This window comes from Flavobacterium sp. HJSW_4 (assembly GCF_042436695.1).
Classification (GTDB): domain Bacteria; phylum Bacteroidota; class Bacteroidia; order Flavobacteriales; family Flavobacteriaceae; genus Flavobacterium.
Genome location: NZ_JBHNPP010000007.1, coordinates 172297 through 229967, shown reverse-complemented (window position 1 = coordinate 229967; position 57671 = coordinate 172297). Strand labels below are relative to the sequence as shown.

59 protein-coding genes (1 of these 59 running past the window's edge) are annotated in these 57671 nt (G+C 33.5%); 27 read left to right on the top strand and 32 right to left on the bottom strand.

Translation table 11 applies throughout. The features are described from left to right. Positions 1-517, top strand: the 3' end of a protein-coding gene (locus tag ACE01P_RS09445) for a toxin-antitoxin system YwqK family antitoxin (protein WP_379696680.1). It extends 1913 nt beyond the left edge of the window; the window shows 517 of its 2430 coding nt (coding positions 1914-2430); its start codon lies beyond the left edge, outside the window; the stop codon is at positions 515-517. A 273-nt stretch (positions 518-790) separates the two neighbouring features. Here ACE01P_RS09445 and ACE01P_RS09440 read toward each other — a convergent pair whose 3' ends face one another. Next, complete coding sequence (locus ACE01P_RS09440) at positions 791-1948, bottom strand: iron-containing alcohol dehydrogenase (protein WP_379696677.1); 1158 nt, start codon at positions 1946-1948, stop codon at positions 791-793. 170 nt (positions 1949-2118) lie between these two features. Beyond that, on the bottom strand, positions 2119-2880 hold the full coding sequence (locus tag ACE01P_RS09435; protein WP_379696674.1) for a type 1 glutamine amidotransferase domain-containing protein: 762 nt from the start codon (positions 2878-2880) through the stop codon (positions 2119-2121). Positions 2881-2965: 85 nt separating this feature from the next. Here ACE01P_RS09435 and ACE01P_RS09430 point away from each other — a divergent pair, with 85 nt between their 5' ends. The 17 genes from ACE01P_RS09430 (at position 2966) to ACE01P_RS09350 (ending at position 15679) form a co-directional block, all read left to right on the top strand. Continuing rightward, positions 2966-3871, top strand: a complete 906-nt coding sequence (locus ACE01P_RS09430) for a LysR family transcriptional regulator (RefSeq protein WP_379696671.1) — start codon at positions 2966-2968, stop codon at positions 3869-3871. A 103-nt stretch (positions 3872-3974) separates the two neighbouring features. After that, positions 3975-4331, top strand: a complete 357-nt coding sequence (locus tag ACE01P_RS09425) for a PKD domain-containing protein (protein WP_379696668.1) — start codon at positions 3975-3977, stop codon at positions 4329-4331. 154 nt (positions 4332-4485) lie between these two features. Continuing rightward, positions 4486-4842, top strand: coding sequence for a PKD domain-containing protein (locus ACE01P_RS09420; RefSeq protein ID WP_379696665.1), 357 nt, complete (start codon positions 4486-4488; stop codon positions 4840-4842). Positions 4843-4951: 109 nt separating this feature from the next. After that, positions 4952-5644: an NUDIX domain-containing protein gene (locus tag ACE01P_RS09415; RefSeq protein ID WP_379696662.1), complete on the top strand. Its 693-nt coding sequence runs from the start codon at positions 4952-4954 to the stop codon at positions 5642-5644. 74 nt (positions 5645-5718) lie between these two features. After that, on the top strand, positions 5719-6552 hold the full coding sequence (gene prs, locus ACE01P_RS09410) for a ribose-phosphate diphosphokinase (protein ID WP_379696660.1): 834 nt from the start codon (positions 5719-5721) through the stop codon (positions 6550-6552). Next, positions 6549-7019 (top strand): nucleoside 2-deoxyribosyltransferase domain-containing protein, encoded by a 471-nt coding sequence (locus tag ACE01P_RS09405; protein ID WP_379696658.1) that lies wholly within the window; start codon positions 6549-6551, stop codon positions 7017-7019. The genes prs and ACE01P_RS09405 overlap by 4 nt, the downstream gene beginning before the upstream one ends. Positions 7020-7028: 9 nt before the next feature. Continuing rightward, positions 7029-7868 carry an ADP-ribosylglycohydrolase family protein gene (locus ACE01P_RS09400; protein WP_379696656.1) on the top strand — a complete coding sequence of 280 codons (840 nt, stop codon included), beginning with the start codon at positions 7029-7031 and terminating at the stop codon, positions 7866-7868. Positions 7869-8015: 147 nt separating this feature from the next. Beyond that, complete coding sequence (locus ACE01P_RS09395) at positions 8016-8351, top strand: hypothetical protein (protein ID WP_095928446.1); 336 nt, start codon at positions 8016-8018, stop codon at positions 8349-8351. Between the two features lie 2 nt (positions 8352-8353). Beyond that, the gene (locus tag ACE01P_RS09390) at positions 8354-9223 is read left to right on the top strand and encodes a hypothetical protein (RefSeq protein WP_379696653.1); all 870 of its coding nucleotides are present in this window, start codon (positions 8354-8356) and stop codon (positions 9221-9223) included. Positions 9224-9389: 166 nt separating this feature from the next. Then, a complete protein-coding gene (locus ACE01P_RS09385; protein ID WP_379696650.1) occupies positions 9390-10472 on the top strand; it encodes an adenylosuccinate synthetase in 1083 nt (360 codons plus the stop codon). A 10-nt stretch (positions 10473-10482) separates the two neighbouring features. Further along, positions 10483-11010 (top strand): NADAR family protein, encoded by a 528-nt coding sequence (locus tag ACE01P_RS09380; protein WP_379696647.1) that lies wholly within the window; start codon positions 10483-10485, stop codon positions 11008-11010. A gap of 7 nt (positions 11011-11017) precedes the next feature. Next, a complete protein-coding gene (locus ACE01P_RS09375; protein ID WP_379696644.1) occupies positions 11018-11431 on the top strand; it encodes an ADP-ribosylation/crystallin J1 in 414 nt (137 codons plus the stop codon). Further along, a complete protein-coding gene (locus ACE01P_RS09370) occupies positions 11428-11934 on the top strand; it encodes an O-acetyl-ADP-ribose deacetylase (RefSeq protein ID WP_379696641.1) in 507 nt (168 codons plus the stop codon). Before ACE01P_RS09375 ends, ACE01P_RS09370 begins: the two co-directional genes overlap by 4 nt. Before the next feature lie 52 nt (positions 11935-11986). Beyond that, entirely contained in the window at positions 11987-12529 is a 543-nt protein-coding gene (locus ACE01P_RS09365; RefSeq protein ID WP_379696638.1) for an RNA 2'-phosphotransferase, read from the top strand. Between the two features lie 2 nt (positions 12530-12531). Further along, the gene (locus ACE01P_RS09360; RefSeq protein WP_379696635.1) at positions 12532-13263 is read left to right on the top strand and encodes a metallophosphoesterase family protein; all 732 of its coding nucleotides are present in this window, start codon (positions 12532-12534) and stop codon (positions 13261-13263) included. Position 13264: 1 nt separating this feature from the next. Beyond that, positions 13265-14203: an ADP-ribosylglycohydrolase family protein gene (locus ACE01P_RS09355; RefSeq protein ID WP_379696632.1), complete on the top strand. Its 939-nt coding sequence runs from the start codon at positions 13265-13267 to the stop codon at positions 14201-14203. Between the two features lie 6 nt (positions 14204-14209). After that, positions 14210-15679 carry a nicotinate phosphoribosyltransferase gene (locus tag ACE01P_RS09350; RefSeq protein ID WP_379696629.1) on the top strand — a complete coding sequence of 490 codons (1470 nt, stop codon included), beginning with the start codon at positions 14210-14212 and terminating at the stop codon, positions 15677-15679. A 187-nt stretch (positions 15680-15866) separates the two neighbouring features. On the opposite strand, the gene nadD is transcribed toward ACE01P_RS09350, so the two are convergent. The 4 genes from nadD to ACE01P_RS09330 all read right to left on the bottom strand — a co-directional run bounded on the left by nadD (position 15867) and on the right by ACE01P_RS09330 (position 18490). Further along, the gene (nadD, locus tag ACE01P_RS09345) at positions 15867-16448 is read right to left on the bottom strand and encodes a nicotinate (nicotinamide) nucleotide adenylyltransferase (protein WP_379696626.1); all 582 of its coding nucleotides are present in this window, start codon (positions 16446-16448) and stop codon (positions 15867-15869) included. 110 nt (positions 16449-16558) lie between these two features. Further along, positions 16559-17131, bottom strand: coding sequence for a guanylate kinase (gene gmk, locus ACE01P_RS09340; RefSeq protein WP_125718070.1), 573 nt, complete (start codon positions 17129-17131; stop codon positions 16559-16561). Between the two features lie 55 nt (positions 17132-17186). Further along, positions 17187-18047 carry a YicC/YloC family endoribonuclease gene (locus ACE01P_RS09335; RefSeq protein ID WP_379696623.1) on the bottom strand — a complete coding sequence of 287 codons (861 nt, stop codon included), beginning with the start codon at positions 18045-18047 and terminating at the stop codon, positions 17187-17189. Positions 18048-18142: 95 nt separating this feature from the next. Further along, on the bottom strand, positions 18143-18490 hold the full coding sequence (locus tag ACE01P_RS09330; RefSeq protein WP_379696620.1) for an arsenate reductase family protein: 348 nt from the start codon (positions 18488-18490) through the stop codon (positions 18143-18145). A gap of 79 nt (positions 18491-18569) precedes the next feature. On the opposite strand from ACE01P_RS09330, the gene ACE01P_RS09325 reads away from it, so the two are divergent. Together ACE01P_RS09325 and ACE01P_RS09320 are read left to right on the top strand one after the other, a co-directional pair. Beyond that, positions 18570-19025, top strand: a complete 456-nt coding sequence (locus ACE01P_RS09325; protein WP_379696618.1) for a DinB family protein — start codon at positions 18570-18572, stop codon at positions 19023-19025. Between the two features lie 47 nt (positions 19026-19072). Continuing rightward, complete coding sequence (locus tag ACE01P_RS09320; protein ID WP_379696615.1) at positions 19073-19534, top strand: DinB family protein; 462 nt, start codon at positions 19073-19075, stop codon at positions 19532-19534. 30 nt (positions 19535-19564) lie between these two features. Here ACE01P_RS09320 and ACE01P_RS09315 read toward each other — a convergent pair whose 3' ends face one another. The 15 genes from ACE01P_RS09315 to ACE01P_RS09245 all read right to left on the bottom strand — a co-directional run bounded on the left by ACE01P_RS09315 (position 19565) and on the right by ACE01P_RS09245 (position 37729). Continuing rightward, a complete protein-coding gene (locus ACE01P_RS09315; protein ID WP_379696612.1) occupies positions 19565-20053 on the bottom strand; it encodes a septal ring lytic transglycosylase RlpA family protein in 489 nt (162 codons plus the stop codon). A gap of 90 nt (positions 20054-20143) precedes the next feature. Further along, positions 20144-20566: a hypothetical protein gene (locus ACE01P_RS09310; RefSeq protein ID WP_379696609.1), complete on the bottom strand. Its 423-nt coding sequence runs from the start codon at positions 20564-20566 to the stop codon at positions 20144-20146. A 107-nt stretch (positions 20567-20673) separates the two neighbouring features. Continuing rightward, positions 20674-23490 carry a TonB-dependent receptor gene (locus tag ACE01P_RS09305; RefSeq protein ID WP_379696606.1) on the bottom strand — a complete coding sequence of 939 codons (2817 nt, stop codon included), beginning with the start codon at positions 23488-23490 and terminating at the stop codon, positions 20674-20676. 322 nt (positions 23491-23812) lie between these two features. Then, positions 23813-25456: a glucose-6-phosphate isomerase gene (gene pgi / locus ACE01P_RS09300; protein WP_379696603.1), complete on the bottom strand. Its 1644-nt coding sequence runs from the start codon at positions 25454-25456 to the stop codon at positions 23813-23815. A gap of 102 nt (positions 25457-25558) precedes the next feature. After that, positions 25559-25900 (bottom strand): hypothetical protein, encoded by a 342-nt coding sequence (locus ACE01P_RS09295; protein ID WP_379696600.1) that lies wholly within the window; start codon positions 25898-25900, stop codon positions 25559-25561. 10 nt (positions 25901-25910) lie between these two features. Then, positions 25911-26531 carry a hypothetical protein gene (locus ACE01P_RS09290; protein WP_379696597.1) on the bottom strand — a complete coding sequence of 207 codons (621 nt, stop codon included), beginning with the start codon at positions 26529-26531 and terminating at the stop codon, positions 25911-25913. Positions 26532-26567: 36 nt separating this feature from the next. Further along, positions 26568-27788, bottom strand: a complete 1221-nt coding sequence (locus ACE01P_RS09285; RefSeq protein WP_379696595.1) for a peptidoglycan DD-metalloendopeptidase family protein — start codon at positions 27786-27788, stop codon at positions 26568-26570. Positions 27789-27811: 23 nt separating this feature from the next. Further along, entirely contained in the window at positions 27812-28753 is a 942-nt protein-coding gene (locus ACE01P_RS09280) for a tryptophan 2,3-dioxygenase family protein (protein ID WP_379696592.1), read from the bottom strand. Beyond that, the gene (locus tag ACE01P_RS09275) at positions 28753-29523 is read right to left on the bottom strand and encodes a DUF3108 domain-containing protein (protein ID WP_379696590.1); all 771 of its coding nucleotides are present in this window, start codon (positions 29521-29523) and stop codon (positions 28753-28755) included. The genes ACE01P_RS09280 and ACE01P_RS09275 overlap by 1 nt, the downstream gene beginning before the upstream one ends. A gap of 298 nt (positions 29524-29821) precedes the next feature. Beyond that, a complete protein-coding gene (gene hppD, locus ACE01P_RS09270) occupies positions 29822-30982 on the bottom strand; it encodes a 4-hydroxyphenylpyruvate dioxygenase (RefSeq protein WP_379696587.1) in 1161 nt (386 codons plus the stop codon). Between the two features lie 83 nt (positions 30983-31065). Next, on the bottom strand, positions 31066-31425 hold the full coding sequence (locus ACE01P_RS09265) for a four helix bundle protein (protein ID WP_379696585.1): 360 nt from the start codon (positions 31423-31425) through the stop codon (positions 31066-31068). 126 nt (positions 31426-31551) lie between these two features. Continuing rightward, complete coding sequence (locus ACE01P_RS09260; RefSeq protein ID WP_379696582.1) at positions 31552-32709, bottom strand: homogentisate 1,2-dioxygenase; 1158 nt, start codon at positions 32707-32709, stop codon at positions 31552-31554. A 291-nt stretch (positions 32710-33000) separates the two neighbouring features. Next, the gene (locus ACE01P_RS09255; RefSeq protein WP_379696579.1) at positions 33001-35295 is read right to left on the bottom strand and encodes a patatin-like phospholipase family protein; all 2295 of its coding nucleotides are present in this window, start codon (positions 35293-35295) and stop codon (positions 33001-33003) included. Positions 35296-35303: 8 nt separating this feature from the next. Next, positions 35304-37094, bottom strand: coding sequence for an excinuclease ABC subunit UvrC (uvrC, locus tag ACE01P_RS09250; RefSeq protein ID WP_379696576.1), 1791 nt, complete (start codon positions 37092-37094; stop codon positions 35304-35306). Positions 37095-37201: 107 nt separating this feature from the next. Beyond that, entirely contained in the window at positions 37202-37729 is a 528-nt protein-coding gene (locus ACE01P_RS09245; protein WP_379696573.1) for a hypothetical protein, read from the bottom strand. A gap of 104 nt (positions 37730-37833) precedes the next feature. Between ACE01P_RS09245 and ACE01P_RS09240 the strand changes: the two genes are divergently transcribed. The 3 genes from ACE01P_RS09240 to ACE01P_RS09230 all read left to right on the top strand — a co-directional run bounded on the left by ACE01P_RS09240 (position 37834) and on the right by ACE01P_RS09230 (position 41194). Then, a complete protein-coding gene (locus ACE01P_RS09240) occupies positions 37834-38811 on the top strand; it encodes a succinylglutamate desuccinylase/aspartoacylase family protein (RefSeq protein WP_379696571.1) in 978 nt (325 codons plus the stop codon). Next, the gene (locus ACE01P_RS09235) at positions 38798-39370 is read left to right on the top strand and encodes a 5-formyltetrahydrofolate cyclo-ligase (protein ID WP_379696568.1); all 573 of its coding nucleotides are present in this window, start codon (positions 38798-38800) and stop codon (positions 39368-39370) included. The genes ACE01P_RS09240 and ACE01P_RS09235 overlap by 14 nt, the downstream gene beginning before the upstream one ends. 276 nt (positions 39371-39646) lie before the next feature. Beyond that, a complete protein-coding gene (locus tag ACE01P_RS09230) occupies positions 39647-41194 on the top strand; it encodes a von Willebrand factor type A domain-containing protein (protein ID WP_379696565.1) in 1548 nt (515 codons plus the stop codon). An 84-nt stretch (positions 41195-41278) separates the two neighbouring features. Here the strand turns inward: ACE01P_RS09230 and ACE01P_RS09225 are convergent, their stop codons facing one another. The 9 genes from ACE01P_RS09225 to ACE01P_RS09185 all read right to left on the bottom strand — a co-directional run bounded on the left by ACE01P_RS09225 (position 41279) and on the right by ACE01P_RS09185 (position 51106). Beyond that, positions 41279-42025, bottom strand: a complete 747-nt coding sequence (locus ACE01P_RS09225; protein ID WP_379696562.1) for a tetratricopeptide repeat protein — start codon at positions 42023-42025, stop codon at positions 41279-41281. An 87-nt stretch (positions 42026-42112) separates the two neighbouring features. Next, positions 42113-43861 carry a BatD family protein gene (locus tag ACE01P_RS09220; protein WP_379696559.1) on the bottom strand — a complete coding sequence of 583 codons (1749 nt, stop codon included), beginning with the start codon at positions 43859-43861 and terminating at the stop codon, positions 42113-42115. A gap of 108 nt (positions 43862-43969) precedes the next feature. After that, complete coding sequence (locus ACE01P_RS09215; protein ID WP_379696557.1) at positions 43970-44731, bottom strand: tetratricopeptide repeat protein; 762 nt, start codon at positions 44729-44731, stop codon at positions 43970-43972. Between the two features lie 158 nt (positions 44732-44889). Further along, entirely contained in the window at positions 44890-45924 is a 1035-nt protein-coding gene (locus tag ACE01P_RS09210) for a VWA domain-containing protein (protein ID WP_379696554.1), read from the bottom strand. Positions 45925-46003: 79 nt separating this feature from the next. Further along, positions 46004-47005: a VWA domain-containing protein gene (locus tag ACE01P_RS09205; RefSeq protein ID WP_379696551.1), complete on the bottom strand. Its 1002-nt coding sequence runs from the start codon at positions 47003-47005 to the stop codon at positions 46004-46006. Continuing rightward, positions 47005-48642 carry a hypothetical protein gene (locus ACE01P_RS09200; RefSeq protein ID WP_379696548.1) on the bottom strand — a complete coding sequence of 546 codons (1638 nt, stop codon included), beginning with the start codon at positions 48640-48642 and terminating at the stop codon, positions 47005-47007. Before ACE01P_RS09200 ends, ACE01P_RS09205 begins: the two co-directional genes overlap by 1 nt. Positions 48643-48729: 87 nt before the next feature. Then, positions 48730-49086, bottom strand: coding sequence for a four helix bundle protein (locus ACE01P_RS09195; protein WP_290963010.1), 357 nt, complete (start codon positions 49084-49086; stop codon positions 48730-48732). Positions 49087-49159: 73 nt separating this feature from the next. Beyond that, entirely contained in the window at positions 49160-50023 is an 864-nt protein-coding gene (locus tag ACE01P_RS09190) for a DUF58 domain-containing protein (RefSeq protein ID WP_379696545.1), read from the bottom strand. Between the two features lie 78 nt (positions 50024-50101). After that, positions 50102-51106, bottom strand: a complete 1005-nt coding sequence (locus ACE01P_RS09185) for a MoxR family ATPase (protein WP_026728274.1) — start codon at positions 51104-51106, stop codon at positions 50102-50104. 212 nt (positions 51107-51318) lie between these two features. On the opposite strand from ACE01P_RS09185, the gene ACE01P_RS09180 reads away from it, so the two are divergent. The 3 genes from ACE01P_RS09180 to ACE01P_RS09170 all read left to right on the top strand — a co-directional run bounded on the left by ACE01P_RS09180 (position 51319) and on the right by ACE01P_RS09170 (position 54402). Further along, a complete protein-coding gene (locus ACE01P_RS09180) occupies positions 51319-52194 on the top strand; it encodes an aldo/keto reductase family oxidoreductase (RefSeq protein WP_379696542.1) in 876 nt (291 codons plus the stop codon). A 202-nt stretch (positions 52195-52396) separates the two neighbouring features. Then, positions 52397-53152 carry an SDR family NAD(P)-dependent oxidoreductase gene (locus tag ACE01P_RS09175; protein ID WP_379696539.1) on the top strand — a complete coding sequence of 252 codons (756 nt, stop codon included), beginning with the start codon at positions 52397-52399 and terminating at the stop codon, positions 53150-53152. 104 nt (positions 53153-53256) lie between these two features. Continuing rightward, positions 53257-54402 carry an ATP-binding protein gene (locus tag ACE01P_RS09170; RefSeq protein ID WP_379696537.1) on the top strand — a complete coding sequence of 382 codons (1146 nt, stop codon included), beginning with the start codon at positions 53257-53259 and terminating at the stop codon, positions 54400-54402. Positions 54403-54482: 80 nt separating this feature from the next. Here the strand turns inward: ACE01P_RS09170 and ACE01P_RS09165 are convergent, their stop codons facing one another. Beyond that, complete coding sequence (locus ACE01P_RS09165) at positions 54483-55226, bottom strand: PdaC/SigV domain-containing protein (RefSeq protein ID WP_379696534.1); 744 nt, start codon at positions 55224-55226, stop codon at positions 54483-54485. A 104-nt stretch (positions 55227-55330) separates the two neighbouring features. Here ACE01P_RS09165 and ACE01P_RS09160 point away from each other — a divergent pair, with 104 nt between their 5' ends. Next, positions 55331-56473, top strand: a complete 1143-nt coding sequence (locus tag ACE01P_RS09160; RefSeq protein ID WP_379696531.1) for a cystathionine gamma-synthase — start codon at positions 55331-55333, stop codon at positions 56471-56473. An 84-nt stretch (positions 56474-56557) separates the two neighbouring features. Here ACE01P_RS09160 and ACE01P_RS09155 read toward each other — a convergent pair whose 3' ends face one another. Continuing rightward, positions 56558-57349: a glutamate dehydrogenase gene (locus ACE01P_RS09155; RefSeq protein ID WP_379696528.1), complete on the bottom strand. Its 792-nt coding sequence runs from the start codon at positions 57347-57349 to the stop codon at positions 56558-56560. Positions 57350-57671: the final 322 nt, after the last annotated feature.

Below are 57671 nucleotides of genomic sequence, written 5' to 3'. Positions count from 1 at the left end.
CATAGGCAAATTTAGTGTTGAAGGAAAACTACTTATCACGAGTTCATCTGTTGAAGTTAATGAAACAATTCCGTCAGAATCTGGAAGTGTTTTGTATTACCAAACAGCAACTGCAATCGAAGCCAAGTTGTTTAAGTCAACAGAAGGAAATGATAGAGAAAGAAGGGATGTTGAAATTTTTAGCACTGTCTTTAGTTCGTATTTAGATCACAATAAACCCATTGAAGAAAATTTTAATCTGATTGCAACAAAAATCTCTTCAGAAAAAGATGTTGAACTGTTGTTCGGAAATGAACTCAAAGGAAATCTGATTGCAGGTTTAAGAATTAATGAAAACAAAAAACCAGAAATTGGAACGGCGATTCTGAAAAATAAAACTAATTCTTATGACTTAAAACTGTTCTACAAGGGAAAGCTTATGGAAGAAAAAAAGAATGTGGATTTGAAAAATTTGAAAACAGAAATAGAAAATTTAAATGAAATGTTGAATGTAAAAATGAATGAAAGCTATAAATAAAAAGCAGTTTTACGATTTCAATTTAAATCCTAAAAAAATATTTTTATTTACCACACAATAAAAAACAAAACTGTACGTTGTAAATCTTTATAAATTAGAATTTTAATGAATTTAGAAAAAATTGAGTTAGTTAGTTTTGTTTTAGTATTTTGAAAAGGCGTTCCTAAACTTGTTAAGAACGCCTTTTTTATTTTTAGTTTTCAGTCGCGGTCGCAGTTTTCAATAATTGCAAAACTGTAAACTGGCACTGAATACTGCCACTGAGCACTGAGACTAGTAAGAAAGTTCAACAATAGATTTTACTTTATCTAAAGTTACCAATTGTTTTTCCCCTAAACCATTCCATCCTCTTTCTTCAAAACGTTTTACGATAAAATCGGCTGTTTTAGAATAATCTTCTGTGTATTGAGAAAGTTTAGTATCCATTCCCATTGTATGGAAAAACTCTACAGTTTTGTTGATTGCTTCTTTTGCCACTTCTTCATCAGAACCTGTTAAGTTGAAGATTCTTCTTCCGTATTGTGCTAGTTTTCCTTTTTTAGTTTCAAACATTACATGGTACAAACTTGGTCCGATAATCGCCAAAGTTCTAGCGTGGTCAATTTCGTAAAGTGCTGTCAATTCGTGACCAATCATGTGCGTTGCCCAGTCGCTTGGAACACCTTTTTGAATTAATCCGTTTAAAGCCATTGTACAGCTCCACATAAAATTAGAAGCCAAAGTGTAATCGGTTGGATTTGCTACGATTCCAGGACCAACTTCAATTAAAGTTTGAAGAACACCTTCTGCAATTCTATCCTGAAGAAATGCATCAGTTGGATACGTTAAATATTGTTCCATAACGTGTGTGTACGCATCTACAACACCATTTTCGATTTGTCTTTTTGGTAAAGACGAAATTACTGTAGGATCGCAGATTGAAAATTGAGGAAATAAAGCGCTCCCACCAGAAGATAATTTCTCTTGAGTCGCTTCAATTGTTACCACATATCCAGAATTCATTTCACTTCCCGTTGCTGGAAGCGTTAAAACAGTTCCGAATGGCATTGCATTTTCTTTAATTAAAATTCTTTTTTGAAGAATATCTAATGGATTTCCATCAAAATTAACGGCTGCTGAAATAAATTTCACACCATCAATTACAGATCCACCACCAACAGCCAAAATAAAATCGATTTTTTCTGCTTTAATCACATCAACCGCTTTCATTAAAGTTTCAAATCTTGGATTTGGTTCAATTCCACCAAATTCTACAATTTCAAAACCTTTTAAGTTATTGATTACTTGATCGTAAATTCCGTTTTTAAAAATACTTCCACCACCGTAAGCCAAAAGCACTTTTGCGCTTTTTGGAACTAAAGTTGAAAGTTTCTCAATTTGTCCTTTTCCGAAAACTAAGTTTGTCGGATTGTATAATTCAAAGTTTAGCATTTTTTTTAAGGTTATAAGATGCTAAGTTGCTGAGGTTCTAAGTTTTTTTGAATTGAACTATTTCTTCAGCAAATTATCATCAATGTTTATTTAATTTTTTTAGTTTCTAAGATTCTGAGTTTCTAAATAAAAAACTTAGAATCTTAGAAACTCAGGATCTTAGTATCTTTTTACTTCAACTCTTGCAATAATTTTCCAGCTACCAATTTAGACGAAGCTGGGTTTTGACCTGTAATTAAAAGTCCATCTGCTACTGCGTAAGGTTGCCAATTTGGTCCTTTAGAAAAAATTCCTCCGTTTGAAGATAAAGCATCTTCCAATAAAAACGGAACCACTTTTGTTAATCCAACAGCTTCTTCTTCCTCATTTGTAAAACCAGTTATTTTTTTGCCTTTTACTAAATATTCTCCATTTACTTTTACGTTTTTCAAAACTGCAGGAGCGTGACAAACAAAAGCAACTGGTTTGTTATGTGTGTAGAAAGATTCAATTAAAGCGATCGAACTTCTGTTTTCAACCAAATCCCAAAGCGGACCGTGACCTCCTGGATAAAATACAGCGTCGTAATCTTTTTGATTAACGGTTGAAAGTTTTAAAGTGTTTTTTAATTTTTCTTGTAAAACTTTATCAGCGTCAAAACGTTTTGTGTCTTCAGTTGCCGAAGCTGGATCGGCACTTTTTGGATCAATTGGCGGTTGTCCTCCAAGCGGAGATGCAATCGTAATTTCAACACCTTGATCTAATAATTCGTAGTAAGGTGCAGCAAATTCTTCTGACCAAAATCCTGTTTTTTCTCCTGTATTACCCAGTTTGTCATTGCTGGTTACAACAAATAATACCTTTTTCATATTCTTTTTGTTTGATTTTTGAGCTTCAGCAGAAATGCTTACAGCTGTAAATGCAGTTATTGCGAATAGTGCTATTTTCTTCATAATATTAAATTTTGAACAAATTTACGACTAATGTGATATCAGTAAAAATAAAATAAACTATGTTTGTTATAAATATATTTATATCATGGTAAATCTAGAATGGTACAGAACTTTTAAAGCAGTTTACAAAAACGGTAATTTTTCAGTGGCTGCGAAGGAATTATTTATGAGTCAGCCTGCGGTTAGTCAGCAGATTTCAATGCTTGAAGCACACGTGGGGAATAAATTATTCAATCGGAAATCTAAAGGGGTTGAACCGACCGAATACGCTAAGTTACTGAATAATTTGATAATAGATGCACTTGATAGGCTCGAAAGTGTCGAAACCAGTTTTAGAGCAAAGGCCGAAGATGCGAATCGCTTAATTTCTGTCGGAATCTCGAAACATCTTTTTGAGTGCGTTGGAAATCTCTTAATTTCAAAATTTGATTTAATCGATTTTACTTTCGCAGAAAACGATGAACTATTTGCTTTGGTCGATGCCAAAAAGTTAGATTTTGCCATTACCACAAAAAGGTATGATACTTTTGATACCACTTACGAAATTGTTGGGAAAATTAAATTGATACTAGTAGCTCCAACTTCTTTGGATATAAGCGAATTTCGCCAAAAGTTAAAAGCAGATAATTTTACTGAAATCGAACAATGGCTAAATGCACAAAAATGGTATAGTCATGATGCAAGAATTCCGCATATAAAATTGTTTTGGTTGCATGCTTTCAATAAAAAAAGACCATCCATGGTTCCTAATTATATTATTCCTTCGGAATCTGAAATGCTTCGTCTTTTGGGCAAAAATGAAGGAGTTGCTGCGACATGGAATTGCAATGCGAGAGATTTTATTAAAAAAAATAAATTGCAGTTATTATGGAATAGCTTCCATGTGCCTGAAGAATTTGTGTATTTGTTGGCTCCTAAAAACAATAATTTGAAATCATTTTTTGATATTATTGAAAAAGAATTAAAGTTGTTTTTTGGAAATAGATTATAATCCTACATTAAACGCGTGTTAAATAATAAGAATATTCGTCGTGTTTTTTTGTCTTTGTTTTTTTAAGAGTTACTTTTGAGATGTATCACTAAATTTTCCAATTATGAAAAAGATTACCACAATTCTAATGTTTGCCATGATGTTTTTTGTAAGTGTCTCTTGCTCTAAAAATGATGCAGAAGATGTTTTAGATTGTATCGCAGAATCAGCTTATATTAGTATACATAACTCTACTGACACGACCAATCCAAAACTAATGAATTACTCCATTACCTATGATGGTACGGGAACTTTAAGTTCTGTAAAATGGACATTCGGTGACGGAACTACAGGGACAGGAGCTACGGTTACACATACTTATACAGCTGCAGGAACTTATGAAGCCGTAGCTGAAATAACAGTAAAAAAAGGTGGTTCTGAGTGTGGTTCTACTCGTAAGAGAACTGTTACGGTAAATTAGAATAATGTAGAACAAATTAAGAGCCAATTTTGCAATGCGAAATTGGCTCTTTTTTTATATCTAGAATATATGTAACGGATTATGATTGAGGTCATATTTGTTTGGTTTTTAACGGGGTAACTTTGATATATAAAATTTATAAAGATTTTGAGTTATGAAAAAGATTGCCACAATTTTGATATTAATTGTCATTGCTTTCACAAGCAATTCATGTAGTAAGGAATTAGAATCTATTGTTGATTGCACAGGAGAATCGGTTTTGGTTAAAATTGAACATAATGTAGATCCTGCCAATTCTAAGAAAATTAATTATTCATTTTCCTATGCCGGAAGAGGTACTATAGAAGCGCTCATTTGGACATTTGGCGACGGTGCACCTTCAGTGGCTGGTAACGAAGTATCTCATACTTATACAGTTTCGGGAAGTTATACGGTTAAAGTCCAAGCAAAAATTAAAAAAGATGGAACTCATTGCGAATTAACACCACAAAGAACAATTTCGGTAAACTAAAACAGAAAAAACACTTTTAACAAAGAGCCAATTTTATAATTTATTGCTTTAGTAATAGATTATAAAATTGGCTCTCATTCGTTATATTTGTTTGATATGATTTAGGAATATGGAAAAATTGCAAAATATTAGAATAGCGGTTGATGCAATTGTTTTTGGTTACAAAAGCAATGGTTTATATGTTTTATTAATTGAACAGAAGTTTGGTTCTGCAGAAAAATATTGGGCATTGCCTGGAGGTTTGGTGCAGAATGACGAATCTTTGAGCGATGCCGTTATTCGTGAATTACATGAAGAAACCAATGTGCAATTAACCTTTATGGAACAATTGTACACTTTTGGAGATGATATTTACAGAGATTCCAGAAATCGTGTTATTTCGGTTGCGTATTATGCTTTGGTCGATGCTTCAAACTTAGAAATCAAAGCTGATACAGATGCCGAAAGAGTGCAATGGTTTAAAATTGATGAAATTCCGCCTTTAGCATTCGATCATAATTTAATTTTAAAGAAAGGAATAGAAAGGCTAAAGGCCAAATTGACTTATGAACCAATTGGTTTCGATTTACTTCCCGAGGAATTTTTATTCTCAGACCTAGAAAACCTTTATTGTACTATTTTAGAAAAAGAAATCGATCGCAGAAACTTCAGAAAAAAAATATTGAGTTATGGTTTTTTAGAAGAAACCGATAATTTTTCTCCCATAAGAAGTGGAAGGCCAGCAAAATTATTTAAGTTCAATAAATTGAAATACAATGAATTAATAGATAAAGGCTTTCACTTCGAAATAAAGTTTGCGTAATTTTTACACAAAATAAATTGTTTATTCAAAATTAAATTCTACATTTGCGTATAATTAACGCAAACTAAAAAACTATGATACTAAATCTCGACCCAAAATTCGCTCCATTTCAAAATCAGGAAGAAATCAAATTTCAAAGTTTTACTTTCTCTGGAGGAGAACCACACATCAAAATCGCTCCAGATTTTGATCCAAATAGAAAAGTTACTATTACGCACCGATTAAATTCTTTCAACGATTTAGGTTTGTTGTGTGTTACAGTTGATGCATTAAGAAGAATGGATGTTAAAATCATCGATCTTTTCATTCCGTATTTTCCTGCTGCAAGACAAGATCGTGTTATGATTCCTGGCGAACCATTATCTGTAAAAGTGTATGCTGATATAATCAACGCAATGCAATTGAACAAAGTTTTTGTTTTTGATGCACATTCTGAAGTAACTCCAGCTTTGCTGAATAATAGTACTGTAATTCCGAACTATACTTTTATCAAAGAAGTTTTAAATCGAATCGGTGAAAACGTAAAACTGATTTCTCCAGACGGAGGTGCTTTGAAAAAAATCTACAAAGTATCTGAGTTTTTAGGTGGTGTTGAGGTTGTAGAATGCAGTAAAAGCCGTGATGTAAAAACGGGTAAATTATCTGGTTTTAAAGTTTACAATGATGATTTGCAAGGAATGGATTGTTTAATTGTAGATGATATCTGCGACGGCGGAGGAACTTTCGTTGGATTGGCTGAAGAACTAAAAAAGAAAAACGCTGGAAAATTATACTTAGCAGTAAGCCACGGAATTTTCAATAAAGGTTTTGAAGTTTTAGATTGTTTTGATGGTATTTTCACAACCAACTCTTTTAAAGATTTTGAAGGAGAAAGTGTTCAAGTGATTGGATTAGATCAATTGATATGAAAGTCATTTATCCCGTAAACGAAATTGAGAAAAAAGGAATTAAAATCTTTCTTGCTGGAACAATCGAAATGGGAAATTCTGCAGATTGGCAGCAAAAAGTAGTCACCGATTTTCAGGATTTTTACAAAGAAAAAGAAGTCGTAATTTTTAATCCAAGACGATTTGACTGGGATTCGAGCTGGGAACAGTCAATAGAAAATAAACAATTTAGCGATCAAGTAAACTGGGAGTTAAACGCTTTAGAAGCATCAGATTTCATTATTATGTTTTTTGATAAAAATTCTAAATCTCCGATTTCAATGCTCGAATTGGGATTGTTTGCAGATTCAAAAAAAATGCTAGTATGTTGTGAAGAAGGTTTTTGGAGAAAAGGAAATATTGACATTGTTTGTAAACGAAAAGAAATTCCAACTTTCGAAAATTTAGAAGACTTGACTAAAGCATTAAAGAATTTAATCAATTTATAAATCCAAAAAATGATACTAGAAGCAGCAATAGGCGATGCCTACGGAGCAGGATTTGAATTTCAAGAGTTAGATTATATTATTAAAAACAATCATTTAACTCAATATCATAAGCATGGAATGTATACAGAAATATATAAAAGATATACTGACGATACACAAATGGCAATTGCGATAACAGAACTTTTGTTAGAAGATGACAATTGGAATGAAGTAAAAGTAGCCGATAAGTTTGTTGAGGTTTTTCATAGAGATAAAAGAAGAGGCTATTCAGATAGAGTTTATAATGCATTAGATGCGAGTAAAAACGGAAGTGATTTTCTAAAAAACATCGATAACAGAAGCAGCGGAAATGGTTCCGCAATGCGAGCTTACTCAATCGGATTGCTAAAAGATATTCCTCAAATACTTGATTTTTGTGAGATTCAGGCCAAAACATCTCACAACACAGAAGAAGGAATTAGCTGTGCTAAAAGAATAGCTTTAGCGGTTCATTATTACAAATATAAATTAGGAGATAAAAGTTCTTTGATCGATTTTGTAAACGATACTTTAAAAGAAAAGGAAATATACAAAGTAACATCTCCAATTGATATGCACGGTTATTTTACAACCCAAGCCGTTATTAAAATGGTTTCTGAAGCAGATTCTATGCAAGATTGCCTAAAAACTGGAATCGATTATGGAGGAGATACCGATACTGTTGCAGCTTTGAGTATGGCGATTTTGAGTCAAAAAGAGAATTGCGATAAAACACTTCCGAAGTTTTTGTATGATGAATTAGAAAACGGTACATACGGAAAAGATTTTCTAATCAATTTAGATCTAAAATTAAAAGAAAAGTTTCATTAAAAAATGTTTCAAGTTTCAAGTTGTTTTGTAAGCCTTAAAAAAGAAAATCTATTAACCGTTTCAAGTTTAAAATTCCAAGTTTCAAGTTCAGCACAACTTGAAACTTGAAACAAGAAAAACCTGAAACAAAAACAACCAATAAAAATTATGAGCGACGATTTAAAACCAAGATTTATTGAGTCTTTAAAAAGAAACAATGATCAAATTAGAGAAGACAGAGCCAAAGTAATTGGTGAAGATTCTGAATTAATTTACAGAAGAAGAGTCGAAGACATCGAATTAAAAATCAAAAGGCTCGAAAGAGAACAAGAAGGATTAATTGATATTAGTCCGCTGGATAAAAACAGTTTGACATTTGCCGATTTTCAGCCAGAAGCCTTTGTTCAGAAAGACATGGAACTTTCGTTGACAATCAGAAATTTAAACATCCAGTTTGAAGTTACAAAAAAGAGATTTGAATATTTATTTGGTAAAAAATATTAATCATGGGAGGTACAAGATATGATTTCGGAGCTCGCGAAAGCAGAGCAAAAAAAGTAGGTTACGCTAGTAAATCTGCTGCAGAGATATTTACACAGAATGCATTACATATGGCTCATGAATCTATGAATCCGAATGGAGTGATTTTTAGAGAAGCGAGAGATTCAGATGTTCATCCAAACACCGTTCCTATCATTTTAGGATTGGACGTTACAGGAAGTATGGGACATATTCCACACGAATTGATAAAAGACGGACTTCCAAAATTAATGGGTGGAATTATTCAAGGCGGCGTTCCAGATCCAGCACTTTTATTCTTAGGAATTGGAGATCATGAATGCGATAGATTTCCGCTTCAAGTTGGACAGTTTGAATCTGGTGACGAAGAATTGGATATGTGGTTAACAAGAACCTACATTGAAGGCGGAGGCGGAGGAAACGCCGGAGAAAGTTATCTTTTAGCTTGGTATTTTGCAGCATTTCACACAAAAACCGATGCATTCGAAAAAAGAGGACAAAAAGGATTGCTGTTTACAGTTGGTGATGAACCAGGTTTGAAAACACTTCCAGCTTCAGCAATTAAAGAAATTATGGGACAGGGGCAACAGACTTATACGCATCTTGAATTATTAGCGGAAGCGCAAAAAAAGTACGATGTATATCACATTAGTGTGTTGCATTCAGGACAAGCGATCAATGCTGATGTAGAATGGAAAGAATTGCTTGGACAAAATTGTTTGTCTATCGAAGATCACAGAGAAATTCCAAACGTAATTAAAAAGATCATCTGCGATAAACATAAAAGTTCTGGTTTAGGAACAATACCAGTTTCTGGTGCAAGTGATAACAGTTTAGACAATATCGAAATGCTTTAAAATTTTAAACACATAGAAACATAGATTTCTCTTTTTAATATGAAAGAATAAAGAAAGAAACTAGTTTCTAACACATAGTAACTATGTGAATTGAAATAAGTGAAACGCCTTTTTCAAGATTCCAATAAGCTATGATTCTATGTGTTAAAAATAATATCAAACAAAAATGAAAACAGCGAAAATAGTTATAGGTTTAGGATTTGGTGATGAAGGGAAAGGCATAACAACAGATTTTCTGGCAAAACAAAACCCTGAATCTATAGTTATTCGCTTTTCGGGAGGACAACAGGCCGCCCATACTGTCATGATTGGTGATAGAAAACACGTGCATTCTAGTTTTGCAAGTGGAGCACTTCGCGGTCTTCCGTCTTATTACAGCGAGCACTGTACGATTCATCCGCTTTTTCTGTATAACGAAAGAGAAGAATTAAAAGAAAAAAATGCTAATCTGGATTTGTACATTCATCCTTTAGCAAAAGTCACAACTCCTTTTGATGTCTGGCACAACAGAGGAAATGTGCGAAATATTGCAAACGGAACCTGCGGAAAAGGCATCGGTTCAACCATGAAAAGAAATGAAGGTCCGTATAAATTGTTTGCCATCGATTTGATTGCGCCTCGCGAAATGCTTTTAGAAAAACTAAACCAAATCGCGTATTACTATGGTTTTTTAAACGAAAGCGGAATCGACGAAGAAGTAGAAAAATATCTAGAAGCAATCGATAAAATAAAATGGAATATTGTCGATTATACATTCCTTTCAAAATATGAAAATCTGATTTTTGAAGGCAGTCAGGGAATTCTACTCGACATGGATCACGGCGTTTTTCCGAATGTAACGTATGCCAATACGACTTCAAAAAATGCAATTGAAATTTGTAATAAACTAAAGATTGAAGATGTAGCCGTTTATTACGTAACCCGAAGTTATTCAACCCGCCACGGACACGGCTGGATGGCTAACGAAGGAGAAATTAAATTAAAAAATAACGAAGAAGAAACTTGTGTTTTTAACGAATATCAAAAACATTTACGTTTTGGAACTCTGAATTACGAACTTCTTAATTACGCTCTAAAACTTGATGCAGCTTACAGCCCAATGGCAAAACGAAATTTGGTTGTAACTTGTATGGATCAGCTGGAGCAGGATTATGAGTTGGAAAGTCTCACAACAGAATTCAATGAAATCTACGGATCATTTTCACCCGATTCAAAAGATTTCAAAAACATAACTTCTTTGTTTCAATAAAATAGCAAAAATGAAATATAATATAAATACCATAGCTCCAGAAAGTAAGTTTATATTTTTCTGGGGACACCAACCGAGTAAAGACGGAAAAATTCTAAAAACCTGTTTCAGCCAATGGTGGTTAAGTTCTTTTAAAGTAGATAAAGTAACTTACAAAACCGCAGAACACTGGATGATGGCGAAGAAAGCAGAATTATTCAACGATCAGGAAATTTTAGAAAAAATCCTTGAAGCTGATTCTCCTGCAGAAGCCAAAAAACTTGGGAGAGAAGTCAAAAATTATGTAGATACGGTTTGGTTAGAAAACCGATATGAAATCGTAAAGCAAGGAAACTTTCACAAATTCAGCCAAAATGCTGATTTGAAAACGTTCTTATTAAACACAAAAGAACGAGTTATTGTTGAAGCAAGTCCAGTCGATCCAATTTGGGGAATCGGAATGGCAGAAGATCATAAAGATATTCTAAAGCCAGAAGCTTGGAAAGGATTGAATCTTTTAGGTTTTGCTTTGATGGAAGTTAGGGATGAATTGAGGTAAAATGATTATGAAAACAACAAGATTATATCGCCCAGTTGGATTAAAAGAAATGGAATTAATCGCAACGTCTGGATACAATGCTTTTCCACCAAGATTAGAATGGCAACCTATTTTTTATCCAGTAACGAATCAGCAATATGCAGATCAAATTGCTTTTGAATGGAATACTGTTGATGAATTTTCAGGATTTATTGGAATTGTAACTGCTTTTGAAGTGAAAACAGATTTTTTGGAAAAATACGAAATTCAAAATGTTGGAGATAAAAACCATAATGAACTTTGGATTCCTTCAGAAGATTTGTCTGATTTTAATTCTAATATAGTCAACGAGATTGAGATTATAAATGTTCATTTTACAGACCATTCTTTGAAAAGTGAAAACAAAGAACTTAATGACAAATTAGATAGTTTTAGAAAATGATTTTAGAATTATTAAAAGCAGATATAACAGAAGTTCAAGTTGATGCAATAGTCAATGCTGCGAATACTTCTTTGCTTGGAGGCGGTGGAGTTGATGGAGCAATTCATCGTAAAGGAGGAAAAGCAATTTTAGATGAATGCATTCAAATTCGAAATAAGCAAGGAGGATGCAAAACAGGTGAAGCTGTAATTACAACAGCAGGAAATCTTCCTTCAAAATATGTTATTCACACTGTTGGACCGGTTTGGAATGGCGACAAAGAAGAAAAATCAAAATTGCTGGCAGATTGTTACAAGAACAGTTTGAATCTTGCTGTGGAAAACGGAATTAAGTCGATTGCTTTTCCAAATATTAGTACTGGGATTTATCATTTTCCGAAAGATAAAGCGGCTGAAATCGCGGTAAAAGCGGTAAAAGATTTTGGAAGAATTTCGGAAATAGAAAAAGTACTATTTGTCTGTTTTGATGATGAAAATTATCAGATTTATAAAAGTACTTTGTAATTATTACTTATGAAAATTTCATCGCTAGATGAACAAAAAAATATAGAAAAAGATGAATGAAAAAATAGCAAAAAGCGTCAGCAAATTTTTAAGTCTGGTGCTTAGACATTCGCCTGAAACTATCGGATTAAAATTAGACGAAAATGGATGGGCCGATGTAGAGGAATTAATTATAAAATGTAATAAAAAAGGACAACGTCTAGACGCAGAACTTTTAGATTACGTTGTAGAAAATAACGATAAAAAGCGTTTTGCTTACAATGACGATAAAACCAAAATCCGTGCAAGTCAGGGGCATTCGATTTCGGTTGAATTAAATCTGGCAGAAACAGAACCTTTGGAATATTTATACCATGGAACGGTTGGGAAATTCATGGAGAACATTCGTAAAGAAGGTTTGAAAAAAATGAGTCGCCAGCATGTGCATTTAAGTAAAGACAAAGAAACGGCGACAAAAGTAGGAAGTAGAAGAGGAGTGCCACAGATTTTAACCGTCAGAAGCGGAGCCATGCACAGAGACGGATTTAAATTTTATTTATCCGAAAACAATGTGTGGTTGACAGATGAGGTTCCTGCGAAATACATTGAATTTTAAAAATGGAAAGAACACTAGTTTTTGGAGATATTCATGGAGGATTAAAAGCCTTGATTCAATTATTGGATCGAATTACGATATCTGAAAAAGACCGACTAATTTTCTTAGGCGATTATGTGGACGGTTGGAGCGAATCGAAACAGGTAATTGATTTTCTTATTGATTTATCTCAAAAACACGAATGCATATTTATAAAAGGAAATCACGATGGCTGGTGTCAAGAATGGTTAGAAAAAGATATCATAAATGACATTTGGTTTCTTCACGGAGGAAAATCGACTATAGAAAGTTATCAGAATATTGATCTTTCGGAAAGGCAGAAACATCTGGAATTCTTTAGTCAAATGAAAGATTATTTCGTCGACGAAAATAACAATCTTTTCATTCACGCTGGGTTCTCATCGATGCATGGACCAGAAAAAGAACATTACCAAACCAATTTTTCTTGGGACAGAACGTTATGGGAAATGGCATTAACAATGGACAAGCGAATTAAAAAAGATTCGCTTTTATATCCGAAAAGATTACTGCTTTATAATGAAATTTATATCGGACATACGCCAACGCTTCATTACGATGTAGAAATTCCAATGCAAGGTTGCAATGTTTGGAATGTTGATACGGGAGCAGGTTTTTATGGAAAATTAACTTGTATTGATGTTGAAACGAAAGAATTTTGGCAAAGCGATGTAGTACAAACGTTTTATCCAAACGAAAAAGGAAGAAATAAATAAAATGAAAAATATAATAGAATCTGGTTTATTTGGTTTGGCTGTCGGTGATGTTTTGGGAGTTCCGGTTGAATTTCAATCTAGAGCTTATTTAAAACAAAATCCAGTTACTGAAATGTTTGGTTTTGGAACACATCATCAACCAATTGGAACTTGGAGTGACGATAGTTCACTTGCTTTTTGTCTAGCTGAAAGTTTATGTTCGGGTTATGATTTAAATGATATCGCAAAGAATTTCGTAAAATGGTATAATGCACAATTGTGGACGCCGCACGGAAAAGTTTTTGATATCGGAATCGCAACTAGAAATGCAATTCTAAATATTGCAAAAGGGCATCAGCCAGATTTATGTGGAGGATTTTCTGAAGGCGATAACGGAAATGGTTCATTAATGCGTATTTTGCCGTTGGTTTTTTATCTTCAAAAAGAAAATAATATTGAAGTTATCTATCAAAAGGTAAAAGAAGTTTCATCAATAACACACGCACATTTCAGATCTGTTTTTGCTTGCTTTATTTACGTGATTTATTGTTTGGAAATTTTAAAAGATAAAGATAAATTCGAAGCTTATAAAAATATGCAATTTGTTCTTTCTGAATTTCTGAAAGATAAAAGTTTTAATTCCGCAGAAATAGGATTGTTTGATAGAATTTTGAAAAATGATATTTCAAAATACAATGAAAACGAAATTCATTCTTCGGGTTATGTGCTTCATAGTTTAGAAGCGAGCATTTGGTGTTTTCTGAATTCGGATTCTTACAAAGAAACTGTTTTAAAAGCAGTCAACTTAGGACAAGACACAGATACAACCGGTGCAATTGCAGGAGGATTGGCAGGAATCTATTATGGAATCGAGAATATTCCGCAAAAATGGATTGACAATTTAGCAAGAGTAAATGATATAAAAGATTTGACAGATCGATTGTCTATTAAATATAAATAAAAAATTATGAACCCACTACTATTAACTGACGGTTACAAAGTTGACCACAGAAGACAATACCCAGACGGAACGACAATTGTTTATTCTAACTGGACACCAAGAAAATCAAGAATTGAAACCGTTGATGAAGTGATCTTTTTCGGATTGCAGTATTTCATTAAAAAATATATCATTCACGACTTCGAAGAGGAATTTTTTAAAAAGCCAAAAGAAGAAGTGGTTAAAAAATATTCTCGAAGAATCAACAATTATTTAGGTGAAAACCTTGTTGGAATTAAACATATCGAAGATTTACACGATTTAGGATATATTCCGATGGTTTTTAAAGCTTTGCCAGAAGGCGCAAGCGTTCCGTTGAGAGTTCCAATGTTTACGATGTATAATACAATTCCAGAATTTTTCTGGTTGACGAATTATTTCGAAACGTTACTTTCTGCAGTAGTTTGGTTGCCTTGTAACTCGGCTACAATTGCAAAAGAGTATAGAAAAGTATTAGACAAATATGCAGCAGAAACTTCTTCTGTTCCAGAATTTGTAGATTGGCAGGCGCACGATTTCTCAATGAGAGGAATGGGCGGAATTGAAGCTGCTTTAACTTCTGCGGCGGGTCACTTGTTGAGTTTTACAGGTTCTGATACAATTCCAGCAATTGATTTCTTAGAAGAATATTACAATGCTAATTCAGATCAAGAATTGGTTGCAGGTTCAGTGGCAGCGACAGAACATTCTGTTATGTGTATGGGAACGACAGAAGGCGAGTACGAAACTTTCAAGAGATTAATTACAGAAGTTTATCCAAAAGGAATCGTTTCTATCGTTTCTGATACTTGGGATTTATGGAAAGTTTTAACGGATTATCTTCCAAGATTAAAAGAAGAAATCGTTTCTAGAGAAGGTAAAGTTGTAATTCGTCCTGATAGCGGTGATCCTGTAGATATTATCTGCGGAAATCCAAACGGAAAAACGGAACAAGAGAAAAAAGGAGTTATCGAATTGCTTTGGGATGTTTTTGGTGGAACTACAAATGCGAAAGGTTTCAAAGAATTGGTTCCGCAAATCGGAGCGATTTATGGAGACAGTATTACAGTAGCAAGAGCAACTCAAATCTGCGAAAGATTAAAAGAAAAAGGATTTGCTTCTACAAACGTTGTTTTAGGAATCGGATCTTTCACTTATCAATACAACACAAGAGACACTTTTGGTTTTGCAATGAAAGCAACTTACGGAGAAGTAAACGGAGAGGGAAGAGCAATCTTCAAAGATCCAATTACAGATGACGGAACTAAAAAATCGGCTAAAGGATTAATGAAAATCGATTTAATCGACGGGAAGTATCATTTAACTGATAATGTTTCTTGGGAAGAAGAAAAACAAGGCGAATTGAAGGAAGTTTTTAGAGATGGAAAACTTTTGGTTGATCAATCGCTAAGTGAAATCAGAACAAGAGTAAAAAGCGATGTAAGCATCGAAGCTTAATTATAGCAAAAAGCCTGAATTTAAAATTCAGGCTTTTTTTATGATTTGTTTTTGCGTTCTGTTTGTCATTCCGACGAAGGAGGAATCTTCGTAAGTAACTCCGCAACAAATGTCCAATCTTTGTAGAGCTTCTCGCGAAGATTCCTCGTTCCTCGGAATGACAAGATTGTGTAAACTGTGTGGAAAATTACTTCTTATAAAAATTATTATGATCAATATATTCCCAAACCTTCGGAGGAAGCAATGGCTGAATATTTTTCCCTTCTTTAATATTATTTCGAATAAAAGTCGAAGAGATTTCTACAATCGGCGCATCAATAACATGAATTTTTGAATGCGATTTTAATTCCACATTTTCAGGTTCGTCAGAAATTCTAGGATAAACATAAATATCATGATTTTCGAGAATCACTTCGTAGTTTTTCCATTTATGAAGCGTTTTCAGATTGTCTTCGCCCATAATTAATGAAAACTCATGATTTGGATATTTCTCTTGTAAATGTGCGAGCGTGATAACGGTATAACTCGGCTGAGGTAATTTAAACTCGATATCAGACGGTTTTATTTTTGGATAATCTTCTGTTGCGAGAAAAACCATTTGCAAGCGCTGCTGATCGTCTAATAAAGTTGATTTTTTCTTTAACGGATTGTGAGGCGTAACCACCATCCAAATCTGATCTAAATCGGCATATTCTGCCATATGATTGGCAATGATTAAATGACCAACGTGAATTGGATTATAAGTTCCGAAATAAAGACCTATTTTCATTTTGTATAGTTTCGCAGAGAGTCGCTAAGATAGCACAAAGATTCGCAAAGTTTTATTCCAACTTCGCGAATCTTTGCGTTTTTTCTTTCTATATCTCTGTGGAATAAAAATTATTTACTAATGAAATCTTTCACTAATTGATGTGCTTCTTCTAGAGCAACTTCTAAATCATAGTTTTTGATAATCACATCGAACTGAGGTGCTGTCGCTAATTCTACAGAAGCTTTTGCGATACGCATATTGATTTTGTCTTCACTTTCTGTAGAACGTTGCTTTAATCGACGTTTTAATTCGTCAACACTTGGTGGTTTCACGAAAACCGCTAAAGTTTCTTCTGGAAATTTATGTTTGATACGAAGACCGCCAACTACGTCAATGTCAAAAATGACATTTTTTCCTAAAGCCCAGATTCTTTCAATCTCCGATTTTAAAGTTCCGTAGAAGTTATCGCGGTAAACTTCTTCCCATTCCAAGAAATCCTCTGCTTTAATGTGCTTTTTGAATTCTTCCAACGAAATGAAATAATAATCCTTTCCGTGAACTTCTTCACCACGTGGCGCACGCGATGCTGCCGAAATCGAAAATTCAAGATTTAAATCTTCCTGGCCTAATAAATGTTTTACGATAGTTGTTTTTCCCGATCCAGACGGTGCCGAAAAAACAATTAATTTTCCTTTGTTCATTGTGTATGCTTTAGGCTTTAAGCAATATGCTCTAAGCTTTAATTTTGTGTAGTATTTACAGAACGTTTAATACTTGTTCTTTAATCTTCTCCAATTCATCCTTCATCATTACAACCAATTTCTGCATTTGCGCATGATTTGATTTAGAACCCATTGTATTGATTTCACGTCCCATTTCTTGAGTGATAAAACCAAGTTTTCGTCCGTTAGCTTCATTTCCATTTAAAGTTTCTAAAAAGTAATCTAAATGGTTTCCTAAACGCACTTTTTCTTCTGTGATATCTAATTTTTCTAAATAATAGATTAATTCTTGTTCAAAACGATTTTCATCGACATTAACCTGTAATTCTGAAATTGCGGTTTGCAAACGATCTTTGATAGCTTGAATACGTTCTGGATCCAGTGCTAAAGTATCGTTCATGTACTGACGAATATTACCAATTCGTAAATTGAATTCTTTTTCAAGAGAAACACCTTCGTCTTTACGGAAATTCAAAATATTTTGAAGCGCTTCGTCAATGATAACCTGAATTTGATCCCAATCATCTTCATCAATTTCTTCACGTTCTGTTTTTAATGTGTCTGGCATACGAACTGCCATTTTCATTAATTCAGTTTCATCAGCATCAGGATTTACCTCTTTTAACTGTGCGATATAATATTTTACAACAGGTACGTTTACTTTAGTCGAAGTTTGTTCTGCAGTATTTTCGATGTAAATCGCAAAATCAATTTTTCCTCTTTCTAATTTAGTCGAAATCTGAGTTCGTAATCCAAGTTCCATTTCGCGATAAAGCGATGGCATTCTTACGTTCAAATCTAAACCTTTACTGTTTAGGGATTTTACTTCAACGGTAATTTTCTTTGTAGGCAATTGCAAAGAAGCTTTGCCAAACCCTGTCATAGATTGTATCATATAATTGAGTATAAAGGCGCAAAGATAATTAAAAGTTTGATGCCTTGTGTTGTAAATTGTGAATCAGTTTTGTAGATCAAAATTTGCGGTTATTCTTACGTTAAAGCATTTATAACTTCGGCTACATTTTTTTGGCTATTGCCGATGTAAATTTTTCCGTCAATGATAAAAACCGGACGACTTAAGAACGTATAATGCTCTAAAATGTATTTTTTGAAATCGGCCTCAGTCAAAGATTTGTCTTTTAACCCCATTGATTTGTACAATTGTGCTTTTTTGCTAAATAAAGCTTCATAACTTCCAGAAAGTTTATGCATTTCTTCCAATTGTTCTTCTGTAATTGGTTCTTGTCTAATGTCTTGAAAAACAAGATCGTTTTCAGGTAAACTTTTAATGATTTTACGACAAGTATCGCATGATGCTAAATAATATATTTTGTTCATTATTTTTTGAATTTGTTAGAATGCAAAGAAAATCCATTTGAAGCTTAAAAATGACTAATTTTAGAAAAAAAATAAAATTATGAGTTCAGTTTTTGATGTACAAAAAACAATCAGAGAAATTCTTTTGAAAATCTTAGATGGTCATTCGTTAGAACAATTAAACAAAATTCCAGATGGCTTCAATAATAATATTATTTGGAATATTGGGCATTGTATTTCTTCGCAACAAGTTTTGGTTTATAAATTATCGAGCCTTCCGACAATGGTTTCTGAAGATTTTATTGCTAAATATAGAAAAGGGACTAAACCTGAAGGTGATGTTTCTCAAGCTGAGGTCGATGAGATTAGAACGTTACTTTCTACAACACTAGAAAAAACAAAGAATGATTTTGAAAGCGGACTTTTTGTAGATTACAATGAATATACAACAAGTATGGGATTTACGCTTCGTCATGTTCAAGACGCATTAGATTTTAATAATTACCACGAAGGTCTCCATAGTGGAATTGCAATGTCGCTACGAAAATTGGTTTAGTTTTGTAAATTAATTCTTATTTTAGCAGTTGATTTTAATTATGAAATATGAATTCAATTTTTGAAATACAGTACACCATTAGACAAATTTTTGTTGATGTATTGGATAGTCATTCTTTGGAACAATTAAATAAAGTTCCAGATGGTTTTAATAATAATATTATTTGGAATGTCGCTCACTGTATTGCTGTTCAGCAAAGTGTAGTGTATAAATTGTCTGGACTTCCTTCCATTGTTTCTGATGATTTTATTTTGAAGTATAGACAAGGAACCAAGCCTGAAAATCCTGTTTCACAAAAGGAAGTCGATGAAATTAAAGAATTATTGTTGACTACTTTAGATCAAACGGTTAAAAATTATAATGAAAATAAGTTTGTGAATTACAGAGAATATAAAACAACTTTAGGCAGAGGTTATGTTTTAAAAGATATTGAAAACGCATTAGATTTTAATAATTATCATGAAGGCGTTCATTCAGGAATGGTAATGATTCTTAAAAAGTTTGTTTAAAAAAAATCCCGCTTCAAAAGCGGGATTTTTTTATTCGATTATGGTTTCGATGGTAACTTTCATTGCTCCGGCACCTTTATGTTTTGTGATGTCCATAAAAGCTCTTTTAGACAAATCGATTTCGCGGGTTTTTACAAAAGGACCGCGGTCAGTAATTTTTACTATAACGAATTTGCCATTGGCTTCGTTAGTTACTTTTACTCTAGTTCCAAAAGGAAGTTTTTTATGAGCAGCAGTGTATTTGCTATTATTGAATCTGCTTCCGTTAGCCGTCTTTCTTCCGTTAAATTTATCTGAATAATAAGAGGCGTGAGCATTTTTCTTGTATGGTCTAAGTTTTAAACCTTTGTCTGTAAAAACCGAATCCGGTAATGGGATAATAACTGGTTTTACATTTTTAACAGTATCTTGAATGATTTTAGGTTCTGTTGTAGGTTTGGTTTGGCTTATAACATACGTAAAGCCGCTAATTAGGGTTAAAGCGATTGTGGCGAATAAAATATTTTTTTTATTTCTCATGGGTTATTTCTTTTCAGACTTGGGGGGAGTTTGTACAAATAATATGCCGAGATAAAAAAAGCCCTGTAGGAGGGCTTTAATTGGTATTTTTTAGAACCAAAGGCTCCAAGGGATTCTACTTAAAATAAGTAATAATCCTAATCCGTAAAAAATAGCAAAGGTTTTAAATTTAGCCTCGCTATTGATTAGTTTTTTATGTTTAGACCATCCAATAGTAATTAAAACGATGGCAATAAGGTTAATTAGAGGGTGTTCTAATGAAGTTAATCTAAGTGCTGCATTTGACATTTGTCCAAAAGCTGCTTTTCCAAGAGGAGAAACAAAATATAAGATTAAACCAATCAATAATTGAGTGTGAGTACCGATTAAAGCGGATAAAGCGATTTTACGATCTTTACCAGTAAATTCTTTTTTTGAAGTTACTCCGATGATAGCATTAACAACTGCAAAGACTAAAAGAAGTAATGCTAAGTATGCCCAGCCAGAGTGAAATTTTTGTAGAAAATTATACATAAACTGTGTTTTTTGTTTAAAAACAAATATAGCAAAAAAGGCTATAAAAAAACGGCATTAAACTTAAAAGTCAATGCCGTTTTTATTATTTATTTAGATTCTAAATTTTAGAAATCGTAACGTAAGCTAAAGTTCCATGTTCTTCCAAAACCAAAGAATACCTGGTTAGCATCAGCTACACCTTGATATAATCTGTTGTTAGAAGCATAAGTTCCTAAAGCTGCGTTTGATGAACTTACGTTGTCATCAGCAAAAATGTTTGTTCTTGACTCAGCAATGTAAATTTTATCAAATAAGTTGTTTACGTTTAATCTGAAGTTAACAGATTTGTCTTTGTTTTCACCTACTAACATTTTGTATGAGAAACCTGCATCAAAGATTCCGTAAGAAGGTAATTGTAAAGCACCTTTGTTGTTAGGATCTGAGAAGTTAATTGGGCTTAATCCAGCATACAATTTATCATTGAAGTTGTAGTTAGCGTCAACAGTTACTCTTGTTAAAACTTCGTAAGAAGCACCTAAAGAAGCTGTTAATTGAGCAGCATCTCCAACTTTTACTTTGTCCATGTATACAGGAGTTGCAGTGTATCCAGCTACTGGAGAGTTATCAGCTTGGTAGTAAGCGTTAACAGTTGCATTTCCTTTGTACTCCCAAATACCGTAAGAGAACATACCGTTAACTCTGAATTTGTCAGTAATGTTAGAAGAAACTTCTAATTCAGCTCCAGAGTGTACCTCGTTAAGACCTACGTATTCTGTGTATGTACTTGCGTCAGTTGGTAATGCGTTACCTTTTAAGTATCTGTCATTCCAAGTTGTGTTATACAAGTTAACAGTTGCGTTGAAGAATCTTGAACGGAAACCGTATCCAGCCTCAAAACCAGTAATTTTCTCGTTTGTAAGGTTAGGGTTTACAGTAGATCTGTTGTTTGGGTAAACTGAGTTAAAGAATGGTTGTCTTGAGTAGTATCCAGCATTTACGTAAACGTTATGTTTTTCGTTGATGTTGTAGTTAGCTCCACCTTTTACGTTACCACCTAAGATGTTTTTGTAATCTGTAGATGCCAATGGATCTGTTGGTAAGTAAACGAAATCATCTTCTCTCTTGAATCCTTGTTGAGAAATAGCTCCCTGAACGAATGCAGTTAAGTTATCTTTAGAATACTCTAATTGAGTAAATGCTCCGTACCATCTTACTTTTCCAGTACTGTTGAATGAGATTTTTTCGTATTGTCTATCGTCAAAAACATTCCATTGAACGTTTGTAGCGTAAGTTGAAGTAAGACGTCTTCCAGTTGGTTTTAAACTTGCAATGTTGTTGTCATAAAACTCGTCACCACCTAATCTGTCATTAACTACTGTAAAGTGGTATCCTGTGTAAGTTCTAGCATCTATACCGAAATCTAATGTTAAAGTGTTAGATAACTTTTTGTTTAAGTTAATTAAAGCTCCAAACCAGTCATGAGAGTTGATAGATGAAGTTTGTGTAATACCAGAAGTAGTATTGTAAACATAAGGAGATGTTGCATTTCCAGCACCAGTTCTACCTGTTGAAGAACTGTTTTGGTAAACACCACCAATTTGTGTTCTAGTTCTGTTTGCTCCGTTGAAGAAAACACTTCCTGTACCATTGTTCCATGCTTGGATTTTGTTGTAATCAACAGATCCGTCAGGTAATTGGAAAACAGCAGCGTTGTATAAGTTTCCTCCGATACCACCTGTAGCACTAGCACCTGCTCCACGACCCATAGAAGCGTAAGCAACAGTAGAAAGTTTTGTAGTTTCGTTGATTTTGTAATCCCAGTTAAGAGAAGCTACTGGTTTGTGGTAGTAGTTCTTTCTGATGTTATAGTCTTCACCGTTTAAAGTTCCTGCATCAGCGTTATATCTGATGTTTGGATCAGTTAAAGAACCATATTTTTGGTATGTAGCGATTGTAGAAACAGTAGATCTTTGGTTGTGCCATTGTGGCGCTCCTGTTACTGTTAATTGGAAATCGTGTTTGTCGTTTTTAGTAGCGTATCCTAAAGCAATGTAGTAGTTAGAACCTTCAAATGAAGTACCATTGATGTATCCATCACCCATTGTTTGAGATAATAAAACAGAAGCAGAAAGTCCGTTTGATAATTTTCCTGTATTGTAAGAACCTTGAATTTTGAAGTTTCTTGCATTACCAAATCCAGAAGAGAATGATCCTCCTTCTTTTTTGTCAGAAGATTTAGTTACAATGTTGATTGTTCCCCCTACAGAAGGTGTAGCTAATTTAGAAGAACCTAAACCTCTTTGAACCTGCATAGCAGATGTTACATCTGATAAACCAGCCCAGTTACTCCAGTAAACAGAACCATTTTCCATGTCGTTAACTGGCATACCGTTAATCATAACAGCGATGTTGTTTTGGTTGAAACCACGAATGTTAATTCTAGAATCTCCAAAACCTCCACCTGATTTAGTAACATACACAGAAGGTGTATTTCTTAAGATCTCTGGAAATTCTTGAGTTCCAAGTTTTTCCTGAATTTCAGCAGCTTTAATCGTAGAAACAGCAACCGGAGTTTTTCTGTCTTTAGCGATATCTACAACAGTACTTTTAACAACAATTTCGCTTAATTCGTTAGAATTTGAAGCTAAAGTGATTGTTCCTAAGTTTGTAGTTGCACCATTTGCTACATTAAATCTTAAAGTTAGGTTATCATAACCTAAAAAAGAGATTACAATCTCTCCTGTGCTTGATGGTGAAGTAAGAGTAAATTTACCATCAAAATCTGTTGAAGTTGCGTTAGTAGATCCTTTGATCACTACGTTTGCTCCTGGTAACCCACCTGTTCCGTCGGTAATAGTACCAGTAACTTTTCCTTGAGAAAATACGGTTGAAACTATCATAAAAAATAGTCCGGTCAGTAACCAATTTTTCATTTTCTTCATTTTGTTATTGAGTTTATTGTTTTTGGCAAAATTATAACAAATAACTCAGATAGTGTTATCAAAATGTTAAGAAAAATAAGTTTTGCTTTTTGTGCTGCGCATTAAAATGAATTTTTCTCTTTTTGTTAGAAAAAATATCGATTTGTTAAATTTTTATAAAGCTTTTTTGTTAAAAATGTAATTATTCGAACAGGGTTATAAGTTCTGCCGTGCAAATAAACGTTGATTTTTGATTTTTGTCGGTATTTTACGTAAAAAACGTCCTAATTTTACTGATAATTAGGACGTTTTTAAAAGTTAAAGAATATTTAAGTAAATTTTTCTATTTGTTTTTTAAGAAATGATTTAACAAAAATGAAGTAGAACTGTCATGGTTTTTAACAGTCTTAGAATTGATTTCATCCAAGATAGAATTTGCTAATTGCTTACCTAATTCAACTCCCCATTGATCAAAACTGAAAATATTCCAAATAACGCCTTGAACGAAAATTTTGTGTTCGTACAATGCAATTAGAGATCCTAAGCTTTTTGGAGTAAGTTTTTGAATCAAAATAGTATTTGTTGGTTTGTTTCCTGTGAAAACTTTGAATGGTCTTAAGTAAGATGCTTTGTCAGCCGCAAGTCCTTGTTTATCAAATTCTGCTTGAACTTGAGCTTCTGTCTTTCCATTCATTAAAGCCTCAGTTTGAGCAAAGAAGTTTGACATTAATTTATCATGGTGATCTTCGTTACCATAAAGAGGTTTTACAAATCCCACAAAATCTGTCGGAATTCTTTTTGTTCCTTGGTGAATTAATTGGAAAAAAGCATGTTGTGAGTTTGTTCCTGGTTCTCCCCAAATGATTGTTCCAGTTTGGTAATTAACTGGTTTTCCGTCACGACCAACACTTTTTCCATTACTTTCCATAAAAGCTTGCTGTAAATAAGGAGCAAGTTTGTGTAAATATTGTGTGTATGGAATCAAAGCTTCACTTTCAGCACCATAAAAATTATTGTACCAAACGCTTAATAAAGCTAAAATAACTGGAATGTTTTCATCAAATTCTGCCGATTTGAAATGTTCATCCATTTCATATGCACCATTTAATAAATCATTGTAATTTTCAAATCCAACCGCTAAAGCAATGCTTAGACCAACTGCACTCCATAAAGAAAATCTTCCGCCAACCCAATCCCACATAGGAAAAACGTTGTTTGGGTTAATTCCGAATTCAGTTACTTTCTGAATGTTCGTAGAAACCGCTACGAACTGTTTTGCAATATCTTCTTGAGAAGCCGATTTCAAAAACCATTCTTTAATAGTCTCAGAATTAGAAAGCGTTTCTTGAGTAGTAAAAGTTTTAGAAACAATTACAAAAAGTGTCGTTTCTGGATTTAGTTTTTTGATAACCTCGTTTACGTGATCACCATCAACATTCGAAACGAAATGTGTGTTTAAATGGTTTTTGTAAAACTGTAAAGCTTCAACAGCCATAACAGGACCAAGGTCAGAACCACCAATTCCGATATTTACGATATCAGTAAAAGCTTTTCCAGTGTATCCTTTTCTCTGCCCAGAGATTACTTCTTCTGTAAAGTTTTTGATTTTATTTTTTACTTCGAATACTTCTGGAATTACATTTTCTCCATCAACTTTAATAACAGCCGATTCTGGAGCACGCAATGCAGTATGCAAAACAGCACGATTTTCGGTTTGATTGATTAATTCTCCTCCAAAATATTGTCCAATTGCATCTTTCAGTCCGATTGAATTTGCTAATTCTAATAAAAGAGAAACAGTTTCCTGACTGATATTATTTTTTGAGTAATCTACTAAAAAATCATTCCATTGTAAATTGAATTTTTCAGCACGTGCACCATCTTGTTGAAACAATTCTTGTATTGTGGTTTCGTGAATTGCGTTATAGTGGTTTTGTAGATTTTTCCACGCTTCAGTCCCAGTTGGGTTTGTTGTGTTTAAAGCCATTTTATCTATAATTGAGTTTGTTCTATAAAACACAAAAATACTGAAATAACTTTTAAAAGGGGAATGGTTGACAATTATATAACAATTAGTTACGAAAACGTTTTATGGATTCTGAATTTGAATTTTGGTAGCCATAATTATCGCGCCATCATTTTCTTTTTCATTATATATGATACGACTGCTATTTTGGTTTAAAAAATTTAAACTAGTAATATCTGATTTTTTGAAAGGTAATATAATGGTGTCTTTATTTTTGTCGTATCTAAATGGTATTCCATTTATTACAATTAAAGGAGCGGTTTTTATTTGATTTTCTTCAAACGCTGTGTTTATAAATTCTGAAACATAATATCTGTTTTTTCCTGCTTCATTTAAAAGAAAAACTTTTGGCTTAGAGCATCCAATTGTGATTACTGAAAGAAATAGTAGTGAAATGTGTTTCATTAATTTAGTGTTACCAAAATTTCCACCATGGCTTTTTGTTGATTTCTATAACTTTCTTTGTTATGTCAACATCAATTCTTTTTGGCGATTCGGTTTTAATTTTAGAATCATCAAAAAACAGTTTTCCGCTTTCGTCCATTCCGAGAGGAAGTTTAGTTCTTTCTTTCCATTCTTCGGTTTGTAATTCTGGAATTAAAACGGCATCGATTTTTTCGCGAAAGCGTTTTTGAGCCTTTTCTATAATCTCTTCTTCTAAATTTGATGATGAATTCTTGAAAAGCGAAATCGAATTATCGGGAATATTTAAAAGAAAAACTTGAGTTTTATCGCCAATTTTCTGAATGTCCAATACTTTGAAATAAGCAATTGAATCTAAAAGAAAGTGTCCGTTTTTTGCGGAAGCAGCATTAAATTTTGACAGATCTTTTGCATGGGCGCTAGCGATCAAGTATCTAAAGTTGCCCGAAAATCCTCCGCCAATCGAACTCATATCGGTAAAGCCTTTTTCTTGAATGATCTGCCCGATTTTATAATTTAAAATTAAACTTTCAGGAAGATTTGTGTCTCTGTAAAATAATTTTAAACCAGAAAAAGTTTCATGGTAAATGGTTCTAAGACGTTCATTTTTCATGATTTCAATTCAGAATGATTTTCAAAAATAGATTTTTTACAGATTTCCAATACTGTCTAATTCTCTTTTCAGAGGTTCCATTTGTTTCATGAAACGAGTTTTGTCATTTCCAGTTAAAGATTCTCCAGTTGGAAGATTCAATCGAAGCGCATCAACTTGTACTCCATTTTTCCAGAAACGGTAACAAACGTGAGGTCCAGAAGCTAAACCTGTACTTCCTACCAAACCAATTGTCTGACCTTGCGTTACGCGCTGTCCGCGGCGAACTAAAATTTTAGACATGTGTAAATATTGAGTAGAGTAGGTTCCGTTGTGTTTTACTTTTACAAAGTTTCCGTTTCCTGCAGTATAGCCCGTAGCTTCTACAACTCCAGATGCTGTTGTTGAAATTGGTGTTCCTGTTGGGGCAGCGTAATCGGTTCCTTTATGTGCTTTCCAGGTATGTTGTACCGGATGATATCTGTTCATTGTGAATCTTGAAGTGATTCGGCTGAATTTAATTGGAGTTTTTAAGAAGAAGTTTTTAAGTGTTTTTCCTTCGCCATCATAATATTCAATCTTTCCAGAAGTAGTATCTCTTTGAAATGGAAAAGCATAAATGATCTTTCCTTTATATTCAAAAAATGCAGCTTCTAAATCTTCTACACCGTCATAAGTTTTTCCGTTAATGAAACGCTCGGTAAAAATTAATCCGTAACGATCTCCTTTTTTAAGTTTGAAGAAGTCAATAGACCAAGAAAAGACTTTTGTGATTCTGCTTGCCAAAGCTGTTTCGACACTTTCGTTTCCTAAAGTTTCAGATAATGAACTTTTCAGAACGCCGCCAATCATTTTTCTTTTAAAAGTAACGGGTTTTATTTTTTTATAAGCTTTTGCAGTGCTGTCTCTTAAGTCGATAACATAATAACTTAAAGCATCTGGCTGATAAATAAAAGCTTGCAGGTTGTTTGTTTTGTTTTTAGAACGAAGTAAAGTAAAAGGTTTGCCGTAACGAATGCTTCTTACATTGAACGAATCTTTTACCTGCTCAACAATATCGTGTACTTTTTTGTCTCCAATATTTTGACTTTGAAGAATTGAGCCGAAGGAATCTCCTTTTGAAATAGTATCATTAACAACATTAAAATCTGCGTAATTAAAACCGAATTCTATTTTTTTGGTTGCTGGTTTAGTAATTTTGGTTTCTACTTTTTCTTCTGCTTTTTTACATGAAAAAATAGAAAACAAGACAATTAAAATTACGACTGCTTTTTTCAAACTTTAAATTTTTTGTAGAGAAATTAAACTTCGTTTTCATTTCCCCAATTGGACAATTCTTCTTCGGTCCACAATTTAGGAAAAAAGATGCGTCTTTGGTATTTTGGGTGCATATATTTTTGCCAATCACTTCCGCCGGTAGCTTCTCCATTACCTTTTCCGCTTTCCAAAATATATTTTCTAGCAGTATTAAGGTGCTGCATTACCCAAGTAATGTTTACCGTTTTGTCGTAATGACGCATGGCATCGATCAATGTTTCATTTTGTTGATCTTCAATAGGTAACTGGATGAATTTTTGCCAAAGGTTTTTTGTTTTGAATGATGACATTTGTCTTAAAAACTGCTCTTTGTATTTTTTTTCAAACTCATCAAGCAAATATGATTTTTTGCCAGTTTGATAATCTTTTCCAGCAGCTTGCCAATAAAGATGTTCAAAGCTAGTTTCTAAATCGGTGTTTTCGTCAAAGTTTGCTTTGTATCTGCGGTCTGTTAAATTGATAACATCAGTCGAAGCAAATTCAATCATTCTATATTGTGCGCTCTGAAAACCACTTGCAGGAGTAAGTGTATTTCTAAATTTCATGTATTGATCTACTTCCATACCATTTTCCATAATGCTGAAAGAGTTGGTAAGCATGTCAAAATATCTTGTGATTCTTGATAATCTTTCGCTGAAAAAGCCAACTTGAATATTTTCTGTTTCGGCAATTTGATCAATTTCCCACAGAATCATTTTGAAGATTAATTCGTTTACTTGATGGTACATGATAAAAACCATTTCATCGGGAAGTGTAGTACGCTGAATTTGCAGATTCAAAAGTGCGTCAGTTTGAATATAATCCCAATAAGTGATGGGTTTAGCCCAAAGCAATCCTTCTAATTGAACATCAGTTTTTTGATTTATGCCTTGAAATTTAAGATCAAGTTCTTTTAAAATTGCTTCAGAATTATCTGTAGGGTTCATTATTTTTTTACTTTAAGTGGACTTTGCAATCCTTTATATTCGTCGAGATCAGCTTTAAGAGATCCTACAGCTAAATCTGCTTTTATTCTAATGGGAACTTTGTTTGCATCATCTGTTATCCAGAGTGTTAAGCTCTCTTTTTCTTTAAATACTCTACCTGTCTGTACTAGTGGTTTAAAAACCATCGTAGAAACGGTTCCAAATTTAGTCGTAATATCTTGACGACCTACATATTTTAACTTAAATTTTGTGATTTCATCATCAAAAAACATATCGATTGAAATGGCTTCACCAGATTTTAGTTTGTCGATGTTTGGATGGTTTCTCAAAAAGTAAAACGCAGACACAATATCTTGTACTTCTTCTGATACAACAATTGTTTTTTCTGATTTGCGTTTGTAGTCTTTTACTAAAACTCTATTTTCATTTTGATTGAAAAAACCTTCTTGATTTTTGGTGTAACCGCCTTCGTCAATTTTTCTAACATAGCGATATGGTTTTCCTGTTTCTTTATCAAAATAGCTTTCGTATAAATCTTCTACTTTGAAGAAAAATTTGGACATTCCAGTAGTGTAACCTTTTCCGACAGAGTGAAATACCTTTTTGTTATTTATTGTGGCATCTTTAACTTCAAGAGTTGCATAGCCAGCATTGACAATTCCGTAATGTATTCTAAATTTAAAATATTCTCCAGTATCGAAAGCATCTTCTTTCTGAGGCGCGAATGAAAGGATTGTTAGTGCAAATATAGCGAGGATGATCTTTTTCATAGTACATTCTTTACATTTCATTATAAAGATAGACAAATGCAAATTCTATTCCAAATGTGCGAAAACAAAAAAACTCAGTCAAGGATGACTGAGTTTTTATGCTATTAACTAACCAAAAAACTATAAATTATGAAATTTATATCAATTCGGAAGGAAACCACCCCTTCCTGATTTGCGAGTGCAAAGATAGATAGAAAGTTCAAAAATCAAATAGCAAAAGTCAAGTTTAACATAACATTTGCAAAAAAAGCATCGTTTTTTGGCGAATTCTGCGGTTTTCTATATAAAAATTAACATTTTACAGCGTTCCTCTCAATTCTTGCTCTCTTTCGATAGATTCAAAAAGTGCTTTAAAGTTACCTGCGCCAAACCCTTTTGCACCCATTCTTTGAATAATTTCGAAGAAAAGTGTCGGTCTGTCTTGAACAGGCTTGGTAAATATTTGCAATAAATAACCATCTTCATCAGCATCGACCATGATCGCTAATTTTTCGATTTCATTCAAATCTTCTTTCATCATATCCATGTGGACTCCTAATCTTTCAGGAATTGCTTGGTAATAAGTATGAGGAGGAGCTGATAAAAATTCAACGCCGCGTGCTCTTAGTTGCGATACTGTTTTAATAATATCATCTGTTGCAATAGCAATGTGTTGAATTCCAGGTCCGCCATAGAAATCTAAATATTCTTCGATTTGAGATTTTTTCTTTCCTTCCGCTGGTTCGTTAATTGGAAATTTAATTCTTCCATTTCCGTTTGACATTACTTTACTCATCAATGCAGAATATTCTGTAGTAATTTGTTTGTCATCAAAAGAAAGGAAATTTACAAATCCCATAACGTCTTCGTAGAATTTTACCCAAGTGTTCATTTCGTTCCAACCCACATTTCCAACCATGTGATCAATATATTTTAATCCAGTTGATTCTGGGTTGAAGTCAGATTTCCATTCTTTGTAACCAGGTAAGAAAACACCAGTGTAATTTTTTCTTTCTACGAAAATATGAACGGTTTCTCCGTAAGTGTAAATTCCAGAACGAACTACTTGACCAAATTCATCTTCTTCAACTGTTGGCTCCATAAAAGAACGCGCACCACGTTTGATGGTTTCTTCGTAAGATTTTGTTGCATCTTCAACCCAAAGAGCAGCTACTTTTACACCATCTCCATGTTTTTTCAAATGTTCGTTGATTGGTGAATCTGCTGTTAAGGGCGTTGTCAAAACAATTCTGATTTTGTCTTGCTTCAAAACATAAGAGGCTCTATCTCTTACCCCAGTTTCTAATCCGGCGTAAGCCAATGACTGATATCCGAATGCAGATTTATAATAATGAGCTGCTTGTTTAGCATTTCCTACATAAAATTCTACATAATCTGTTCCTAATAATGGAAGGAAATCTTGCGCTCCTTCAAATATTTTCTCTAATCCGTATTCTACTGATTTTACTTCTTTGCTCATAATTAGATAATTTGATAATGAGAAAATGAGATAATTTTTGAAATGCAGTAATTAATTTTTTAATTGGCACATTTTCTAATTTTCTAATTCCTCCTAGATGTTGATATTATTTTATTTAAAATTTTTAAAATCTCTGAAAGATCATTTAATAAACGTTTGCAATTTGGATATTCATTATGTGCATCACACAAAAACAACCAATATTCAGTTTCGTCTGCTTCTTTGATAGCTATTTTTAATTTGTGTATAAAATCAGCTTTACTTTCTGCATTTTGAGACTCTTTTGAATTTGCTCCAATTGATGTACCGCTTTTTAATAATTGATTCGCAATAACAAACTTTTTTTGTTCTTGAAGTTCATTAGTGTAATCAATAATGTTTAAGGCAAAGTTGAACGTTTTAATTAAAAGAGCGTTGTCTTTATATTTTTCGTTAAAAGTCATTTTGGTAATTAGATAATTTGTAAATGTGTCAATGAGATAATTTTTTTGTAGGTTTAAAATTACAATAATTATTTGTGCACTTTGCTGAGAATTATCTAATTTTCTAATTGGCACATTGCCTAATTATTACTCAGTCCAAGACTTGTAGTACTGACCATCATCCAATCCCATAGCTTCTTCAGTAACCATTAATGGACGGAAAGTATCCACCATAACAGCTAATTCCTGAGTTTCTTTGTGACCAATGCTGCGTTCCATTGCTCCAGGTGCTGGCCCGTGCGGAATTCCTTTTGGGTGTAAAGTGATATGACCTTGCTCAATATTATTACGACTCATAAAATCGCCATCTACATAATATAGTACTTCGTCAGAATCTATATTGCTGTGATTGTATGGCGCCGGAATTGCTTTCGGATGATAATCGTAAAGTCTAGGGCAGAATGAACAAACGACAAAAGTTGCCGTTTCAAAAGTTTGGTGTACTGGTGGCGGTTGGTGTACACGCCCAGTTATAGGTTCGAAATTGTGAATTGAAAATCCGTATGGAAAATTGTAGCCGTCCCAGCCAACAACGTCAAATGGATGTGTGGCATAAACCACTTCATGAAGCATTCCTTCTTTTTTGATTTTAATTAAAAAATCACCTTTTTCATCGTGCGTTTCCAATTCGTTTGGCAAAATAAAATCGCGTTCGCAAAATGGAGAATGCTCTAAATGCTGACCTGATTGGTTTTTATAACGTTTTGGAGTATAAAAAGGAGAATATGATTCTACGTAAAAAAGTCTATTATCTTCTGTTTCGAAATCAATTTGATAAATAATACCGCGCGGAATAATCAAATAATCACCATATTCAAAAGGAATATTTCCTAACATGGTTCTTAATTTTCCTTTTCCTCTATGAATGAAAAGCATTTCATCGGCATCGGCATTTTTGTAGAAATAATTTCGAAGTGATTCTTTCGGCGCAGCCAAACCAATAATACAGTCTTTGTTGACTAACATTGCTTTTCGGCTGTCCAAAAAGTCGTTTTCTGGTTTTAATTCAAAACCTTTAAAAAGAAGTGATTTTATATTTTTTCCGATTGCAATTTTAGGTTCAACCGAATAAGAGTTTAAAATTTCTTTGACCTGTGTAGGTCTGTGTACGTGATAAGACAATGATGAATGTCCATGAAAACCCTCAGTTCCAAACAATTGTTCGTAGTAAAAACCTCCGTTTGGTTTTTCAAATTGGGTGTGTCGCTTTTGCGGAAAGTCTCCGAGTTTATGATATAATGGCATAGCTTTTTCAATTAGAAAATTAGAATTGTGTGAACAGATAATTCGATCATCTTTTGAATAATCTAAATTATCTCAATTCGATAGCTTACTCAGGATTTCTCTTGATGAGGAATTGAAGATACTCTAATAAACCTGTCCATTTTGTTTTCATTATAACAAATGTCGTAATTTTTTCGAAGTAAAAATAAAAATTATATTATTTATAACTAAAAAATGTTCTGATTTTTTTGATTTAATTTTTACAAAGCAAAAAAATACCCTGATTTTATTGAAGTATTCTTGATTATAATACTAAAACAAAAATCCGATGCTAAACCAAGTAAAGCTTTTTGACATTTCTGGAGACCAAGATTGCTTAATTTCTATAGGCCCAATAATAGTTTCTAAACCGTAACCAATCGCATAACCTGTATATTTTGGCATAGAAATCCAATCGACGCCAGAGAAAATATCATTTCCAAGATTCGCAAAATTAGCTGATAAGTTAATATGGTTTTTTCTAAGAATTTCGTAATCCAATGTAATTCCAGTTTTGATATAGCTATCGCCAGCAATACTTAAAAAGTCATAGCCATAAAAATAATTGAAGTTATTGATTTTACTATAACCGTAACCTCCTAAAATAAAGTCGAAAAATGGTACACTGCTATTTCCGAAAGTAAACCCTGCATCGGCATCAATCTTAAAAGTGGCTTTTCTAAATAAAGTACTTACATAAGAAGCCTCTGCTTTTGCAATTGAAAAAGGTTTAAACGTTTTGGTATAATCTGAAGATGCCATGTAAGTCTGCAGATCTGTAGAAAAATACATTCCAGAATTTGGATAATATTTTTCATCAAGCGAGTCGTATTTTAAATAAGCAAAAGCACTTAAATAACTGCTTTTGTCAATTATGTTGTCTTCGTTGGCAAGTGTTGGTGAGTTGATTTTTAGGTATTTATATTCTAAACCTCCGCCCATTAAAAATTTCTGTACAAAAATAGTTTGGAAATAAGCCTGATTACTGATGTCCATAAAATCAACATTGATCAAGTTGACATTTGGATTTTGTTTAATAACACTGCTCAAACTCGTAGTCACATTTCGATTAAACTGATTTAATCTAGAGCGGAAACCAAAACTGATGTTGAAACCGTTTTCTACATAATAATTGAAATCGTATCTGAAATTATCTCCAAGAATGATGTCTACCGAAGTAACATCATTTTTCAAAAATGTCTTTTTATGCGTCAAATTCAATAAAATACCACTTTTATAAAGTCCGTCGTAATGAAGTCCAAGCTTTAAATAAGTCTGAGTTGGGTTTTCTTTTAAAACCAAATCAAGATCGTCTTTGTCTCCATTTGGCTGAAGACAATATGAAATCGTACTAAAGTTTTGCGTAGCATTTAAGTTGTTTATTCCGGTTTTAAGGCCGTCATAAGTTATAGTGCTTCCAGGTTTGAAACGAAGTTTACCGCGAATATATTCTTTAGTGTAATTTTCTAATTTATCAGTATTTATGTTTTGAATATTAAGCGTATCTGTCGCAACTTTTAGTTTTGGCTTTTTATAAAAGTTGTTTTCATCGCTCAAAGTTTTGATTTTTTCATAAACAGCAAAAGCAGCTTCTTCTCCTTTTCTGATGATTTCTTCTCCTCTGTCAAACGAAATAACTCCAAAATCACGAATATCGGGTCTGATGTAAATATCCGTGTCTTTTATTTTGCTTTTCATTTTCTCGATAGACTGCAGATTAGTAATCTGAACCAAGATTCTAGTGGCATTTTTCAGATTTTTTCTTTTTAGCAAATCATCCTGAACATCGACACCAATAATGATATCTGCACCAAGTTTGCGAACTTCTTGAATCGGGTAATTGTTTACAACACCACCATCAACAAGGAGATTTCCATCAATTTCAACTGGGGTAAATAGGGAAGGGAAAGCAGCGCTCGCCATCATGGCTTGAACAAGATTTCCTTTATTCAATAAAACTTCTTCGCCTGTTTCAATATTAGTTCCAATACATAAAAATGGAGTTGGCAATTGATTGAAATCGCGAACATGGCGCACATTTCTAGTTAAACTGCTCAATAAATTGTAATTGTACATTCCTTTTGAAAGTGCTTCTGGAATGCCGACTCTGAAATTACTAAAAGGTAAAACAATCGCATATAATTCGTCATTCTTCTTGCCGTAAAAATTCTTAGAAGAACGCGGAATATAATCGTTTATTAATTCGTCAAAATTGGTTCGTTTGAATATCGAATCGATTTGAGAAGCATTGTAACCAGAAGCATAAAGTCCGCCGATTACAGATCCCATACTGGTTCCGCCAATGTAGTCAATTTTGATTCCAGCTTCTTCCAAAACCTTCAAAACACCAATATGCGCAAAACCTTTGGCGCCTCCGCCACTTAAAACTAATCCGATTTTAGGTCTCTTAACGCTGTCTTTTTTTATTTCTTGCGAAAATGATTTTTGCGAAAATAAAAATGAAGCTAAGAAAACGAATGATAATGCGTACCAGAAAGCTCGTCTATCAGATTTAGAAAAAAAATCTTTCGACCAAATATTTGAAATGTACAGTTGTAATGGACGCATAAAAAACTTTAATTGGTTTTGTAAAAATCGACAATTTTTTTTGCTTTAGAAACACCTATAACGTCCGAAATCTCTTTTTCTGTGGCTAATTTTAATCTTTTAACACTTTTGAAATGCTGAATCAAGGCAAGCATGGTTTTTTCTCCAATTCCAGGAATGCTTTCTACAGAAGAATTAAGCGCTGATTTGCTTCGTTTATCTCTGTGAAAAGTGATTCCAAATCGGTGTGCCTCGTTTCTTAAATGCTGAATCACTTTTAACGTTTCTGATTTTTTATCCAAATATAACGGAATAGAATCTCCAGGATAAAAAAGTTCTTCAAGACGTTTTGCAATTCCGATAATGGCAACTTTTCCTCGTAATCCTAAATCGTCGATACTTTTTAGCGCTGCCGAAAGCTGTCCTTTTCCACCATCAATAATAATTAATTGCGGAAGAGGTTCGTTTTCATCCAATAATCTTTTGTAACGGCGATACACAATTTCGGTCATCGAAGCAAAATCGTTCGGACCTTCAACAGTTTTTACATTAAAATGACGGTAATCTTTTTTGCTCGGTTTTCCGTCTTTAAAAACTACGCAAGCCGCAACAGGATTGGTTCCTTGAATGTTCGAGTTATCAAAACACTCAATATGTCGAGGTTCAGAAGGAAGACGTAAATCTTTCTGCATCTGAGCCATAATTCTTTTAACGTGGCGATCAGGATCTACAATTTGCAATTGTTTCAATTGTTCGATTCTGTAAAATTTGGCATTTCGAATAGATAAATCTAAAATCTGTTTTTTGTCGCCAAGCTGCGGAACAGTAACTTTTATGTTTTCACCCAAATCCAATTCAAAAGGAACAATAATTTCTTTGGATAATAATTGAAAACGTTCACGCAATTCTACAATGGCCAATTCTAATAATTCTTCATCAGATTCGTCTAGTTTTTTCTTGATATCTAAAGTATGCGAACGAATAATTGAACCATGAGAAATCTGAAGGAAATTGACAAATGCCGCACTTTCGTCAGAAACAATAGAGAAAACGTCAATATTAGTAATCTTCGGATTGATGATTGTCGATTTTGATTGATAGTTTTCTAAAACTTCAATCTTCTCTTTTATCTTTTGCGCTTCTTCAAACTGTAAATTCTGCGCATAATTGTTCATTAATTTCTTAAAATCCTTTAAACTTTCTTTAAAATTTCCTTTCAAGATTTCGCGAATCGCATTGACTTGTCTTTGGTATTCTTCCAAAGGTTCCAAACCTTCACAAGGGCCTTTGCAATTTCCAATATGATATTCGAGGCAAACTTTAAATTTTCCTGAATTAATATTCGATTCGCTCAAATCATAATTGCAAGTTCGAAGCGGATATAATTCTTTGATCAAATCTAAAATCGTGTATACCATTTTGAAATTGGTGTACGGACCAAAATATTCTGAACCATCTTTAACCATTCTTCTAGTTAGAAATATTCTAGAAAAAGGTTCTTTTTTAATGCAAATCCACGGATATGTTTTATCATCACGAAGCAAAACATTGTATCGCGGCTGAAGTGTTTTAATTAAATTGTTTTCCAATAAAAGCGCATCGGTTTCAGTTGGAACTACGATGTGTTTTATCGTCACGATTTTTTTTACCAGAACGTTGGTTTTGGCTGTATCGTGAATTTTATTGAAATAGGATGAAACCCTTTTTTTTAAATTTTTGGCTTTTCCGACATACAAGATTTTCCCGTCTTTATCATAATATTGATAAACGCCAGGATTATCGGGTAAGGTTATAATTTGAAGTTCAAGAGGACTCTGCATAATTACAAAATTAAACTATTGAGCTTAAAGTTTAAAATTCTTTTGAGTTTCTTCTTCAAAAAAAAGAGCCCTCTACAATGTAAAAGGCTCTTTTGTAAGATATATTTTTATTTGATCGAAAAGTATTCTGTTTGCAGTAAATGTGTTCTTTCGTCAAAAGCAAAATCTACATATTTAGCATCGTCTTTTTTAATGTCTACTTTTAATCGACTTCTTCCTATTTCTTTTTTATCAGCATCGAAAGCTTTTAAAATTAAATCGCCTTTAAAATCATTTTTAGCAATTAAATAAATAGTAACTTTTTTCACTTTGTCTTCGCTAGAAGCATAAATTTTTTCGGCTTTGCAATCTTCAAAATTTACTTTAAAAGACGCTTCAGAAGTTACATTAGATTGATTGATACTTTTATTCATTCCAGAATTTATTCCTTTTATCACATCTCCAACACCTTTCGATGCACTTTCTGCTGCAGATTTTCCTTGTTCCTGAAGCGCTTTTCCAGCACCTTCAATAAGTTTAGATTTTACAGCAATTACTTCATTTCCATCATCTTCTGCTTCTTTCATTTTTTCTTCTTTGCTCATGCACGAAACCATAAGCGCCAATGCACTAAATAATATTAGAGTCTTTTTCATTCTTTGGTAAATTGGTTATTATTTTGTTATATAGGAATTTGTGTATTAAATCCAAAAGTATGAATTTAAAATATAATTTCTATATTTAGATTTTATAATTCTACATGAAAAATAGTGCCCCATTGGTTATTTTTGGCGAATCGATTTTGCCGGGAGAACACAGAACTATAAACGTCGAAATTGCCCGACTGCATACTACAACCAAGTTGAATATTCCTGTTATTGTCCGCCGTTCCAAGCATGAGGGGCCGACTGTTTTATTTTCTGCTGGAATTCATGGCGACGAAATTAACGGTGTTGAAGTCGTTCGCCAGATCATCAGTAAAAAAATAAACAGACCCGCTCGCGGTACAATAATTTGCATTCCAGTAATCAATATGTACGGTTTTGTAAATAAATCTCGAGAATTTCCAGATGGACGTGACTTAAATCGTGTTTTTCCAGGAAGTAAAAAAGGCTCTCTTGCCAGCCGATTTGCCTATCATATTGTCGAAGAAATTCTGCCAATTTTAGATTACGCAGTCGATTTTCATGCAGGAGGTGCCAGTCGATTTAATGCTCCGCAAATTAGAATTACGGAACACAATCCGGAATTGAAAGTTCTGGCCGATATTTTTAATGCGCCTTTTACACTTTACTCCAAAAATATAAATGGTTCTTTTAGAAAAACTTCTGAAAGCGCCAATGTAAAAATGTTGCTCTTTGAAGGAGGAAAATCTTTAGATATCAATAACGAAATTGCTAATCAAGGCGTTTTAGGAACAAAACGTTTGCTTCATTATTTGGGAATGTTAGATTCTAAACAAATTATGGAACCGGCATTAACACCTTCAATTTACATTAAACAATCGGTTTGGCTTCGCGCAAAATGTTCGGGTTTGCTGCATGATTTTAATTTGGTCGGAAAATTTGTAACCAAAGGAACTATTTTGGCAATTATAACAGATCCGTTTGGAAAGTTTGAACAAAAAATCAAAGCACCGCACGATGGTTATGTAATTAATGCCAACCATTCGCCAATTGTTTACGAAGGCGATGCTATTTATCATTTATCTAAAACTCCAGACAATGCCGACGAGTAAAAAAGAACTTCGAATAGAATATAAAAATTTCAGAAAAGCACTTTCTTTTGATGAAGTAGAAGAGAAGAGTCTGGTCATTGCAAATCAATTGATCCAAATGCCAATTTGGGATAAAATCTATTATCATGTTTTTCTGCCTATCGAAGAACAAAAAGAAGTCAATACCGAATATGTTCTGCATTTGCTTTCTGGAAAAGACAAAGAAATTTTAGTTTCTAAAAGTGATTTCGAAACCAGAAAAATGACGCATTTTCTTTTAACGGATAATACTAAAATCAGAAAGAACGAATATAATATTCCAGAACCAGTTGATGGAATCGAAGTTCCTTCGTCTAAAGTTGAAGTGGTTTTTGTTCCGCTTTTGGCTTTTGATATTTTTGGAAACCGAATTGGTTACGGAAAAGGTTTTTACGATAAATTCCTTGCCGAATGCAAATCCGAGACTTTAAAAATCGGACTTTCTTTTTTCGAATCTGTTCCTCAAATCGATGATGTTTTTGAATCTGATATTAAATTAGATTATTGCGTAACGCCAGAAAAAATCTATCAATTTATTTAAAATCCACAATTTTTTCCATACAGAATTGTAGAGACGCACCGCAGTGCGTCTCTACAATTTCCTGTTTTTACAAAAATCAAAAAAAATATTTCCTCGCTGAAAGCCTATAAGACAAGGGATTCCAATTTTATTTTCTCGTAAGAAAAGTATTTTTAATTTTTTTGGCACGATTTTGCATACTCGAAAAATTGCAAATAATCACCTCTAGTACATCCGGAATGCTAGTCCTTATTTGAAGCCAATAACCTATTTTATTAATTTTTAAAAATTTACTTTATGAGAAATCTTAATTTCTTTATGATGGCATTCCTTGTACTTACTGTTTTCAGCTGTAAGAAAGCTGATTACGCTACAGCAGAGTATGCAGATTCTACCGCAGTTGCGGTAACAACGACCGATTTAGAGGAAAATTATATTCCTGAAGCTAATACAGAGAGCTACGCAGAATTAGAAGAAAATCCGTTTGAATCTCCACTAAAAGAACCTCTTTCTACTTTTTCTATCGATGTTGATAATGCATCGTACACCAATATTCGCAGATTTATAAATGAAGGACAAAAAGTTCCAAAAGACGCCGTTCGTGTTGAGGAAATGATCAACTTCTTTAAATACAAATACCCACAGCCAGATGGCGAACATCCGTTTTCTATAAACACAGAATACAGTGATTGCCCTTGGAATAAAAACAGTCGATTGCTAAAGATTGGTTTGCAGGGAAAAGACGTGCCAATGGCAAATTTGCCGGCTAGTAATCTAGTTTTTTTAGTGGATGTTTCGGGTTCGATGGATGAGCAGAATAAATTGCCATTGCTGAAAGAATCGATGAAAATTCTAGTAAAAGAGCTAAGAAGCATTGACAAAGTTTCGATTGTGGTTTACGCGGGATCTGCGGGAGTGGTTTTAGAGCCAACTTCTGGCGATAATAAAGATGAAATTATAGATGCTTTTGACGATTTACACGCAGGAGGAAGCACGGCTGGAGGAGAAGGAATCGAATTGGCGTACAAACTGGCACAACAGAATTTTATCAAAGAAGGAAATAATAGAGTAGTGATAGCTACCGATGGTGATTTTAATGTTGGCGCTTCGTCTGATGATGATATGTTGAAATTGATTGAACAAAAAAGAGAATCTGGAGTTTTCTTAACGGTTCTTGGATTTGGAATGGGAAATTACAAAGACAGCAAAATGGAAATCTTGGCTGATAAAGGAAATGGAAATTATGCTTACATCGATAACATTCAAGAAGCAAATCGTTTTCTTGGAAAAGAATTTAAAGGTTCTATGTTTGCTATCGCGAAAGATGTAAAAATCCAAATTGAGTTCAATCCGAATCATGTTCAAGCGTATCGATTGATTGGTTATGAAAACCGAAAATTAAAAGCTGAAGATTTTAAAAATGACAAAATTGATGCGGGCGAATTAGGTAGCGGACATTCGGTTACGGCTCTTTATGAGATTGTTCCGACTGGAGTTGACAGTGATTATGTTCCTTCGGATTTAAAATATACTAAAACGCAGAAAGCGACTGGAAATCATAGTGATGAGTTGGCAACGGTAAAATTTAGATATAAAAAACCTGATGGCAACAATAGTATTGAAATTGTAAATGTAATTGCAGACAAAAAAACAGACTTAGAAAACAGTTCTCAAGATTTCAAATTTACAACGGCTGTTTCTTGGTTCGGATTAAAATTGCGTGAATCAAAATATATCGCAAACAGTTCAAGTTCTGATATTAAAAGATTGGCAAAATCTGGTTTGTCAAATGACGAAGAAGGTTACAGATCTGAATTTGTACGATTGATTGATGCGGTGAATTAATCATTAAATTCCAAAAAATGAAAATCCCAAATTCCAAAACGAGATTGGAATTTGGGATTTTTAAATTTAAATATTTCTAAGATTTTATTTAACCTCTTTAATTGTCGAAGAATCAATCCAACCTTGAGTTCCGTCTGTTAGTTCGATTTTTTTCCAGCCTGCAACGCTTTCTAAAACATAGACTTTAGCTCCTTCGTGCAGTAAAATAATTCCGGTTGAAGATTTTTTAGGTTCATGTCTCACTTGACTTAATTCAGAAAAAACTATGGCTACACGATCGTTTTCAAAATGGCTTTTCTCAGACATTCCAGCTGAAATGCTTAAAGCAAAAGCAACTAAAATGATAAACATTCCCACAAAATAAATTCTTTTTGCAAGTGTAGCGTTTGAGAAATAATATCCAATAAAACTCAATAAGAATACAAAACCAAGTGCAACAGAAATTTTAGCCCAAGTATTGTAGTCAAAAATAGAAGTAAAGTTCTGAATCAATTTGGCAAAACCTACTTTTGGAACTTCTTTGATTTCGTCAATCGTTAGTTTTTTCGCAAATTTTAAGTTGTTTAAAGTCTCTGGATCGTTTGGTTTCAAAACCAGAGCTTTTTCATAATTATAAATCGAAGGCGCAACTTGATTTAGTTTATAATAACAGTTTCCCAAATTGAAATAAACTTCAGCAGAATGTAATTTATCTTCTTTGATGATGTTTTCATAAACCTGCGCAGCTTCTTTATATTGTCCCTTTTGGTACAACGCATTAGCCGATTCAAAGCGCCCTTGCGCAAAGAAAACCTGCGAGATTAATAAAAAAAGATATAGTATGTTTTTCATTTTCTTTTATAATAAGATTTTCAACTTTGCGAACTTAAATTCGACTCAATCTAAATCAATTTCTTAGCGAACTTTGCGGTAAAAAAATTAAACAATCTGTTTTTCTAATTCAGAAATAATCAAAACAGCTTTATCATAATCCTGCTGAATTGAAGCGCTTGATGCTGGTGCATAACGTGCAAATTCGCAGTTTTCAGTAAGAGCAATAAAATTCTGAACCGTTTCTGGATTTGCATTTCTAGACAACAGCAATTCTCTAATATTGTCTTTACTCATTTCTGAAGTTTCAATATGCAGTTTTGCTTTCAAGAAATTATGCATTGCTTTTTCAAGTGCGATATAGAACGGCTCTTTGTTGTTAAGATGTTTCTTCGCTTGCGATAAATATTTCTTCGCCAGCTTATTGTTCATTCTAATTCTGTTTCCAGTAACGTCACTATCCATAGCCTCTTTTTTCTTTCTAGCTAAAATGATAATTGGGATAATGATAAACGGTGCAAACAACAATCCTAAATACAAACTAGAATCGTAAAAATCATTTTTAGCAATCGGAATTAATGCTGTTCTCGATTTAATATTTTTGAAATGATCCGCTGATGCCATAGCATTTTTAGAAGCCGATGCGCTTGGATTCGCTTCCGCAGGCGTTGGTCCATCCAAAACATCAACCATAATTTCTTTCGAAGTGATGGTTTTATAAGTGCCAGTACTCAAATCGAAATACGAAAACTGCATTGGTTTTATCGCGTATTTTCCTCGGTATTGCGGTACAATAGTATATTTGTCAGTAATTCTTCCAGACATTCCGCTTAACGAAGTCGTTACTTGCTCGTCGTGAACTGGATCGTACATTTCTAATGCATTTGGGACAACCGGTTTAGGAAGCGTAAATAACTTCATATTTCCAGTTCCTTGTGCGCTTACGATTAAGTCAAGACCTTCACCATTTTTAAGTGTTGTTTTTGACGGAGTAACAGTAAAATTCAATCTTCCGACAGCACCAGTAAATCCTTCTGGTTTTGTGCTTTCAGGAAGCGGTCTTACATTGATTGTTTTTGCTCCAGCAGAAACCACTTTGTTATCTTCTGTAATAATCATTTGACCAAACATATCACGGCGATTTGTTGGCAATTGCACGCCAATATCTAGTGAAAGAGGTTCAATAGTAAGTCTTCCTGCTTTTTGTGGATATAAAATGGTCTTTTTCAGGATAACATAATAACATCTTTGGCCTTGGAAATTTCCTTCTTCGATTGCCAATTGTTTGATGTCAATGTTCTGATTCCAGAAATCATTGTATTTAGGTTTTGCCAATTCTTTAAAACCTGTAACTCCAATATTATTGAAATACAATTTGTAAACAGCTGTAATTGGCTCGTTTAGATACGGATTTGTTTTTGAAATTTCGGCAACAAGAGTCAATAACTCATTTCCAGATCCTGGAGGTCTGTCACTTGGATCTCTTTCTTGAGCCACAGCATTGGTCACCGTAACCTTTATCGGATTTGTTTTGTAAACCTGACCATTGAATTCGATTGCTGCCTGCTTAATTGTGACAGCTCCTTTTCTCTCAGGCTGCAAGATGTAAGAATATATTTTTTGAAAAGAGCTTCGTCCGTTTATCCAAGACTGACTAATCTGCTGGCTTGGCCCCGCAACCATTTTGAATCCTTCAAAAGAAGGTTGCTCGAAGTTATCTCCGTCAACATTCATGATGAAATCTACGCGAAGCCTTTCGTTTACTCCAAGTGTGTTTTTGCTGACTCTGGCCTCAAATTGCACCTGAGCCATTAGTCCTTGAAAAGTGAGTAGAAATAGAATTAAATATCTTTTCATTACTTGTTTAATCGTTGTTTTTAATGTTTAATCGTTTAAACGTCATTTTGTTTAATCGTATTGTTCGGATCAAATAAACAAATTAACGGTTAAACGATTAACCAAATTTTACCAGTCTTTTTCTGTTTTCTTAGGATTAGTTTTAACTTTCTGAGCGTTTACTTTGTCCTGAATTTTCTTTTCTTCATTGTTTACCGCATCTAGCAAATTCTGAACACGCTCTTTTGATATTCCTCCAGGTTGTGGTTTTGGCTCTCCTTGATTATCAGATTTGTCATCTTTCTTCGGATCGTTTTTACCATCTTTTTTGTCTTTGTCCTGGTCGCCTTTATCGTCTTTTTTATCCTTGTCTTTATCTTTATTCTTGTCCTTGTTTTTGTCTTTGTTTTTATCCTTATCCTTGTCTTTGTCCTTGTTTTTATCTTTCTGATCGTTCTTAGGAGGATTCTCTTTTAATTTTTGTTTAGCGTAAGCATAATTGTAACGCGTTTCATCATCGGTTGGATCGTTACGAAGTGCTTGTTTGTAAGCTTCAACCGCTTGCGTATAATCTTTCTCTTTCATGAAAACGTTCCCAAGGTTATGGTAAGCTTTATGTTTTTCAGGTCTTGTTTTGGCATTTTTTATTGCTTTCGCGTAAGCAAATTTAGCTTCCGAAACTTGATTCTGTCTATAAATGGTATTACCTAAATTATAAGGCGCTGTTGATCGTTTTGGAAATTTAGATTCCGAAATTCTATAGTTTGCCTCAGCATCGACAAATTTATTCTGTTTATATTCTTCGTTACCAGCAGGCAACGTTTTATCTTTCTCTTGTGCAGAAACTGCAAAAGAAACGGTTAGTAAAATATAAAGGATTAAATTTTTCATTCTAATTTTGTTTTTTGTTTGCCACGAATTTGCTTCGCCTGTTCACTATCGTTCGAGTCACCAATTGGCACTAATTAATTTGGTTCTTATTATTTGAATTTTACAAAATTTTGCAATTTGTTTTCGTGTAAATTCGAGCAATTAGTGGCTAACTTTTTTTATTTCTTTTCATTAAATAAATCCAACTCTTTGATCCAGTTTGTTTTTCTTTCCAATAAGAAAATGTCTAGGAAAAGCAATAAAAATGCAAACCCGATAAACCATTGAAACTGCGATTGAAATTCGGCCATTTGTGTCGCTTCAAATTCTGTTTTCTGAATATTGTTTAAAGCATTTTTCACATATTCTAAAACTTCTTTTGTACTTCCGCCGTAAACATAACCACCTTTTGTTGCTTTTGCAATAGTTTTTAAACCTTCTTGATTTAATTTGGTAATTACCGTTTCTCCATTTTGATCTTTTTGATATCCTCTAACAACGCCATTTTCTTTTAACGGAATTGTTCCTCCTCTTTCTGTTCCAACACCAATTGTGATGATTTTCATTCCTAATTTATTGGCTTCTTCTGCCGCAGCCGATGCCCCTTCAGAATGATCTTCACCATCAGAAATTAGGATTAATAATTTGCTGGTTTTGCTTTTTTCGTCAAAATAAGTAGAAGACAATTTAATCGCTTCGTCTAAAGAAGTTCCTTGAGACGAAACCATTCCTGGACTCATACTTTGCAAGAACATTTTGGCAACGCTGTAATCTGATGTAATAGGTAAAACTGGGAAAGCGCTTCCTGCATACGCTACGATTCCGATTCTATCGCTTCCTAATTGGTTGATGATTTGCGAAACCAATTGTTTGCTTTTATCTAAACGGCTAGGAACAACATCCTCAGCAAGCATACTTTTAGAAACGTCGACAGCAAAAACAATATCAATACCTTCTCGTTTTACGGTTTCCATTTTGGTTCCAATCTTCGGATTTACCAAACCAATAATCAAGCAAGTTAGCGCCAAAAGAATCACGACAATTTTTAAAACTGGTTTAAAAACTGATTTCTCAGGGCTCAATCTTTTTACCATTTCCAAATCACCAAATTCACGTTGCGTTCTTCTTTTCCAATACATATTGAAAAGGAAAATACATACCACAATTGGGATAAGTAATAAGAGATATAAATATTTTTTTTCGTCTAATTCCATTTTTTAATTCTAGTTTTCAGTCTTATTTTTCAGTCTCAGTTGCAGCTGTTAACTGTAAACCTTGACTGCGACTAAAATATTAAATAAAGCTTCTGTAAACCGTATTTCTTAATCCAACTTCAAGTAATAACATTAAACCCGCAAATAAGACAAAAAACCTGTATTTTTCGTCGTAATCGTAGAATTTCAATTCCTGAATTTCTGTTGTTTCCAGTTTGTTGATTGAGTTATATATTTCTGCTAATTTATCATTGCTTGTTGCTCTAAAATAAGTTCCATCGGTTTTTCTAGCGATGTTTTTCATCAGCTTTTCATCGATTTCAACTTTTTGCATTTTAAATAAGAAACCACCATTTGGAGCGTATGCGTATGGAGACTCTGCCATTCCGTTACTTCCAAGACCAATCGTGTATACTTTAATTCCATATTGTTTTGCAATATCAGAAGCTGTTTCTGGTTCAATAAAACCAGCATTGTTGACACCATCGGTAAGCAGAATGATAACGCGGCTTTTTGCTTTACTATCTTTTAAACGATTTACAGCAGTTGCCAATCCCATTCCAATTCCCGTTCCGTCTTGTAATGTTGTATCGTATTTAATTCCTTTTATCGCTTCAAGAATAATCGCTTTATCACTTGTAACTGGCGTTTTGGTGTACGCTTCAGAAGCATACAAAACCAATCCGATTCTGTCGTTTGGTCTTTCTTCAACGAAATCTGCTGCCACTCTTTTTAAAGCTTCCATACGGTTTGGCTTTAAATCTTTTGCTAACATAGATCCAGAAACGTCTATTGCCATTACAATATCAATTCCTTTTGTTGTTTTAGTCTGATTGCTGATGTCTACAGTTCTTGGTCTTGCTAAAGCTATAATTAATGCGCTTAAGGCTAAGATTCTAAAAACATATAAACAAGGTTTTAATTTTGTAAGCAATGATTCGCTGTTCTGAAAACCTGCTGTCGAACTCATTTTTAAAGTAGCCGACTGCTGGTTGCGTTTCCAGAAAAACCAAATTACTGCAATCGGAATTAATAGAAACAACCAAAGAAATTCTGGATTTAAAAAAGTGATCTTGCTCATTAGTTGCCTGCTCTTTGAAGTTCAACAGAATTTAATATTCGGGTCGTGATTTCATTAGCATAAGTATCGCCCTCTTCGTGTAAAATCATAATTTGCTGTAAACCTTGATCTTGTTTGAAAAGAAGTAATTCGTAATATGCTTTTGTACTCGTTTTAGTTGCAGGATTAAGAACTGTCATTGTCCCGTAGCCTTTTACTCCCTGAATACCTTCGTTAGTTTGAAAATCTTCTTGTTTTACAATAATATTTTGTCCGCCTTGAGCCTCAATAATTTTTATAGTTCCTTCTAAGGTTTTATTTAAATCAATATCGGTTGGCTGTTTAAATTTAGACGTTGAAACGGTTACATAAAAATTGTCAATCATGCTTCCGTATGCAAAAAGCTGCATTTCTTTAATAAGTGCCATTGCTTCTTTTGGAAGTGTTTTTTGCGCATCCATTCTTTTTAAAACCTTTGGAGTTTCAATGATAACTGCAGGACTTCCGTAAGCGCTTTTTACCCATTCGCCCTCTAATAATTCTTTTGAAGGATGGCCAATTACATTGTCTTTTACATAATTGAAGCCTTTGGTAACAACAAAGAAAGTTGTTGTAGCAAACAATAAAAGTATGATAGCTGCAACAGCGTAACCAATTCTGGCATTACGTTTTTTGCGAAGTTGTTCTTTAATTTGTTTTTGTCTTTGCGCTTCATTTAATAACTGATCTTCGATTTCTTCTGGGACTTCAGTTGGAATCGCATTATCAAGAGTTAAAATTACTTTCTGAATTTTATTTCTATCATCTGTAATTTCAAAATCAAGCGGTTTAGATTTCGCAAACTTTACCAAATCGGCCTGACGTAAAACACGCTCTAAATTTTCAACCGTTTCTGGCGTAAGCGTCATTTTCTTTTTAGTAGAGGCTTCTCTAATTGCTGTAATTAACTCAGAAGTTGTACTTTCCATTGCTGGAATATGAATCGCTTCTTCAATATAATTTCTCGCAATATCGGTTAATTCACTATAATATTCTTTGATTTCTCCTTTTTGAACAAGTTCTTTTTGCTCCAGATTGTTCAGTAAACTTGTCGCTTTTTCGATAGGAGTTTTATAAACTTCTTCTTCGATTTTTTTAAGTTGGCGTTTTTTAACATACCAATAAACGAAAGCGCCAATTCCTAAAATTGCTAGAACTATTAAAGCGTAAATCCACCAATTTCCCATTCCTTCATCAACAGAAGAAATATCTTTGATGTCGTACATTTTTTGCTGTAAAGTATCGACTTTTACGGCAGCTACTTCCACTTTAATTGAATCAGTGTAAAAAGGCTTTTTATCGATTAAAATCTTAATGCTCGGAATTGTATAACGACCAGAATCAAACTGCGTTAAACCATATTTTTTGATAAGTTCGTAATTAGTCGCATCTTTCTTAACTGTATCGATTGGATAAGACTGAATTACTTCTAACGGACCAATATTTTTAAGTTTAGGAAATTCAACTTTTGATGTTGAAGTCACAACCGTTTTAAGCGTCAGTTTGAACTCAGCACCAATTTTGTTTTTGGTCGTATCAATGCTTGTTTCTACTTGTTTCTGCTGAGCAAAAATCATAGTAGAAAAAAGCAATAAAAATATATAAAGTTTAAATTTCATTTGATTAACGATTGAAGATTAACGATTTTCGATTTTTGATTTTTCTTAGGATTGTCAATAGTTTTCTAAAATTGTAATCTTTAATTTTTATGAATTGATTTTTGATGTTTTAATGCTGGATACAAAAATTGAAATTAATTGATTTGCTTCTATTTTTACTTGCATTAAACCTTCACGGTCTGTTGATAAATTTGCTTTTTCTATAATTTTTAAACATACAAATGTTTCTCTTAATTCTTTTAAACAAATTCCCATTTTATGAATAAAATCTTTTTTGCTTTCTGCACTTTGCGCTTCTCCGTAATTCAAAGCTGGCGATGTTCCTGATCTAATTATTTGTCCCGACAAATGATTTCCTGCATAATTTTTTTCAAACTTACTTGCTATAATTATAATTGTTGCAGCAAAATCAATCAATCTATTTTCTAATTCTTGTTTAGTCATTTTTAAATACTTCCTTAATCATAAATCATTCAACATCATAAATCAAAAATCGTTAATCAAAAATCAAAAATCTCTATCTCGATTTGAAATAGCCTAATAGTTTAGTAACGTAATTTTCATCAACTCTGGTATTGACAATTCCTGCTCCAGATTTACGGAAAGTATCTTTAAAGTAATTCAGCTTTTCTTGATAATGTTTCTCGTAGTTCATTCGAACAGCTTTCGAACCTGTATCAACCAATTGAATTTTTCCCGTTTCGGCATCCAACATATGAACCATTCCTAAATTTGGAATTTTTTCTTCGCGAATGTCGTACACACGAACACCTGTAATGTCATGTTTTTTAGAAGCAATTTTTAATGTATGCTCATAAGAATCAGACATAAAATCGGAAATCATAAAAATGATGGCTTTCTTTTTCTGGGTTCCAGATAAAAATTTCAAGGCTTGCGCAATGTCGGTTTTCTGGCTTTTTGGTTCAAATTCGATCAATTCACGAATGATGCGAAGCACGTGCGAACGTCCTTTTTTTGGCGGAATATACAATTCTACAGTATCCGAAAATAATATTAAACCAATTTTATCATTATTTTGTGTAGCCGAAAAAGCCATCGTTGCCGCAATTTCGGTTACGATGTCTTTCTTGAATTGATTTTTAGACCCAAAAGATTCCGAACCCGAAATATCAACCATTAAAACCATGGTCAATTCGCGTTCTTCTTCAAATACTTTAACGTGAGCTTCGTTGTAGCGTGCGGTTACATTCCAATCGATGTTACGAATATCATCTCCGTATTGGTATTGACGCACCTCGCTAAACGTCATTCCTCGTCCTTTAAATGAAGAGTGGTATTCTCCCGAAAAGATATGATTACTCAATCTTTTGGTCTTGATTTCTATTTTCCGTACTTTTTTTAAAAGCTCTTTTGTATCCATTTCTTTAGTTTTCAGTCGCAGTTTTCAGTCGCAGTTTATTGTAATGTGTTTACTGTGACTGAAAACTGAAAACTATTTTTAAGGTACCTCAATCTCGTTAACGATTTTGTTGATAATGTCTACAGAAGTAATGTTTTCTGCTTCTGCTTCGTAAGTGATTCCAACTCTGTGACGTAATACATCGTGAACAACTGCACGAACGTCTTCTGGAATTACATAACCACGACGTTTGATGAAAGCATAACATTTTGCGGCATTAGCCAAGTTGATACTTCCACGAGGAGAAGCTCCAAAACTGATAAGCGGTTTTAAATCGGCTAATTTGTATTTTTCTGGGTAACGTGTAGCGAAAATAATATCAAGAATATATTTCTCGATTTTTTCGTCCATATAAACTTCACGAACAGCTTCCTGAGCACGTAAAATCTGATCTACAGAAACTACAGGATTTACTTTTTCGTAAGTTCCTTTTAAGTTTTGACGAATTACAAAACGCTCTTCATCAATTTTTGGATAATCAATAACGGTTTTCAACATAAAACGGTCAACTTGTGCTTCAGGAAGTTGGTACGTTCCTTCTTGCTCAACTGGGTTTTGTGTTGCTAATACTAAAAACGGACGATCTAATTTGAAAGTAGTATCACCAATAGTAACTTGTTTCTCCTGCATCGCCTCTAATAACGCCGACTGAACCTTTGCAGGCGCACGGTTAATCTCATCGGCAAGTACGAAATTGGCGAAAATTGGTCCTTTTTTAATTGAGAATTCGTTTGCTTTAATATTGTAAATCATGGTTCCGATAACATCGGCAGGTAATAAGTCCGGCGTAAACTGGATACGGCTGAAAGATCCTTGAACCGCTTGAGAAAGCGTGTTGATGGCTAAAGTTTTTGCCAGACCAGGAACTCCTTCCAATAAAATATGCCCTTGTCCAAGTAATCCGATCAATAGACGCTCGACCATATGTTTCTGACCCACAATAACTTTGTTCATTTCCATTGTAAGAAGGTCTATAAAAGCACTTTCTCTCTCAATTTTTTCATTTATCGCTCTAATGTCTAAAGTCGTTGTATTTTCTTCCATATAAATATTTTTAAAACCTTGATTTTTACGCCTAATTTTTGAGAGTGCAAATTGAATATTTTTTGAGAAGTAAGATGTTAAAGAATGGTTAAAACTTCGACCAAAGACCTAATTTTAAGGACTAATTGTGAATCTATTTTTATATTTTTAAGAACTTTGATGATTATGTTTTATGAAAGCATAATTATTACCAAAAATAACGCATAACTATTATGAGCAAAACAGTCTTATCGCCTATAATTTCGGGCACTATGAATTGGGGAGTTTGGGATAAAAACCTTACAACCAAAGAAATGGAAAGCATGATACAGGTAAGTATCGAAAACAAAATTACGACTTTTGATCACGCGGATATTTACGGTTCGTATACGACCGAAGCCGATTTTGGAAAAGCCTTTCACGCAAGTAAAATTGATCGTGAAAAATTACAATTAATTACCAAGTGCGGAATTCAGATGATTGCTGAGAATCGCCTTGAAAACAAAATTAAACATTACGATTATTCTAAAGACTACATTATTAAGTCGGTAGAAACTTCTTTGAAGAATTTAAAAACAGATTATGTAGATGTTTTTTTACTTCACAGACCAAGTCCGCTAATGCAGGCTGATGAAATTGCAGAAGCAGTTGAAAAGTTAAAAGGTGAAGGAAAAATTATTGATTTTGGACTTTCAAATTTTACAAGTTCTCAAACAGAATTAATTCGTCAGAAAACAGAAATTAGTTATAATCAAGTGCAATTTTCTGCAACGCATTACGATGCAATGCTAGACGGAAGTTTAGATTACATGCAAACACAAGGAATTCGTCCTTTATCATGGAATCCGCTTGGGACTGTTTTTAGAGAAGATACGAAACAGACTCGCCGTTTGAAAAAACTGTTTTCTACTTTATTAGAAAAATATCACTTAGGTGCAGATACGCTTTTATTGTCTTGGATTCTAAAACATCCAGCAAAAATAATTCCGATTGCAGGAACAGTAAATATTGCAAGAATTCAATCTTTATCAAAAGCAATTGAATTAGAGATGGATACAGAAGATTGGTTTGCTATCTGGACAGAAAGTATGGGCGATGATGTGCCTTAATTTTTAAGTGTTCAGTCGCAGTTTTTAGTTTTCAGTTTCGTTCTGAAAAAAATAAACACATAGAAACATAGATTTTTTTTGCTTGTAAAAAGAAGCTTTTAGCGTTTCACTTTCATATAGCTATGTGAATTGATGTAAAATGAAATGCCTTTTTTAGATAAAGTTGAACTATGTTTCTATGTGTTAAAACAAAATATTTACAATGAAAAAAACAGTTTTAATTACTGGCGCTACAAGCGGAATTGGAAAAGCAACGGCTCAGATTTTAGCAAAAAATAATTATAAAGTGGTGCTTTGCGGAAGACGTCAAGACCGTTTAGAAGAACTTCAAAAAGAACTTTCTGCTTTTACAGAAGTGCATTTTTTGGCGTTCGATGTTCGTGATAAAGAAGATGTGCTGCAGAAAATTGGTTCTTTACCAAATGATTTTGCTACAATCGACGTTTTAATTAATAATGCAGGAAATGCTCATGGTTTAGATCCGATTCAAAATGGAAATTTAGACGATTGGGATGCAATGATTGATATTAATGTAAAAGGACTTTTGTACGTTTCAAAAGCGATAATTCCGCAGATGGTTGAAAGACAATCGGGACATATCATTAATATTGGTTCGACTGCTGCTAAAGAAGTTTATCCGAACGGAAATGTGTATTGCGGTTCTAAACACGCTGTTGATGCAATTACTTCCGGAATGCGAATCGACTTGAATCCGTTTGGAATTAGAGTTGGTGGAATTCACCCAGGAATGGTGGCGACAGAATTCAGCGAAGTTCGTTTTAAGGGTGATGTCGAAAGAGCTGCAAATGTGTATAAGGGATTTGATCCATTACAAGCTGAAGATATTGCAGATATTATTCACTTTGTGGTTTCAAGACCTTATCATGTAAATATCGCTGATTTGGTTGTTATGAGTACTGCACAGGCGTCTTCGACAATTGTGAAAAAAAATATTTAAAAATTAGAGCGTTAGACTTCTTAGAAGTTGGATCTTTAGATTATCTTAGGAATCTGAAAATCATAAATCTAAGAAGTCTAAATTTCTAAGTAAGCCCAAAGAAGATGATTAATAAGCGCCTTTTAATTAAAAATCTCCTCGCTCATAATGACGAAAGCAGTTTTTATGATAAGAAAAGGCAATTGAATCTTCATTCGAGAGAAGGCAAAGGAAAGTTTTTAAAACACATTTGCGCGTTATCCAATTCTAACCCAAATAACAATTCTTATATTGTGGTTGGAGTAGAAGACCAAGATAATGAAATTGTAGGCGACGATTTCTTTGACGATAGTCGAATTCAGAATTTGGTCAATGCATTTTTAGAAAATCCTCCAAAAATTCAATATGAAAACGTTCCTTTTCCGAATCTTCCAAAAGACAAAGTAATCGGACTGGTTACAATTAAACCTAAAAGTAAAATCTCTTACTTTAAAAAAGGAATTCACACCATTCTCGCCAATAGTATTTTCATTAGGCGCGGCAGCAATTCGATTCCGTTGGAAGAACATGAGGAAATTGAAAAAAGCAATCAGAATACAGAAACGGTAATCGGAATTGAGAACAGTTCTCGAAACAGCATTCAGTATACTTTAGACGGTGTTATCGATTTTATGAATTTCAGGCATAAAGATATGTCGCCAAAATATCGAGTTTTTAAAGAATTATTTGTGATTTGCTGGGCGGGAGTTCCAAAAACAAATAGAGAAAAAACGTTTCTTTCGAGAGTCGATATCGAATTGATAAACGAACAGATTAAGCTTTTTTATTCGGCGCAAGATGTGGTTACAATCGAATATAACGACGATACTTTTACCATTACAGAATATGTTCCGCTGGGGTTAAATGACAAAACGAGTTATTATCCTTTAGAAGAACAAACGATTCATTTTTTCGATAACGGTTATTATAAAATTGATCGTCAGATGCTTTTTCAGCCGCCAGAATTCAACCGAAAAATGTTGTACCATATCTACAATTCAAATATGGCTTTATTGGCAAAACTTCAAAAGGAAATTGCTTTGTCTGAGCGCGAAATGAAAGATTTAGAAAATCTACCTTCAACTTTCATGATTTGCTATTTGAACGGATTTGAAGATGCCAGACAAAAATTAATTGATGCGAAAATGCTTCTCAAACCGTATAAAAATATTTATTCTTCGTTTAAAGAAGCGCTGAGGGTTTTGCGTAAAATGAAGTATGATGTTCAATAAAGATTCTAAGGTTCTAAGATGCTAAGATTCTGAGTTTTTTCTGTAGAGACGCACTGCAGTGCGTCTAAAATTTTGTTTTTTTATTGAAAATTCAAATATTTTTGTACTTCTTCGTACGGAAATAAAAGCTCTTTTGGGCCATCTGCATAGGATGCTGCTTCATATGAATTGTAATATAAAAGTAAACCTGCAGAGGTGTAAAAAATGTTTTGAGGCAGTTGAAATTTATCGTTTTCAAACATTAAACCTGTCGCATTGATATTGGCTGTTTCTGGAATTTTATATTTTGCTCTGAATGTTTTTTCGGCGAAAGCCTTAAACTCTTTTTCGTTTTTAAATAACTTATTATTGAAAATGGTTTTTCCAGTTTTTTTATCGAATAATAACGAACGATAGCCCTGATAGCCATGAGCGCCACCAGTGAAAGTATAATGATCAATTTTAAGGTTTAAGATTTGGTCAGATTCAAATTCGACATTTCCGATTATTTTAGCTTCCCAGCCAAAAGTATCATTTGGAAATTTTTGATGCATTTCTTCGTATGAAGCAATAAACGATTTTGCCAATGATTTGTAATCATCAACTTTTACCGAATCTTCTTCAAAAAAAACAATCTCTTTAATAACAGCAAAGGCTTTTTTATTGATGCTGTCTGATATTACTTTAACATTTTTAGCAATTGGAACTTCTATTGTAATTTTAGGGCAATCATTTTTGCATGGGACAGCAGATTTCTCTTCAAACGTTTCACTTTCAAATGAAAGCTCTTTTTTGCAACTTGTAAAAATCAAACACAAAAAGATTATAAATATGTAATTTTTCATATCAAAAAGTGTTAATTATCTACAAAGGTAAGAAGTTGTGTCGCGATAAAATAAATTAAGCGGTAAATTTGTAGAAGAATTAAGGAAATAAAATTTATAACTATATGAAATTCAATACAAAAGTAATACACGGAGGTCAGCATCATGATCCAAGTACAGGCGCTGTTATGCCGCCAGTGTATCAAACTTCAACATTTGTACAAACAAGTCCAGGGAAACCTTTGGCAGATTACGAATACAGCCGAGCTTCAAACCCAACACGTACAGCTTTGGAAGACGCGCTGGCTAGTATTGAAAACGGAACTCGCGGATTAGCATTTTCTTCTGGTCTTGCAGCTACAGATTGCGTTTTAAGATCTTTTAAAGCTGGAGACGAAATCATCGCAATGGATGATTTGTATGGCGGAACTTACAGAATGTTCTCTCGCGTTTACAAAGATTCGGGTATTAAATTTCATTTTGTTGATATGACGAATATCGAAAAACTGAAAAGTTTAATCAACGAAAACACAAAATTAATCTGGGTAGAAACACCAACAAATCCGTTGATGAAATTGGCGGACATTCAAGAAATAGCAAAAATTACACAGAAGAAAAAAATCCTTCTTGCTGTAGACAATACTTTTGCAACGCCTTATTTGCAAAAACCTTTAGATTTAGGAGCTGATATTGTAATGCACTCTGCAACAAAATATTTGGGAGGACATTCTGATGTTATTGCTGGAGCATTAATTGTAAAAGACGAAGCGCTTGGAGAACAATTGCATTTTCAGCAATTTGCAACTGGAGCGACTCTTGGACCAATGGACAGTTTCTTGGTTTTAAGAGGAATTAAAACGTTGGCTTTAAGAGTTCAAAGACATTGCGAAAATGGAGAAAAAGTAGTTGAATACTTGAGTAATCATCCAAAAATTAAAACGGTTTATTATCCAGGTTTAAAAAATCATCCGTTTCACGAAATTGCTAAAAAGCAAATGAAAGCTTTTGGAGGAATGGTTTCTTTCGATTTTAAATCAGGAAAAAAAGAAGATTCTATTGCGTTTTTAGAAAAACTAAAAGTGTTTACATTGGCAGAATCTCTTGGTGGTGTTGAATCATTGGCGAATCATCCAGCTTTAATGACTCACGCTTCTATTCCTGCAGATAAAAGAGCAGAAGTTGGTATTAATGATGATTTAGTGCGTTTAAGTGTTGGAATTGAAGATGCAGAAGATTTAATTGCTGATCTAGAGCAAGCACTTTCTTAATAATATTCCAAAAAATAAAAATCCCAAATTCCAATTTTAATAATTTTGGAATTTGGGATTTTTTATATTTTAATTTTTCTGAATTTAGAATTCTAAGTAGTAGATATATCCGAAGTTAAACCAAACTTGCCAGTCGTTAGATTTATTTTCTTTATAAATATCTTTATTAGGATTTAATCCGTCAATCCAATCTGAGTTATACATTTGGAAACGAGTTTCAAACATTAAGTCGCTCATTGTAGTTATTTTGTAATGAACTCCAACAGCAGCTGTTGCAGATAAAACTACGCCATTTTCTGAAGAAAATCCATGTGCACGTCCATCAGATGGAGTTAGGTATTTTCCTGGAGTAACATTAGGGAAAGTCATGTCACCTAAATTAGATCCAATTTTTGTAGAATAATAACTTACCTGAAACCCGACAGCTCCATACGGACTGAAGCCACGAATTGTGTTTTCGAAGTCGTGGATTTTCATAAAAGGAGAAAATTCTATTTGGCCTCCTAAACCTATTAGGTTAGTGCTTGCGTGCATGTTTCTTAATTGCTGCGCAAATAATCCATTAGGTTTTCTCTCAACCCATTCTCCGAAATGTTTTAAGGTAGTTCTACTAAATGATAGGTCAGATCTTACTTTAAAATGTTCTGTGAAATAATTTTCTCGATTATTATTGGCAGAAAAATTAATGAAGTGCATGATTCCGACGCCAAAACCGGTGTTTCCAACGTTTGTGTCGAAGTTGTGCCTTTCGCCAAAATCGGACTGTAATGTAACTGGTCCAGCGTAGATTCCGATCTCTTGGGCTAGTCCTTGCGCTGAAATAGCAGTTGATATGCCAAATAGAGCAAGTAATGTGAAAAATAGGGGTTTAGACATTTTTTAGGGCTTACAAATCTCGGCAAATATATAAAAAACATAATCGATTCAAAATATTAAATTGATGTATTGAAAAATAAGTAGCAAAATACTTAATTTACTAACTTTTAAAAGGTGATTTGCATGTAAACAGCTACATGTAAAATGTGTTTATTTAGAATGTTTGAAAAAAACACAAATCGTTTCAAAAAAGTGAAAAATATAACATCGAATCATTATTTGCTATATCTTTGTCAGTTAAAACGAAAACGTTTTCTTAAACATGATTTCTTATTTATATAAGAGTAAAGATTAAACCTAAATTATCTGAAAAATTTATTTC

Coding starts and splice junctions, on each gene's coding strand:
- ACE01P_RS09440 (WP_379696677.1), bottom strand. CDS start 1,948: ATGCTAAACTTTGAATTATACAATCCGACAAACTTAGTTTTCGGAAAA.
- ACE01P_RS09435 (WP_379696674.1), bottom strand. CDS start 2,880: ATGAAGAAAATAGCACTATTCGCAATAACTGCATTTACAGCTGTAAGC.
- ACE01P_RS09430 (WP_379696671.1), top strand. CDS start 2,966: ATGGTAAATCTAGAATGGTACAGAACTTTTAAAGCAGTTTACAAAAAC.
- ACE01P_RS09425 (WP_379696668.1), top strand. CDS start 3,975: ATGAAAAAGATTACCACAATTCTAATGTTTGCCATGATGTTTTTTGTA.
- ACE01P_RS09420 (WP_379696665.1), top strand. CDS start 4,486: ATGAAAAAGATTGCCACAATTTTGATATTAATTGTCATTGCTTTCACA.
- ACE01P_RS09415 (WP_379696662.1), top strand. CDS start 4,952: ATGGAAAAATTGCAAAATATTAGAATAGCGGTTGATGCAATTGTTTTT.
- prs (WP_379696660.1), top strand. CDS start 5,719: ATGATACTAAATCTCGACCCAAAATTCGCTCCATTTCAAAATCAGGAA.
- ACE01P_RS09405 (WP_379696658.1), top strand. CDS start 6,549: ATGAAAGTCATTTATCCCGTAAACGAAATTGAGAAAAAAGGAATTAAA.
- ACE01P_RS09400 (WP_379696656.1), top strand. CDS start 7,029: ATGATACTAGAAGCAGCAATAGGCGATGCCTACGGAGCAGGATTTGAA.
- ACE01P_RS09395 (WP_095928446.1), top strand. CDS start 8,016: ATGAGCGACGATTTAAAACCAAGATTTATTGAGTCTTTAAAAAGAAAC.
- ACE01P_RS09390 (WP_379696653.1), top strand. CDS start 8,354: ATGGGAGGTACAAGATATGATTTCGGAGCTCGCGAAAGCAGAGCAAAA.
- ACE01P_RS09385 (WP_379696650.1), top strand. CDS start 9,390: ATGAAAACAGCGAAAATAGTTATAGGTTTAGGATTTGGTGATGAAGGG.
- ACE01P_RS09380 (WP_379696647.1), top strand. CDS start 10,483: ATGAAATATAATATAAATACCATAGCTCCAGAAAGTAAGTTTATATTT.
- ACE01P_RS09375 (WP_379696644.1), top strand. CDS start 11,018: ATGAAAACAACAAGATTATATCGCCCAGTTGGATTAAAAGAAATGGAA.
- ACE01P_RS09370 (WP_379696641.1), top strand. CDS start 11,428: ATGATTTTAGAATTATTAAAAGCAGATATAACAGAAGTTCAAGTTGAT.
- ACE01P_RS09365 (WP_379696638.1), top strand. CDS start 11,987: ATGAATGAAAAAATAGCAAAAAGCGTCAGCAAATTTTTAAGTCTGGTG.
- ACE01P_RS09360 (WP_379696635.1), top strand. CDS start 12,532: ATGGAAAGAACACTAGTTTTTGGAGATATTCATGGAGGATTAAAAGCC.
- ACE01P_RS09355 (WP_379696632.1), top strand. CDS start 13,265: ATGAAAAATATAATAGAATCTGGTTTATTTGGTTTGGCTGTCGGTGAT.
- ACE01P_RS09350 (WP_379696629.1), top strand. CDS start 14,210: ATGAACCCACTACTATTAACTGACGGTTACAAAGTTGACCACAGAAGA.
- nadD (WP_379696626.1), bottom strand. CDS start 16,448: ATGAAAATAGGTCTTTATTTCGGAACTTATAATCCAATTCACGTTGGT.
- gmk (WP_125718070.1), bottom strand. CDS start 17,131: ATGAACAAAGGAAAATTAATTGTTTTTTCGGCACCGTCTGGATCGGGA.
- ACE01P_RS09335 (WP_379696623.1), bottom strand. CDS start 18,047: ATGATACAATCTATGACAGGGTTTGGCAAAGCTTCTTTGCAATTGCCT.
- ACE01P_RS09330 (WP_379696620.1), bottom strand. CDS start 18,490: ATGAACAAAATATATTATTTAGCATCATGCGATACTTGTCGTAAAATC.
- ACE01P_RS09325 (WP_379696618.1), top strand. CDS start 18,570: ATGAGTTCAGTTTTTGATGTACAAAAAACAATCAGAGAAATTCTTTTG.
- ACE01P_RS09320 (WP_379696615.1), top strand. CDS start 19,073: ATGAATTCAATTTTTGAAATACAGTACACCATTAGACAAATTTTTGTT.
- ACE01P_RS09315 (WP_379696612.1), bottom strand. CDS start 20,053: ATGAGAAATAAAAAAAATATTTTATTCGCCACAATCGCTTTAACCCTA.
- ACE01P_RS09310 (WP_379696609.1), bottom strand. CDS start 20,566: ATGTATAATTTTCTACAAAAATTTCACTCTGGCTGGGCATACTTAGCA.
- ACE01P_RS09305 (WP_379696606.1), bottom strand. CDS start 23,490: ATGAAGAAAATGAAAAATTGGTTACTGACCGGACTATTTTTTATGATA.
- pgi (WP_379696603.1), bottom strand. CDS start 25,456: ATGGCTTTAAACACAACAAACCCAACTGGGACTGAAGCGTGGAAAAAT.
- ACE01P_RS09295 (WP_379696600.1), bottom strand. CDS start 25,900: ATGAAACACATTTCACTACTATTTCTTTCAGTAATCACAATTGGATGC.
- ACE01P_RS09290 (WP_379696597.1), bottom strand. CDS start 26,531: ATGAAAAATGAACGTCTTAGAACCATTTACCATGAAACTTTTTCTGGT.
- ACE01P_RS09280 (WP_379696592.1), bottom strand. CDS start 28,753: ATGAACCCTACAGATAATTCTGAAGCAATTTTAAAAGAACTTGATCTT.
- ACE01P_RS09275 (WP_379696590.1), bottom strand. CDS start 29,523: ATGAAAAAGATCATCCTCGCTATATTTGCACTAACAATCCTTTCATTC.
- hppD (WP_379696587.1), bottom strand. CDS start 30,982: ATGAGCAAAGAAGTAAAATCAGTAGAATACGGATTAGAGAAAATATTT.
- ACE01P_RS09265 (WP_379696585.1), bottom strand. CDS start 31,425: ATGACTTTTAACGAAAAATATAAAGACAACGCTCTTTTAATTAAAACG.
- ACE01P_RS09260 (WP_379696582.1), bottom strand. CDS start 32,709: ATGCCATTATATCATAAACTCGGAGACTTTCCGCAAAAGCGACACACC.
- ACE01P_RS09255 (WP_379696579.1), bottom strand. CDS start 35,295: ATGCGTCCATTACAACTGTACATTTCAAATATTTGGTCGAAAGATTTT.
- uvrC (WP_379696576.1), bottom strand. CDS start 37,094: ATGCAGAGTCCTCTTGAACTTCAAATTATAACCTTACCCGATAATCCT.
- ACE01P_RS09245 (WP_379696573.1), bottom strand. CDS start 37,729: ATGAAAAAGACTCTAATATTATTTAGTGCATTGGCGCTTATGGTTTCG.
- ACE01P_RS09240 (WP_379696571.1), top strand. CDS start 37,834: ATGAAAAATAGTGCCCCATTGGTTATTTTTGGCGAATCGATTTTGCCG.
- ACE01P_RS09235 (WP_379696568.1), top strand. CDS start 38,798: ATGCCGACGAGTAAAAAAGAACTTCGAATAGAATATAAAAATTTCAGA.
- ACE01P_RS09230 (WP_379696565.1), top strand. CDS start 39,647: ATGAGAAATCTTAATTTCTTTATGATGGCATTCCTTGTACTTACTGTT.
- ACE01P_RS09225 (WP_379696562.1), bottom strand. CDS start 42,025: ATGAAAAACATACTATATCTTTTTTTATTAATCTCGCAGGTTTTCTTT.
- ACE01P_RS09220 (WP_379696559.1), bottom strand. CDS start 43,861: ATGAAAAGATATTTAATTCTATTTCTACTCACTTTTCAAGGACTAATG.
- ACE01P_RS09215 (WP_379696557.1), bottom strand. CDS start 44,731: ATGAAAAATTTAATCCTTTATATTTTACTAACCGTTTCTTTTGCAGTT.
- ACE01P_RS09210 (WP_379696554.1), bottom strand. CDS start 45,924: ATGGAATTAGACGAAAAAAAATATTTATATCTCTTATTACTTATCCCA.
- ACE01P_RS09205 (WP_379696551.1), bottom strand. CDS start 47,005: ATGAGCAAGATCACTTTTTTAAATCCAGAATTTCTTTGGTTGTTTCTA.
- ACE01P_RS09200 (WP_379696548.1), bottom strand. CDS start 48,642: ATGAAATTTAAACTTTATATATTTTTATTGCTTTTTTCTACTATGATT.
- ACE01P_RS09195 (WP_290963010.1), bottom strand. CDS start 49,086: ATGACTAAACAAGAATTAGAAAATAGATTGATTGATTTTGCTGCAACA.
- ACE01P_RS09190 (WP_379696545.1), bottom strand. CDS start 50,023: ATGGATACAAAAGAGCTTTTAAAAAAAGTACGGAAAATAGAAATCAAG.
- ACE01P_RS09185 (WP_026728274.1), bottom strand. CDS start 51,106: ATGGAAGAAAATACAACGACTTTAGACATTAGAGCGATAAATGAAAAA.
- ACE01P_RS09180 (WP_379696542.1), top strand. CDS start 51,319: ATGAGCAAAACAGTCTTATCGCCTATAATTTCGGGCACTATGAATTGG.
- ACE01P_RS09175 (WP_379696539.1), top strand. CDS start 52,397: ATGAAAAAAACAGTTTTAATTACTGGCGCTACAAGCGGAATTGGAAAA.
- ACE01P_RS09170 (WP_379696537.1), top strand. CDS start 53,257: ATGATTAATAAGCGCCTTTTAATTAAAAATCTCCTCGCTCATAATGAC.
- ACE01P_RS09165 (WP_379696534.1), bottom strand. CDS start 55,226: ATGAAAAATTACATATTTATAATCTTTTTGTGTTTGATTTTTACAAGT.
- ACE01P_RS09160 (WP_379696531.1), top strand. CDS start 55,331: ATGAAATTCAATACAAAAGTAATACACGGAGGTCAGCATCATGATCCA.
- ACE01P_RS09155 (WP_379696528.1), bottom strand. CDS start 57,349: ATGTCTAAACCCCTATTTTTCACATTACTTGCTCTATTTGGCATATCA.